45 protein-coding genes and 8 pseudogenes (1 of these 53 only partly in view) are annotated in these 57,671 nt (G+C 65.1%); 29 read left to right on the top strand and 24 right to left on the bottom strand.

Translation table 11 applies throughout. From position 1 onward, the window contains the following. Both QM693_RS19870 and QM693_RS19865 read left to right on the top strand, forming a co-directional pair. On the top strand, positions 1-550 hold the 3' portion of the coding sequence (locus QM693_RS19870) for an aldehyde dehydrogenase (RefSeq protein ID WP_283334096.1). Its footprint begins 893 nt before the window's first position; the window shows 550 of its 1,443 coding nt (coding positions 894-1,443); its start codon lies off the left edge, out of view; it ends in the stop codon at positions 548-550. Positions 551-693: 143 nt separating this feature from the next. Next, positions 694-1,575 (top strand): helix-turn-helix domain-containing protein, encoded by an 882-nt coding sequence (locus QM693_RS19865; RefSeq protein ID WP_283334098.1) that lies wholly within the window; start codon positions 694-696, stop codon positions 1,573-1,575. Between the two features lie 696 nt (positions 1,576-2,271). Here QM693_RS19865 and QM693_RS19860 read toward each other — a convergent pair. The 7 genes from QM693_RS19860 to QM693_RS19830 all read right to left on the bottom strand — a co-directional run bounded on the left by QM693_RS19860 (position 2,272) and on the right by QM693_RS19830 (position 9,166). After that, positions 2,272-3,075 (bottom strand): alpha/beta hydrolase, encoded by an 804-nt coding sequence (locus QM693_RS19860; RefSeq protein WP_283334100.1) that lies wholly within the window; start codon positions 3,073-3,075, stop codon positions 2,272-2,274. 478 nt (positions 3,076-3,553) lie between these two features. Then, positions 3,554-4,264, bottom strand: coding sequence for a flavin reductase family protein (locus QM693_RS19855; RefSeq protein ID WP_164066070.1), 711 nt, complete (start codon positions 4,262-4,264; stop codon positions 3,554-3,556). Positions 4,265-4,335: 71 nt separating this feature from the next. Continuing rightward, entirely contained in the window at positions 4,336-5,178 is an 843-nt protein-coding gene (locus QM693_RS19850; protein ID WP_280784191.1) for an MBL fold metallo-hydrolase, read from the bottom strand. Positions 5,179-5,190: 12 nt separating this feature from the next. Then, a complete protein-coding gene (locus tag QM693_RS19845) occupies positions 5,191-5,979 on the bottom strand; it encodes an enoyl-CoA hydratase/isomerase family protein (RefSeq protein WP_283334105.1) in 789 nt (262 codons plus the stop codon). Between the two features lie 38 nt (positions 5,980-6,017). Next, the gene (locus QM693_RS19840; RefSeq protein ID WP_283334107.1) at positions 6,018-6,677 is read right to left on the bottom strand and encodes a CoA transferase subunit B; all 660 of its coding nucleotides are present in this window, start codon (positions 6,675-6,677) and stop codon (positions 6,018-6,020) included. After that, the gene (locus QM693_RS19835) at positions 6,674-7,456 is read right to left on the bottom strand and encodes a CoA transferase subunit A (RefSeq protein ID WP_141475457.1); all 783 of its coding nucleotides are present in this window, start codon (positions 7,454-7,456) and stop codon (positions 6,674-6,676) included. The genes QM693_RS19840 and QM693_RS19835 overlap by 4 nt, the downstream gene beginning before the upstream one ends. Positions 7,457-7,462: 6 nt before the next feature. Next, a complete protein-coding gene (locus QM693_RS19830; RefSeq protein ID WP_283353217.1) occupies positions 7,463-9,166 on the bottom strand; it encodes a CocE/NonD family hydrolase in 1,704 nt (567 codons plus the stop codon). A 296-nt stretch (positions 9,167-9,462) separates the two neighbouring features. Here QM693_RS19830 and QM693_RS19825 point away from each other — a divergent pair, with 296 nt between their 5' ends. After that, positions 9,463-10,071, top strand: coding sequence for a CGNR zinc finger domain-containing protein (locus QM693_RS19825; protein WP_280784196.1), 609 nt, complete (start codon positions 9,463-9,465; stop codon positions 10,069-10,071). Between the two features lie 33 nt (positions 10,072-10,104). On the opposite strand, the gene QM693_RS19820 is transcribed toward QM693_RS19825, so the two are convergent. Beyond that, positions 10,105-11,238 (bottom strand): alpha/beta fold hydrolase, encoded by a 1,134-nt coding sequence (locus tag QM693_RS19820; protein WP_283353216.1) that lies wholly within the window; start codon positions 11,236-11,238, stop codon positions 10,105-10,107. Positions 11,239-11,579: 341 nt separating this feature from the next. On the opposite strand from QM693_RS19820, the gene QM693_RS19815 reads away from it, so the two are divergent. Next, positions 11,580-12,446, top strand: a complete 867-nt coding sequence (locus tag QM693_RS19815) for an MBL fold metallo-hydrolase (protein WP_283353215.1) — start codon at positions 11,580-11,582, stop codon at positions 12,444-12,446. An 8-nt stretch (positions 12,447-12,454) separates the two neighbouring features. Here QM693_RS19815 and QM693_RS19810 read toward each other — a convergent pair. Next, positions 12,455-12,895, bottom strand: a pseudogene (locus QM693_RS19810) (CoA-transferase); the annotation flags it as partial. A gap of 132 nt (positions 12,896-13,027) precedes the next feature. Here QM693_RS19810 and QM693_RS19805 point away from each other — a divergent pair. After that, on the top strand, positions 13,028-13,255 hold the full coding sequence (locus tag QM693_RS19805; protein ID WP_280784199.1) for a hypothetical protein: 228 nt from the start codon (positions 13,028-13,030) through the stop codon (positions 13,253-13,255). Between the two features lie 1,719 nt (positions 13,256-14,974). Next, positions 14,975-15,208 (top strand): IclR family transcriptional regulator domain-containing protein, encoded by a 234-nt coding sequence (locus QM693_RS19800; RefSeq protein WP_283334119.1) that lies wholly within the window; start codon positions 14,975-14,977, stop codon positions 15,206-15,208. A 1,044-nt stretch (positions 15,209-16,252) separates the two neighbouring features. Here QM693_RS19800 and QM693_RS19795 read toward each other — a convergent pair. After that, positions 16,253-16,576 carry a Cif family virulence factor gene (locus QM693_RS19795; protein ID WP_283334123.1) on the bottom strand — a complete coding sequence of 108 codons (324 nt, stop codon included), beginning with the start codon at positions 16,574-16,576 and terminating at the stop codon, positions 16,253-16,255. A 28-nt stretch (positions 16,577-16,604) separates the two neighbouring features. After that, complete coding sequence (locus tag QM693_RS19790) at positions 16,605-17,357, bottom strand: SDR family oxidoreductase (RefSeq protein WP_283353214.1); 753 nt, start codon at positions 17,355-17,357, stop codon at positions 16,605-16,607. A gap of 130 nt (positions 17,358-17,487) precedes the next feature. Here QM693_RS19790 and QM693_RS19785 point away from each other — a divergent pair. The 4 genes and pseudogenes from QM693_RS19785 (at position 17,488) to QM693_RS19770 (ending at position 20,777) form a co-directional block, all read left to right on the top strand. After that, positions 17,488-18,446: pseudogene (locus QM693_RS19785) on the top strand (LysR family transcriptional regulator). A gap of 270 nt (positions 18,447-18,716) precedes the next feature. Further along, positions 18,717-19,235 carry a hypothetical protein gene (locus QM693_RS19780; RefSeq protein ID WP_283353213.1) on the top strand — a complete coding sequence of 173 codons (519 nt, stop codon included), beginning with the start codon at positions 18,717-18,719 and terminating at the stop codon, positions 19,233-19,235. A 300-nt stretch (positions 19,236-19,535) separates the two neighbouring features. Next, positions 19,536-20,132: a hypothetical protein gene (locus QM693_RS19775; protein WP_283334129.1), complete on the top strand. Its 597-nt coding sequence runs from the start codon at positions 19,536-19,538 to the stop codon at positions 20,130-20,132. A 6-nt stretch (positions 20,133-20,138) separates the two neighbouring features. Beyond that, positions 20,139-20,777 (top strand): RES family NAD+ phosphorylase, encoded by a 639-nt coding sequence (locus QM693_RS19770; RefSeq protein ID WP_283334131.1) that lies wholly within the window; start codon positions 20,139-20,141, stop codon positions 20,775-20,777. Positions 20,778-20,943: 166 nt separating this feature from the next. Here QM693_RS19770 and QM693_RS19765 read toward each other — a convergent pair whose 3' ends face one another. Then, positions 20,944-21,969, bottom strand: coding sequence for an isocitrate/isopropylmalate dehydrogenase family protein (locus tag QM693_RS19765; protein ID WP_283334133.1), 1,026 nt, complete (start codon positions 21,967-21,969; stop codon positions 20,944-20,946). Beyond that, complete coding sequence (locus QM693_RS19760; RefSeq protein WP_283353212.1) at positions 21,966-25,163, bottom strand: NAD-glutamate dehydrogenase domain-containing protein; 3,198 nt, start codon at positions 25,161-25,163, stop codon at positions 21,966-21,968. Before QM693_RS19760 ends, QM693_RS19765 begins: the two co-directional genes overlap by 4 nt. Before the next feature lie 166 nt (positions 25,164-25,329). Between QM693_RS19760 and gabT the strand changes: the two genes are divergently transcribed. From gabT to QM693_RS19735, 5 genes are read left to right on the top strand one after another with little or no spacing between them, the layout of a single operon-like run. Continuing rightward, positions 25,330-26,688 carry a 4-aminobutyrate--2-oxoglutarate transaminase gene (gabT, locus tag QM693_RS19755; protein WP_280784202.1) on the top strand — a complete coding sequence of 453 codons (1,359 nt, stop codon included), beginning with the start codon at positions 25,330-25,332 and terminating at the stop codon, positions 26,686-26,688. Positions 26,689-26,719: 31 nt separating this feature from the next. Continuing rightward, positions 26,720-27,913, top strand: coding sequence for an acyl-CoA dehydrogenase family protein (locus QM693_RS19750; protein WP_283353211.1), 1,194 nt, complete (start codon positions 26,720-26,722; stop codon positions 27,911-27,913). Between the two features lie 53 nt (positions 27,914-27,966). Then, the gene (locus QM693_RS19745) at positions 27,967-29,433 is read left to right on the top strand and encodes an aldehyde dehydrogenase family protein (RefSeq protein ID WP_283353210.1); all 1,467 of its coding nucleotides are present in this window, start codon (positions 27,967-27,969) and stop codon (positions 29,431-29,433) included. Then, positions 29,430-30,554, top strand: a complete 1,125-nt coding sequence (locus QM693_RS19740) for a CaiB/BaiF CoA transferase family protein (RefSeq protein ID WP_283353209.1) — start codon at positions 29,430-29,432, stop codon at positions 30,552-30,554. Before QM693_RS19745 ends, QM693_RS19740 begins: the two co-directional genes overlap by 4 nt. After that, a complete protein-coding gene (locus tag QM693_RS19735) occupies positions 30,551-31,360 on the top strand; it encodes a gamma-glutamyl-gamma-aminobutyrate hydrolase family protein (protein ID WP_283353208.1) in 810 nt (269 codons plus the stop codon). The genes QM693_RS19740 and QM693_RS19735 overlap by 4 nt, the downstream gene beginning before the upstream one ends. Before the next feature lie 229 nt (positions 31,361-31,589). Here the strand turns inward: QM693_RS19735 and QM693_RS19730 are convergent, their stop codons facing one another. Together QM693_RS19730 and QM693_RS19725 are read right to left on the bottom strand one after the other, a co-directional pair. Next, positions 31,590-32,330: a cache domain-containing protein gene (locus tag QM693_RS19730; RefSeq protein ID WP_283353207.1), complete on the bottom strand. Its 741-nt coding sequence runs from the start codon at positions 32,328-32,330 to the stop codon at positions 31,590-31,592. Beyond that, positions 32,327-32,992, bottom strand: a complete 666-nt coding sequence (locus QM693_RS19725) for a FadR/GntR family transcriptional regulator (protein WP_283353206.1) — start codon at positions 32,990-32,992, stop codon at positions 32,327-32,329. Before QM693_RS19725 ends, QM693_RS19730 begins: the two co-directional genes overlap by 4 nt. A gap of 251 nt (positions 32,993-33,243) precedes the next feature. On the opposite strand from QM693_RS19725, the gene QM693_RS19720 reads away from it, so the two are divergent. The 9 genes from QM693_RS19720 (at position 33,244) to QM693_RS19680 (ending at position 42,685) form a co-directional block, all read left to right on the top strand. After that, positions 33,244-34,794 carry an APC family permease gene (locus tag QM693_RS19720; protein WP_283353205.1) on the top strand — a complete coding sequence of 517 codons (1,551 nt, stop codon included), beginning with the start codon at positions 33,244-33,246 and terminating at the stop codon, positions 34,792-34,794. Next, entirely contained in the window at positions 34,784-35,983 is a 1,200-nt protein-coding gene (locus QM693_RS19715) for a cytochrome P450 (RefSeq protein ID WP_283353204.1), read from the top strand. Before QM693_RS19720 ends, QM693_RS19715 begins: the two co-directional genes overlap by 11 nt. A gap of 44 nt (positions 35,984-36,027) precedes the next feature. After that, positions 36,028-36,219, top strand: coding sequence for a ferredoxin (locus tag QM693_RS19710; protein WP_164060960.1), 192 nt, complete (start codon positions 36,028-36,030; stop codon positions 36,217-36,219). A 4-nt stretch (positions 36,220-36,223) separates the two neighbouring features. Continuing rightward, a complete protein-coding gene (locus tag QM693_RS19705) occupies positions 36,224-37,492 on the top strand; it encodes an NAD(P)/FAD-dependent oxidoreductase (protein ID WP_283353203.1) in 1,269 nt (422 codons plus the stop codon). 35 nt (positions 37,493-37,527) lie between these two features. Next, positions 37,528-38,895, top strand: a complete 1,368-nt coding sequence (locus QM693_RS19700; RefSeq protein ID WP_283353202.1) for a glutamine synthetase family protein — start codon at positions 37,528-37,530, stop codon at positions 38,893-38,895. Further along, a complete protein-coding gene (locus tag QM693_RS19695) occupies positions 38,892-39,599 on the top strand; it encodes an ABC transporter substrate-binding protein (RefSeq protein ID WP_283334147.1) in 708 nt (235 codons plus the stop codon). Before QM693_RS19700 ends, QM693_RS19695 begins: the two co-directional genes overlap by 4 nt. Then, positions 39,592-40,347 carry a gamma-glutamyl-gamma-aminobutyrate hydrolase family protein gene (locus QM693_RS19690; RefSeq protein ID WP_283334148.1) on the top strand — a complete coding sequence of 252 codons (756 nt, stop codon included), beginning with the start codon at positions 39,592-39,594 and terminating at the stop codon, positions 40,345-40,347. The genes QM693_RS19695 and QM693_RS19690 overlap by 8 nt, the downstream gene beginning before the upstream one ends. Positions 40,348-40,349: 2 nt before the next feature. Beyond that, positions 40,350-41,855 carry an aldehyde dehydrogenase gene (locus tag QM693_RS19685; RefSeq protein WP_283334149.1) on the top strand — a complete coding sequence of 502 codons (1,506 nt, stop codon included), beginning with the start codon at positions 40,350-40,352 and terminating at the stop codon, positions 41,853-41,855. A gap of 152 nt (positions 41,856-42,007) precedes the next feature. Next, a complete protein-coding gene (locus tag QM693_RS19680; protein ID WP_283353201.1) occupies positions 42,008-42,685 on the top strand; it encodes a winged helix-turn-helix domain-containing protein in 678 nt (225 codons plus the stop codon). 17 nt (positions 42,686-42,702) lie between these two features. On the opposite strand, the gene QM693_RS19675 is transcribed toward QM693_RS19680, so the two are convergent. Then, entirely contained in the window at positions 42,703-44,265 is a 1,563-nt protein-coding gene (locus QM693_RS19675) for a PucR family transcriptional regulator (RefSeq protein ID WP_283353200.1), read from the bottom strand. 320 nt (positions 44,266-44,585) lie between these two features. On the opposite strand from QM693_RS19675, the pseudogene QM693_RS19670 reads away from it, so the two are divergent. Continuing rightward, positions 44,586-45,773, top strand: a pseudogene (locus tag QM693_RS19670) (acetyl-CoA C-acetyltransferase). Between the two features lie 351 nt (positions 45,774-46,124). Here the strand turns inward: QM693_RS19670 and QM693_RS19665 are convergent. From QM693_RS19665 to QM693_RS19650, 5 genes and pseudogenes are all read right to left on the bottom strand, one after another. Further along, positions 46,125-46,394 (bottom strand): hypothetical protein, encoded by a 270-nt coding sequence (locus QM693_RS19665; RefSeq protein WP_283353199.1) that lies wholly within the window; start codon positions 46,392-46,394, stop codon positions 46,125-46,127. Positions 46,395-46,462: 68 nt separating this feature from the next. Further along, positions 46,463-46,952 (bottom strand): annotated as a pseudogene (locus QM693_RS37870) (aldehyde dehydrogenase family protein); the annotation flags it as partial. Between the two features lie 28 nt (positions 46,953-46,980). Beyond that, positions 46,981-47,535 (bottom strand): annotated as a pseudogene (locus tag QM693_RS19660) (aldehyde dehydrogenase family protein). A 396-nt stretch (positions 47,536-47,931) separates the two neighbouring features. After that, positions 47,932-49,320: an amidohydrolase family protein gene (locus QM693_RS19655; protein ID WP_280784221.1), complete on the bottom strand. Its 1,389-nt coding sequence runs from the start codon at positions 49,318-49,320 to the stop codon at positions 47,932-47,934. A gap of 380 nt (positions 49,321-49,700) precedes the next feature. Continuing rightward, positions 49,701-50,822 carry an NAD(P)H-dependent amine dehydrogenase family protein gene (locus QM693_RS19650; protein WP_280784222.1) on the bottom strand — a complete coding sequence of 374 codons (1,122 nt, stop codon included), beginning with the start codon at positions 50,820-50,822 and terminating at the stop codon, positions 49,701-49,703. A gap of 600 nt (positions 50,823-51,422) precedes the next feature. Between QM693_RS19650 and QM693_RS19645 the strand changes: the two are divergent. Both QM693_RS19645 and QM693_RS19640 read left to right on the top strand, forming a co-directional pair. After that, positions 51,423-52,009: pseudogene (locus QM693_RS19645) on the top strand (DDE-type integrase/transposase/recombinase); the annotation flags it as partial. A gap of 242 nt (positions 52,010-52,251) precedes the next feature. Beyond that, positions 52,252-52,740: pseudogene (locus QM693_RS19640) on the top strand (protein kinase domain-containing protein); the annotation flags it as partial. Positions 52,741-52,759: 19 nt separating this feature from the next. Here the strand turns inward: QM693_RS19640 and QM693_RS19635 are convergent. Together QM693_RS19635 and QM693_RS19630 are read right to left on the bottom strand one after the other, a co-directional pair. Next, positions 52,760-53,542: a hypothetical protein gene (locus tag QM693_RS19635; RefSeq protein ID WP_283353198.1), complete on the bottom strand. Its 783-nt coding sequence runs from the start codon at positions 53,540-53,542 to the stop codon at positions 52,760-52,762. A 1,066-nt stretch (positions 53,543-54,608) separates the two neighbouring features. Then, positions 54,609-54,845: a WhiB family transcriptional regulator gene (locus tag QM693_RS19630; RefSeq protein ID WP_283353197.1), complete on the bottom strand. Its 237-nt coding sequence runs from the start codon at positions 54,843-54,845 to the stop codon at positions 54,609-54,611. 816 nt (positions 54,846-55,661) lie between these two features. Between QM693_RS19630 and QM693_RS19625 the strand changes: the two genes are divergently transcribed. Then, positions 55,662-55,955: a HigA family addiction module antitoxin gene (locus QM693_RS19625; protein ID WP_007297375.1), complete on the top strand. Its 294-nt coding sequence runs from the start codon at positions 55,662-55,664 to the stop codon at positions 55,953-55,955. A 251-nt stretch (positions 55,956-56,206) separates the two neighbouring features. Beyond that, positions 56,207-56,626: pseudogene (locus tag QM693_RS19620) on the top strand (recombinase family protein); the annotation flags it as partial. A gap of 64 nt (positions 56,627-56,690) precedes the next feature. Here the strand turns inward: QM693_RS19620 and QM693_RS19615 are convergent. Continuing rightward, positions 56,691-57,599, bottom strand: a complete 909-nt coding sequence (locus QM693_RS19615) for a hypothetical protein (RefSeq protein ID WP_283353196.1) — start codon at positions 57,597-57,599, stop codon at positions 56,691-56,693. Positions 57,600-57,671 lie beyond the last annotated feature (72 nt).

The raw sequence follows: 57,671 nt of genomic DNA, 5'->3' as shown, positions 1-57,671 counted from the left end.
CCGTTACCGCGAAACAGTCGACGCGGTCGCACACCTCGCGTCGGAGCTCGTGGTCGGGGATCCATCCGACCCCGCCACCCGGGTGGGACCCTTGGTGTCCGAGCGCCAACGGCGCAGCGTCGAGGCCTACATCGACACGGGTAAACGAGAAGGAGCCACCGTCGCCGCCGGAGGCGGCCGGCCGAAACACCTCGACCGGGGATGGTTCGTCGAACCGACCGTGTTCGCCGACCTCGACAACTCGGCAACCGTCGCGCGGGAAGAGATTTTCGGACCGGTCCTGACCGTCCTGCCCTATGACGACCTCGACGACGCCGTCGCAATCGCCAACGACTCCGAGTATGGGCTGGGCGGAACGGTCTGGACCTCCGACCCCGACAAAGGCCTCGACCTGGCCCGTCGGATCGAGACCGGCAGCGTGGGTGTGAACTTCTTCGATCTCGACATCGGCGCCCCGTTCGGCGGAGTCAAAGCCAGTGGGCTCGGCCGTGAACTCGGACCGGAAGGTTTGGACGCCTACGTCTCGCCGAAATCGATCTACACCCGCTGAACAGCACACCGGGTGCAGCGCATCAATTGCACTGTTCCGCAGTACGCGCTGCACCTGCAGCCCGTCCTTACAGGTTGAATGATGATGGACGACTAGGCTTCTCGTGTCACGTATCACGGGGCGCACGCCAGGAGGAGGTAGAGGTGGCAGTGTCAGACGCAGAAGGTTCAGCGCGGTTGCTCCGACCGCGCGATGACGATGCCCTTCGCGCCGAGCTACGCGTCATCGCAGCGGGCTTCGCGACACCCCCGGTGGTATTCGGCGGCCCCGTCTCCGCGGGAACCCTGAAGATCTCCGAGACACTCGGCACCAGAACTGTCGGGCTGCGCGGCCTGCTGATTTCACCGATGTTGGGACTTGGCGGGCGCGCGATCACCTTGCTTCGGCCCCAGTGGGTCGAGGACTACGCGACGGCACAGACCATTACCCACGACTACGACCGACCCGTCATCAACGAAGGACTGCGATCCATCATCGCGGTACCGGTGGTTGTCGGCGGCGCAGCGCGCGCCATCATGTACGCCGCACTTCGTCAGGCCACCCCGAGCGGGGGTCGAATTCTCGACATACTGACCCGAGCCGGTGACCGACTCGCCACCGAAATCAAAATTCGAGACGAAGTCGACCGACGGGTCGAGTTGATCGACACACTTGTCGATGGTGGGCAGGCACCCACAGCAACGGCGCTGACCGAAGGTATCCGCGAGATCCACTCCGACCTGCGGGCACTGATGCGCACCGCCCCGGACTCAGCACTCGCGACAACTCTGCACGGTCTCGCAGACAAACTCGCCGTTCTATCCCGTGGCGGCGACCTTCCCGCCACCGATATCACATTGTCCGGTCGTGAGGTCGACGTCCTCACCTATGTTGCTCTCGGCTGTACCAATGCCGCAGCCGCGCAACGACTGTCGATCAAACCCGAGACAGTGAAGCACTATCTGCGTGAAGCGATGGGCAAGCTGGATGCCCGCTCCCGGGTCGAGGCGGTGTCTCGCGCCCGCCGACTCGGGCTCCTTCCGTAACCCCCGCGCGGCGCAGCTCCCGAAACCCATCCGCGGGTAATCACACTCTCGCCGCCTATTCTTTCGATCAACGTGACAGTGCCCCACTAGTGCGAAACGGTTGAGCGTCATCTCTTCTGGGATGCGTCCCCTGAGGCGATTTGGGTGCGTGATGTGAAGTCGAGTTGGTGAGGATGCGTTCGACGCGGCCGTCGATGGTGCGTGGAGACAGCACCACGGATTCGACAATGGCACGGTTGCTCGATCCTTCTGCCACTAGGTTCGCGATCTCATTTTCTCGCTTCGTACAGGAGTGATCTTGCGGGTGCGCTGGGGCTTTTCGGACCGACCTTCCCCGCCGAGTGCTAGTGCGACGGCCGCATCGAGTGTCATCGTTGCGTTCCGCCGGGCTACGGCCGCGACTTCCTTTTCTCCGAGGGCCTCTGCCGCGGTCTGCGCTGAGTAGATCGAATCCTCCTGAAGGTGCGGGCCGAACGCCTCGACGCCGGTCCCCAGCCACGCCCAGACTGCGGCCGCGGCACTCGAGAGGGCGGGGCGGTATGAAAATCCGCCGCCGAGGTGGCGATCCAGGACAGTAGTTCGATCGTCAGCGCGGTGCAGATGCTGTCCTTGAAATCTCCTCCGGGCCGGAGCGCCTGCAGAGCGGCGTGTTTCGCCGCTGCTGGTTCACCGGTGCCAGTGACGCAGACCTCTTATCTAAGTAGGGGCCACTGCCTGCGAGTGCAGCCATTGATCGACGACGTCCCACGCTGTCTGCCAGCCGGCGTCGAGCATCATGTCGTGGCCGATCCCTTCCAGCTCGCGGATGGTGGCACCGTACCGGCGGGCGGTCGCCCGCGTGGCGCGGATCGGGACGACACGGTCATCGGTGGTCGCAACCGACAGCACCGGGATGGACGGCGACGGCAGCGGCGCCGGGGTGCGTGCCAGGAGCTGGTACTGCACCAGCGCCGATTCCGGGGTCATCCGCACCATTGCTGCTGCTGCTGACGCCGCGTCCAGTCCGGTGAAGAGCATGTCGGGGCCCAGATGGAGGGGAAGGCCTGCGACGAGGCGCAGTCCCTGGATCGGATCGTGTCGTACCACGGATATGGCCGTTCCAATGGCGGGGTGGGCTGAGATGCTCGCGAGCAGGACCGCGGCCGCGGGCTTGATCACGGGCAGGGCGTGCTGGACGATGAGACCGCCGAGCGAATGTCCGATGAGGACGCCCTTCCCGTCCGCGATCGACGTCGCGGCGCGGACCGTGTCAGCGACATAATCGCGCAGCCGCGCCCCGGCGACGCTGCCTTCGCTACCACCGTGGCCTCGGAAGGAGAGCGCGTAGGCCTGGTGACCGGCGGCGGCTGCTGCTTCCAGCCAGTTGTGCCAGCACCATGCGCCGTGTCCGAGGCCATGCACGAAGAGCAGCGGTGAACGGTCGGCGACACCGGTCGCGGGGGCGTGCACGATTTCGAGCGCGGGTTCCATGCCGGTCGCGGGAAGCATCATCGTCTTCATGGGCTGGTCTCTATTCGATCCGGCACTGCGGTGGTGTGTCACACCGCGGGCGTGTGGGAGGCCGGGCGACGTGCGTCGGCCTCGATGTTGTCTGGCTCAGCCGCCGTCGAGTGCGGTCCGGGTGAGCGGGGAGCCGAACTGGCTGAGCTCAGTGTCCGGACATGCCACCGTGCACGGAGCGTGGTGCCGGTGCTGTAGGAGGAGGAGGCGGGGCTGGCAAGGAACACCACGGCGGCGTCGAGTTCATGTTGCATGCGCGAGGCGTCCCGATGGGCTGTGCCGGCTGATGAACGGCAGCAGTACTTTTCGCGGCGTGCTGCAGCTGCGCTCGTACGGCCTCCGAGTTCGCTACACCGCGGTGCTCGTCCTCGACGGCGAGCACTATGGCGCGGATGAATTCTGCGGTCCGGTTGGCGAGTTGAGCCGCGACCGGATCGGGGCTGAGTTCAATGGGCATTGGTTTCTTCCGTTGTGCGGGTCAGTCTCGAATGGAACCCGACGCGGACCACGAGCTGGTGTCGATCGGCGAGAAGTCGGTGTCCTTGTCATCGAGTCGCCTCATGCGCGCTTCTCGGCGGGCTTCAAGGATGTGGTCCTCGAGTGGCGTAGTGAACACGTTCTCGACCAGGGTGTACTCCGCCGCCAACCGTCCGACGGGGTTGAGGGCCGCCGTATCGATGCGCCCGCGGTCGAGGTACAGATCGTCACGGATGTGGAATCGTTCGACGACACCGAAGACGATGTGATCGTCGAGGTCGCCGATGGGAATGATCCGTTCGAGGGTGCACTCGAAGGAGATCGGGGCGCCCGCGACCCGGGGAGGCTTCACCAGTTGGGATGGCGCCTTCTCCAGTCCGACCGCGTCGAATTCATCTACGTTGCTGGGGAATTCCGCCGCGGTGCGATGCATCTGGTGTGCATGCGGCAAGGACACCAGGTTCGTGCAGAACTCGCCGGTGTCGCGAATGTTCACGAAGGTGTCCTTGAGATGGCCATCGGAGCGGGCCTGCATGGACAGCGATACCATCGGTGGCTTGCGGCCGACGGCGGTGAAGAACGAGATGGGTGCCAGATTCGCGACGCCATCGGTGGAAACCGTGCTCACCCAGCCGATCGCGCGGGGCAGGATGCTGCCGATCAAGAGCTTGTAGGCGGCTGTGGGGTCCAAAGTGGACCCGTCGATGATCATCAATAATTCCTATCGTCGGATTCGCTGTACCTAGGGCTGTGACCTGTCCAGGGGTCCGGGCATTTCCCGGCTCACCCTTTTGCTGAGCGTGCCGATCCCCACGCGGCTCCGGGGTTCACCCGGTCCGGATACTTCTCGAGCAAGAGTTGGTAGAGCTCCGGCGTGGTCGAGGCGATTGCGGCCAGTTCCTCGAAATCCCGGATGTATCGTTTCGTCTGCTCGATGATCTCCGGGCCGTCGCCGCGAGCGGGATTCTTGTGGCCGGCCACGACGGAGACGGGTTCCAAGGCGGCTAGGGCGTCCAGCGCGGCAATCCACGCTTTTCGCCCTTCGGCCGGCGACTCGGCGAGGTAGAGATGCACGTCGTTGTATGCGGCGTCGCCGGCCACCACCAATCCGATCGACGGCACGTACAACGCGGTCGTGTCGTCGGTGTCGGTGTGGCCGAGTTCGATGATTTGGATCTCCTCGCCCTCGAGCTCGAAGGTGGTCCCGGCTACGGGCTCGGGCAAGACGAATCGATCCGGGATCTGCCCCGGGAACCGGGACCTCCAGAACGACTCGACGAACTCCGGCGCGCACTGTTGCCGAGCGTGCGCCACGACGGCGGGGGTGGCGATCGCGCGAGCTCGGGGGAAGCGCTCGAGGAGGGTGGACAGTCCGAACCAGTGGTCACCGTGGCCGTGGGTGACGTAGATCGTCGTGAGGTTCTTGCCGCTGGCCGCCACCCAGTCCGCCAGGTGGCGTGCCTGCTCGACGGTCATCAAGGGGTCGACGAGGACGGCGTCGGATTCGCCGCTGATGAGTGTCGAGGTGATCGGTGACCACCACCGGCGGTCGAGGCCGGGGGGAAGATCGGGGATCGCGGTCGGGATGGACGGGGCGACGTGGACGTCGTAGGACAGTGTCGGCATGGTGGAGTCCTCTCAGCGGCCCTGGAACGGCATCGCGGGGCGTGGCGCGCCGGATCGCAACGCGTTGATCGCGGCGGGAATCGCCACGCGGGTGTCGTCGGTTCGGAACAGGGGCAGTGCGATGTCGAACATGGTTTCGTCGGCCGCTGCGACGCCGCCGATCGCCCAGGTGCGCAGCAGCGCCTTGTGCGCCGCGTGTGCCTTCGTCGGTCCCTGCGCGAGCTTGCGTGCGAAAGATGTTGCGGCGTGGTCGAGTTCGTCGTCCGGCACGATTTTGTTGACCACCCCGAAGCGCTCCATCTCCGCGGCCGGAACCTGTTCAGAGGTCATCGCCCACTCCATGGCACGGGATCGCCCTGCGCGCTCCGCGACCCGGTAGACGCCGCCCAGTAGGGTGACGATGGCGATGGATTGTTCCGAATGGCCGAACCGGGCACTCTCGCCCGCGAAGATGACGTCGCTGCGGAGGGCCAACTCGAAGCCGCCGCCGAAGCACAGGCCCTGTACCGCGGTCACGGTCGGCACCGGCAATCGCTCGAACTGGTTGAACGTCCACATGAAGGTCTCGAACCGGGTGCGCATTTCGCGCTCTGTCCACTCGGGCCACGGCTCGATGTCACCTCCGTAGCTGAAGTCGGGACCGTTCGCTCGGAGTAGGACTGCACGGGCGTCGCTGATTTCGATCGTGTGCAGCGCCTGCCGCATTTCGTCGATCATCTCGACACCGATGCGGTTCTGGGATGGGTTGTGCAGGCACATGATCGCGAGGTCGCCGTCGATCGTGCAGCTGAGGTGGGCCACTTCTGTATCCCTTTCTCGAGGGGTGGATGGTGGTTCGGTCACCACTGTCGGTCACCGGCAAGGTCTGTCGCGATGGCGAGAGGTGGCTCGGTCGCGGCGCGGACGTCATCGGCTGTCACCCCGGGGGCCAGTTCGACCAGGCGCAGGCCCTCTTCTTCGACGTCGATCACGGCGAGATCGGTGATGATCCGGTGCACGACGCGGCGACCGGTCAGGGGGAGCGTGCAGCGCCGAACGATCTTGCGTGAGCCATCCTTGGCGACGTGATCCATCAGCACGATGACCTGCCGCGCGCCATGCACCAGATCCATGGCCCCGCCCATTCCCTCGACCATCTTCCCGGGAACGATCCAGTTGGCGAGGTCACCCGACTCGGAGACCTGCATGCCGCCGAGGATGGCGGCGTCGATCTTCCCGCTGCGGATCATCCCGAAGCTCGTGGCGGAATCGCAGAAGGAGGCGCCAGGTCGCAGGGTGACGGTCTCCTTACTGGCATTGACCAAGTCGGGGTCAGCCTCCCCAGGCTCGGGGTAGTCACCGGTGCCGAGTACTCCGTTTTCCGATTGGAGTGCCACCTCGATATCCGCCGGGATATGCGCGGGAACACGGGCCGGTGCCCCGATGCCCAGATTGACGTAGTCGCCGTCCGAGAGTTCCCGTGCTGCCCGGGCCGCCATCTGATCTCGCGTCCAGCTCATTCGGGGGCCTTCCGTGTGACAAGTTTCTCGATGCGCTTGTCCGCTGCTTCCTCGGCGGACAAAGGCACGACGCGCTGGACGAAGGCGCCGGGGAGATGGACGTCGTCCGGGTCGATTTCGCCCGGCTCGCACAATTGCTCCACTTCGGCGATCGTGACCTGGCCCGCCATGGCGCACAGCGGGTTGAAGTTGCGGGCCGATGCCCGAAAGACCAGATTGCCGTGCCGATCTCCGCGCCAGGCGCGGACGAGCCCGAAGTCGCTGCGTATGCCGGTTTCGAGGACGAATTCGCCCTCGAAACCGTGCTCATCCGAGCCGAAATTCCTCGTTTCCTTGGCGGGGGAGGCAATCGCTACGCCGCCCGCCGAGTCATATCGCCACGCGAGCCCACCCTCGGCGACCGAGGTGCCGACACCGGTTCGGGTGTAGAACGCGGCGATGCCGGAACCCCCGGCACGCAACCGCTCGGCGAGAGTGCCCTGCGGCGTCAGCTCGACTTCGAGCTCGCCGGCGAGGTACTGGCGCGCGAACTCCTTGTTCTCCCCGACGTAGGACGAGGTCATCCGGCGGATGCGGTGTTCGCGCAGGAGAAGGCCGAGACCCCAGTCGTCCACGCCGCAGTTGTTGGAGACCACCTCGAGGTCGGTCACCCCTCGCCGCAACAGCGCCGCGATCAACACGCTCGGAATGCCGCACAGTCCGAAGCCGCCTACCGCGAGGGACGCTCCATCGCCGACATCGCGAACGGCCTCCTCGGCCGATTCGACAACTTTGTCCACAGCAGTTCAATCCTTCTTGTTTGGGCGGGGCACGACGGGAAGCACGATTCGGGAGGGGTGCCGGCTGTCGTGCAGGACGGTTTGCTCGGCGATGCGCAAGGTGGTGTCGGTGCCGATCGGGGCGCCGGTACCGGCATTGCGGTCCCACCGGGGGAAGTCGCTGGAGGTGATGTGGAGCCGGATGCGATGGCCGGCATGGAATACGTGGCTGATGTTCCAGAGCTGGATCGTGAACTCGTAGGGTGTGCCGGGCTCCAATGGCGTTGGATTGATGAAGGATTCGCGGAATTGGCCGCGCGCGATGCCTTCGGCGAGATTCTGGGCATAGCCGTCGGGACGGACATCGGAGAGCACCGCGACGAAGTCTGCGTCCTGGGCGGTCGTCATCGCGTGCAGGCAGACGGTGATGGGACCCGTGATTTCGAGCTCCTCGGTCAGTTCCGCTCCGGTGTAGACCAGCACGTCGGCGCGGGACTGGTTCTTCCGCTGGTCGGCCACTCCGCCACCGACGAACCGGCCGCCCGCCGTCGGAACGGGGTCGTCTGGGTCGTACCGGTAGCGATCCGCGGGCTCGTCCGCGGGTAGGTCGGTGGACACGATCCCATCGCCGTTCAGCGTGTTCGCCGAGCCGTCGCTGTGGAGGTAGTACGGCGTGTACGCGGTGCGCGCGAGCGGCCACTCCTGTTCGTCGCGCCATCGGTTCTCGCCCATGACGAAGATCCGGACGGGCGGGCTCGGCAGTTCGGTGGTGTCGTCCTTGAGGTAGCGGTCGAACCAACGGCGCTCGATGTCGACGAGGGAGATGGCGGCTTCGGGCCCGAAGTCGATGTCACCGGTGCCCCCGGAGGTCGGCTGGTTGAACGGCAGCTGGTGCGCCCACGGGCCCATGATCAGTGCATGACCGTTCCGCGCGTCCAGCGCGGACTCACGTAGGCCGGTGAAGAATTTCGGCGTGTCCCGGTTGGCGATGTCGTACCAGGAACCGACGTGCAGCATCGGCACGTCGATGTTGAACAACTGCCGGCTGAGGTCCGTCGCCCACCAGTACGGGCCGTCGGCCGGGTGCGCGAGGATATCGTTCAGGAACGGCGCACCCCGGCCGAGGCGGTCCGCCCAATCGCTCAGCGGCAGGTGTCGCAGCGTGTCCTCGGTCAGCGCGGAGAACCGCACTGCCGGATCGACCTTCAGCTTCGTCAGCTCGTCGATCGCCTCGTCGTCACCCCCAGCGGCGAGCACGGCCTCCGCCATGTTCACGAAATAGCTGAGCATCCAGCCGAGTTCGAGCGCGCCGCCGTTGTACCAGTAGTTCTCGAACGCGAGTTGATACGCCGAGACCGGGATGCAGGTCCGTAGGTGTGGTGGTCGCTGGGTAGCCGCGAGGTATTGGCTGATCGCGCCGTAGGACTGGCCGAAGGTCCCGGCAGCCCCCGTCGTACCGGGCAGGGCTGCGGCCCATTCGATCGTGTCGTAGCCGTCCTGTGCCTCGTAGATGAACGGGTACCAGGCACCTTCGGAGGCGAAGCGCCCACGGGTGTCCTGGACAACCACCACATAACCGTGTGATGCGAAGTAGTGGGCCTCGCTGAAGTCTGCGGCGAGGTCGTTCACGCGTTTCCCGTAGGGCGTGCGGCGCACCAGCACTGGATATCGGCCCGGCTTCTCGGGACGGTACACGTCGGCCCGAAGCACGACTCCGTCCCTGGTGGTCATCGCCAGGTCGTCCTCGCGTTCGACCCCGAACGGGCCTCGCTGTTGTTCCAATGAGGAGCCGTACACCACGATGTACCGTCCAATCGTTCGGTTGACCTCCGCCGCGGCATCAACGCTCGCGGAGGGGGCTGTGACATAAGCATCAGGAAGATGCACCTGACACCCATGACATAACCATAATCCGTACACCCTTGTCTAGTAGGTGGGCATCGATTCGTTTCCGGGTATCCGTAGACAGAACCGTAGTGACAACGGTTACAGCGAAGGAGGGCGTGAATCCGGGTAGGGTAGCGACTATGACATGGCCAGCAACAGAGCGTTACGAGCTGATGGGCGCTCCCGGCGGTCTCGGTTTCGTCCAAGACCTGCTCAACACGAGGCCGATCGGCCGCCCACGGCAGGCCGACCTGCTGGGTGATCTCGACAGCGCTCAGAGGTGGCTGGACGCAGCCCTGGAGTCATGGTCCGCGATGAACGACGCCGCGCAAGATCGGATCGTCATCCGGGAACGCGATCTCGAACCCCTGCGTGACCTGCGAGCCGACCTTCATGCCCTCCTCGCCACGCGCGCCGATCCGAGCCTCGCCGCGGCGCGGATGCACTCGGCCACGATGGGCGCCCGGGTGGATCCGGACGGCACGGTGAAATTGGAGCCGCGTGCAGAAGGGTGGCGGCGGGTTGCCGCGATCGTCCTGATCGAGGCGTTCGTTGCCCAGCAACAGGACATCTGGCGCAGGTTCAAAATCTGCCGCAACGAGCGGTGCGGTGGGGCGTTCTACGACCGTTCGCGCAACACCAGTGCCGTGTGGCATGACGCGCGCTTGTGCGGCAACGCGGTCAATTTGCGTGCCTCCCGCGCGCGCAGGCGCAAGCCCGAGTCGGTGCCGGCGCGCGGCGAGGACTGAACCGAGCTCGTCGCGCGCCGGTGGTAGAGCCGGTCAGTCGCCGTGGAAGTAGCTCGAATCGACCGTGCCGTCGAGTCGCTGACGTAGCTCACCGGAGAACTTCTGCAGGGCGCCGAGCGGCCGATGGTGAATCGCCGCGCGCGCGATCTTGCCGTCCTCGTTCTTGCTCAGAACCGTGATTCCGAACAGCTTCAGCCCGCCGAACGCAGTCGCTTCCCATTCGAGGTAGGTGCGCGAGCCGTGGCTGGCTTCGTGGGTGAACGTCAATGACTCGTAGATCCCGCTGGCTGTTGCCAGAATGACCTTCACCAGGTCGCGGCCCTCCGCCGGCCGTTGCAATGCGCTAGCCTCGAGCACGACGTCTTCGGTGAACTTCTCGGCGAAGCTGGACTCGGTCTTGTCCGCGAAGGCTTGCGTCCATCCCTGCTCCCGGGCTTCGGCCAGGAACTCGGCGGCGGTTCGTTCGAGGAATTCACTGGTCTGAGCGGCGACCGCGGAGGCTTGTTCCATGTGCGGCCAGTGCCCGGCGCCCTCGACCACGGCCGTGGTGGCCTGCGGCAACCGCGACGTCACGCCCGCCGATACGACGTCGGCGGTGACGAACGGGTCCGCGGCACCCGTCAGAACGAGCCCCGCGCCCGCGTAGCGAGACGGGCTGACACCGTCCGGGTGCCCACCGTTCCAGCAATCTGCCAACGCCGCAACGACATCGGGCCGTAGTTGCGCGCCGGCGGTGACAATCCGTTCGAGTTCCGGGCCAGGCATCCCGGCGGAGAGCTGCTTGCGCAAGGCGCATTGCCCCTCCTTGTCCCCGCCGAGCCCGCGGAACGACTCGATGGCCTCGGCGGGCATGCCGACTCCCGCCAGCGGCACCGGAGCCAGCAGGAGGAGACCCATGGCGCGGTTCGGGCGGGCGGCGGCGACCAGCTCTGCGATGGCCGATCCCATGCTGTGCCCGATCATGACGAAGGGCTTGCCGATGTGGTCCACGACCGCTCCGACGTCGGCCGCGAAGTGGTCGTAGTCGAACGGCCCCTCGGCATCGGCCCGTGCGCCGCTGCCGGCGAGATCGATTTGGACGAACTCGAATTGCGGTGCGTCCAGTTGCGAGACGACGTTATCCCAGACGTGCCGGTCGTCGAGGAAGCCGTGGACGAAGACCGCCATGAACTGACCGTCACCGCGCCTGGTAACCGCAGTGTCGATGACTTGCACAACCGCCGCGTCGGCCATGAAAACTCCCTATGGATATGTCTTGATGCGGCGGGTGGGACCGTTTCCGAGCACACGCCATCGTGCATCTGGATCGATTGACAACATAACCGTAATAGGTTTGGCTATGTACCACAAGGGGTGCTGGCCGTGCCGCTCCCTGCCGAGGAGACGGTGAAGGCGCCGATCAAGCAACATATATGTAAGATTAATGCATATGTCGATGCGAAGTGGCGAGTCGAGCTCGCGTACCTCATGACAGTCAAACAGACCGCCGTCCGAAGAGGAGAACAACGATGAGCCACCAGCCGCCCAGCGATGCCGAGGGCCTGAACTACGCCGTCCTCGTCAACCGCCGCCCCTCCCTGACTCGTGACCTCCCATACGGGCCGGCCGACCTCCAGTGGGTGACGAACACGTCAACCCTCGTCTATGGGCCCCGCGACGCGATCTTGATCGACACCTTCACGACGGCGGCGCAGAACGAGGAACTGGTCGAGTGGGTCGCCTCCTTCGATCGCAATCTGACTCAGATCTATTCCACCCACGGACATGGGGACCACTTCTTCGGCATCGGACAACTGCTCAACCGGTTCGAGGGCGCCACTGCCGTCGCAACCGCCGGCACCGTCGCACAAGCCGAGAAGCATGCCTCGCCTGAGATGGTGGACGCGTTCTGGAACAGGCTGTTCCCCGGTGAGATCCCGTCACCACTGCACGTGCCCGACGTCATCGAGTCGGCGGCGCTGGAGCTCGACGGTCATGAGCTCCAGATCCTCCCAACGGGCTTCACGGACACCGAGGGCACGACGGTCGTGTGGGTGCCTGACCTGAGCTTGATCGTCGGCGGCGACGTCGTCTACAACCACACGCATCCCTACCTCGCCGAGACCACTCCGCAATCGCGGGACAACTGGCGATCCGCCCTCGAGCGACTGTCACAGCTCGATGCCCGAGTTGCGGTGGCAGGACATAAGCACAGCGACTATCCCGACGACCCGTCTGACATTGTCGAGACGTTGTCCTACCTTGAAGACTTCGACGCGCTGCGCGAGGCGACGACAACTCCCGAGGAGCTCTACGCCGCGCTCCTCGACAAGCACCCGAACCGCGCCAATCCCGGATCCGCCTGGGCCGCAGCGAAGGCGGCTCACTGCGCTTGATGCCGGAGTCATGCCTGCACCAGGTCTGGCTCCGTCTTCGCCCGCACCTCGTCGGAAGGACGCCGGGTGCGAGATCGACCAGCGTGAGGTCCGTCGCAGTGATGTCGATGACGGCGAGGTTCGTGATGATCCGCTCGACCACCCGCCGGCCGGTTAGCGGCAAAGAGCACTCGTTGACGATCTTCAACGCCCCGTCCTTCGCGACGTGCTCCATGAGCACGATGACGCGCTTGGCCCCGTGGACAAGGTCCATGGCACCACCCATTCCCTTGACCATCTTGCCGGGGATCATTCAGTTGGCGATGTCCCCGACCAGGGACACCTGCATCGCGCCAAGGATGGCAGCGTCGATCTTGCCGCCGCGGAACCATCCCGAAGGATGTGGCGGAGTCGAAGAAGGACGCACCACGACGCACGGTCACGGATAGGGTCCGACGCCCAGGATCCACCCGACGGAGTGCCCACCTCGATCCGGTGGCCGTCGCCGGCGATGCCGCCGCCACCGGGTATCCGAGTTCGCGACAGACGTGGGCCCGGGCCCGTTGTGCGGCGACCGGTGCACAGCACCGCCAGGGGCGGTGGTGATCGCGGACACGACCGAGTTGAGCCGGATGGTGGCCTTCGCATTGCGGTGGTGCGCCCACGGCGGCGGCCCGGCCGAGGCCATCAGGGCCGATTTCGGGATGGACACCGCGGCGTTCTTCCGGACACCGGGTACCTCCGACGTTGCTGCGCCGGCACCGCTGCGGCCGGTGCTGATCGAGCGGGTGACCACGGTCGCTCGTCGACGGCTCTGGCTGGGCACCTGATCACCCAACAGCTGCACGGTGGTTCATGTTGGTGGCCAATCGAGTTCAGTACGATGGGCATGTACGCCTTGCGGAATCCTCACCTGCGATGAGGGGTACCGACGCGCCGCGCCGGTAGTAGGTGTGGTTGAGGTTGTTGCCCCGCCCGTGGCCCCCTACGACTTTGTGGTGAGACCAAAGCCGGAGGACTGACGGAAGATCTCCGGCGTGCAGGATTCGAAGACTCGGTGTTCACCTCCTTTGTCCATGCGGCCGGGAATTTCCGAGACCGGTCACCCTCGTGCACGGTGAGATGAATATGCAGACACGGGACTCTCGGATTTCCGATGTTGGCAAAACTTGTGTAGACATGAGACCCACATTCTCGAACCACGCTTCGCGCAAGGCTATTCCGTGTTCGACCGGCCCGATTTCGGGGAGGTAATGTCGACTCGACTGCGCGGTCGCCCGCCGACCGAGCACCTCCGTAGACCGAGCCTCACCTCACGGCCGAGGATGGCGGTCGGGGCAGGGGGACCTGGCCGGTGATCGTGCTGATCAGGGCGGTGGCCCGGCTGCCCCCAGGTGAGCCGGGCCACCGCGGCCTGATAACTCGGTCCGATGCCACCGTCGAAGGCGGCGCTCAGCCACTACCTCGAACGCGACGGGTGAATCGATTCCTACAAACCCATCAGAATCCACGCCTTTCCTGGTGTTGAATCCACGGGATCGTCGATCCTTGCGTGCGATGCCTATCGCGCTCGGGGACGAGGAGCGTTTCGCGAAAGCGAATTTCTCGCACTATGAAATTGCCAACCGCCCATGATGTTGCTGGGCAATCGATTTAGGAAATGGGGGTGACGTCAAAGTCGGCGCATGTGCTTCTCGTGTGTATTTGCGTGATCCACGACGTGAGAGGGTCGGGGTCGCGCGCGGCCGAGGTCGGGGTGGGCGAGCACTCGACCTCGGTCCGCTCGCGGCGGGGCGCCCCGCCGGCCGAAGGGGTTCGGCGGCCGGAGCGGGGCTGGCTGCCCGGTCCGTCTTCGCGGCGCGGGCAGCGTGTTCACTGGGTACCCACAGACAACTGCGTTACGTGGGTATTCCGAGGGCTGGCAGACCCCGCGGTCATTCGGTGCGGTCCTGTCTGATCGTGACGCATGACGAAACGAACTGCTCGCCGACTATGACGGCGAGTTCGCCTGCGCGAAGCCCTCCCGGAACTCGAGGGCTTCGCGCAGATTGAGTGTCGCCGGCCCGGGGTAGTCGGCGGGAACGAAGGCACTTCGCTGCGGCCGTCCGGGGACGACGCCGCCGCGGCTAGGAGGAGTCGGAGGACGAGACCGCCGAGGACGAGGACGAACCCGAGCCGGAGGACGAGGACGAACCCGAGTGCGGGTGAGATCGGGAGTCACCTCGTGGAACGTCACGGTGTCGCGCTCGGCGCAGTTCCTCGGACATTCGTGCGCGGCGGCGCTGGCGGCGGTAGGCGCTCAGCTGGTCGGTGATGGAATCTGCGGACATAGACGTGTGGTTTCGGGTGGGTGTGTTGCGTTCGGGATTTTCCGAACGGCTGTTCAATTCCGGTTGTTTGGACATTATCGTTTCTTTTATCCTCACAGGACGGGCTGCTTCGTGATGATGATCGTGAGGCGCAGATTTGAGCTGAGCGTCCTAGTCGATCGTCTGCCAACGCTTGTTTCCGGCGGTGTGTCGCATTGGGGTTGTCGGCAGCGAGAATTGATGCTCGCTCTGCTTAATCGGGGATTGCTGGCCCTGAACGTCCCCGATACCGAACCGGGGGTCCGCGCGGTCGGGATCGCCCTCCACAACGAGCGGGGCGAGGCGGTCGGGGCGCTCTCGATCGCGGCACCGGTCACCCGGATGCCCGGCTCCGCGGTCGAAAGTCTGGGAGCGGACTTGATCGCCACCGCCCGGCGCGCAGCGCCCGACCTTGCCGGCTACCGGGAACGCTAGGCTCGGGCGGCGCACCCCGGTTTGATGCGATGTGCACCGGGCAGTGAGAACCAGAACAGTGCGCCACAGTTCTCACGGCACGGTGGGTACCGACGCGACGATCCGCCCCGTTCCCACCGTGCCTACCGTCGTCGCGATAGCTTCCGCGTCGCCACCGAGTCCGGGTGACCGACATGCGTGGGGCCGCGGCACCCGCACTCGCATGGCATGGGCGCCACCCCGACATGCTGATCAGATGTTCGAGCGATCCGGGATAGGACCTCGACATCGCTAATTCACCCCGCCGGTTCCGCGTCAGTCCGTGAGCCGACGACGACGACTGTCGCGCCGGATCGAACACCGACAGCGTCGTCGATGACGCGCAACCACGCAGTGGTCACCCGCCGGGATCTCGTCGACGAATCGACCGGTGCGCCCATCACAACACCGTGGCCCCCACGTCGATCAGGTGCTCGAACCACCACTCATGAGGATCTCCGCACCGATGAGTAAGAAGACCGTTCTCCGGCAAAGAATCCCGCCACCTCAGCGCCGTCGCAAGCCTGCCCATCGGTACGGTGTCGAGCAGACGCTTCTGGTAGGAATCGTCGTCAGCGCTGTCGGCGAGGACTACCGCGCCAACGATCGGTCCAGGGACCGGGGAATCGACGGTGACCTTACGATGGCCGATCTCCTGGGCGAGTACCCGAACGAGGTACTTCGTGCGGACTTGCCGGTCCCCCTCCAGCCCGGCCCGGGCCGGGGCTGGAGGCCGCACTCGACGAGGGTATCGAGGATCCGCTCCCATCGGATTTGCGGCAGCCTGCCGCACAAAGTAGGGCTCTCTTGGAGAGCCTCAGCGAAGAGGGAGTCGATCTCCTGCGCGACGGACACTGCGGCTCGAACCCGTCGCTCGAGCCGCCGTGCCGACGCCACCTGCGGCGGCGGTGTCTCTGGAGTAATTGACGACAACGTTCCCGCCGTGGGGCGCGAAGCGAAGCACAATGGCCCGTCCTACTCTTGTGGGCGCCAACTCGCTGCCTACCTTCTGTTCGGCGCACCCGCTCATTCCCGGATCGTCATCCGCTGAATCTTGTTTCCACTGAGGAGGAACGAGAATGTGCTGGGCCCGTTGAATCCGTTGCCACCGACCTGCGCCACGACAATGGCTCCGGTCGGTGTGTTCTGAACCGACGTAACCTCGAGTGTGACCTGCTTGCCGAGGTATTCGTTGTCGCTCCAGTGCCGTATTTCTGGGCGCCCGAGGAAGGTGCGTCCCCAGTCGTCGACTACTCCGTCGCTGGTGAACGTGTCCAGGAATGTCTCCAGGTCAGGGGAATTGGTGGCAGCGATCAGTTGCGCGACCGGTTCTGGGACTGTGTCGGTCATCGTGTTCTCCGATGTTCGATCGGTCGGGTCAACGAGTGGTGTAACCGCCGTTGGCGAAGATGGTCTGGCCGGTGATCCACCAACCGTCCCCGGCAAGGAAGGACACGATCGGCGCGATGTCTTCGATCTTGGTGAGCTGGTTCTTCATGGCCTGCGACTTGTGGAACGCCACCCGCTCGTCGGTTTCCTGCCCATAAAAGAACGGCGTGTCCATCGGCCCGGGAGCGATGTTGTTCACCGAAATGCCCCGCGGTGCAGGTTCCTTCGCCGCCGCACGGGCGAAGTGCTCGACCGGGCTCTTGCCACCGGCGTAGGTGGAGTAGCCGTCGGTGAACGCAGCCAACAGCGACGTGACGATGGAGATGAGCTTGCCGTCGTCGTTGAGTCGCTTGCCCGCTTCCTTGATGAAGAAATACGCAGCCTTAGAATTGATGTCGAACATCGAGTCGTACTCGTCTTCGGAGGTCTCGATGATCGGCTTCCGCAAGACCTTGCCCACCGTATTGACGGCGATGTCAACACCGCCGAACGCATCGATCGCGGTGTCGAACAGGCGCTCGATGTTCTGCGGCTTCGTCAGATCGCCCTGGAACTTCACCGCCTTGACACCGGCGGCCTCCACCGCTGCCACCGTCTTGTCGGCATCCGACTCGGTGCCGTCGCTGTTGTAATGGACGGCGATGTTCACACCCTGTTCGGCGAGCGTGGTGCTGATCAGTCCGCCGAGATTCTTCGCGCCGGCGGCGACGACTGCAGACTTGCCCTGTAGCGATACGGTCATTGGTTGCTCCCTGAGTTTGGGGAATTGCTCTGTGCGCATTCGACGCTAGACCCGCCTTCTACAATTGGAAAACGCACATTGGTGGTGAATCTACAAGCGAACGTTGTACATGGAGGTGATGGCGATGGCGATGGCGAAGTCGGAACCGGGTGGGGCATCGTCCGCGAGCGAACAGAGCGTGTCACCCCTCGACCTGCGGCGGCTGACACAGTTCATGGCGGTGGCCGAGCATCAGAACCTCACCCAAGCAGCGGCGCAGATGTTCTTGACCCAGCAAGCTCTCAGCAGCGCCATGCGCCAACTCGAACGAGATCTGGGAGTCGTGCTCTTCGACCGGCGTGGTCGCCATCTGGCGTTGGCCCCGGCCGGGAAGGCACTGAAGGACGGCGCCGGTCCCCTTCTCGCCGCAGCCCGGGCGTTGACTGCCGAAACACGTCGCGTCGCCGCGGGCGCGGCGGAGGAATTCGTAGTCGCGCATACCCCGGCGGTCACGTCCGAGGAGGTCTTCACCCTCGTCGGACCCGTGCGTGCGGCCCTGCCGCAGATGTCGATTACCGCCCGGCAGATGTATCCCGATGCCCTGCATCAAGCATTGATCGACGGAACAATCGATGTGGGACTTCGCCGCGGGGCCACCACCCCGGACGATCTGGCGGCGGCCACGATTTCCTACGATCCGTTACGGATCGCGGTTCGAACCGGCCATCCGCTCGCTGAACGCGTCCAGATCGACCTCGGCGACATCGCCGACCAAACGCTCGTGGTGTGGGCGCCCCCAGGAGTCTCGTTCTACACGGACTTTCTCGTGTCCGCTTGCCGCCGAGCAGGTTTCGAACCCACCCTGGCCGTCAACAAGACACAGGGGACACCCCCGGTGACCGCCGTGGTCGATAACGACTACGTCGCCTTCGTTACCGCCCCCCGGGGAACTGCGCTGGCGGGACAAGTGCAGGTGCTCGACCTCAAGGACCCCCGCTGGTACCGGTACAGGCTCTTTGGCTGCCCCACACCATTTCTGCGCCTCGCACCGTCATGCTCAGCGGGACAAGTGGAAACACCCCACCCGCGGTATCGGGGGCAGATCCCTAGCGGGGTCTGCACGCCTACCGCTGCGTCGAACTGGACGATATGTCGATTCAGGAGTTCGCCCGCCTGTAGCGCGCGGAAGGGCAGTTGTTGTGTTTTCTACGGCTCTCTGGTGAGCACGGTGCGGTGACGTCCCAGTGAGTGTCAGGGTGGGCGTGGCTCCGGCATGTCTGCCGACCCGGTGGCTTGGGTCGGGGAGGTGAGCGGTACCGAGCGCGTGGTGATTTCGACGTCGATGGTGGTTTGGCGGACCTGTCGGCATTCGCTCACCACTTGACCGTCGGTGACTCGGGTGGGAACCGCCGGCAGGCGTGGCAGCGGTTCTTCGAGCATCTCGGGCAGGTGGCGGTCATCGAGCCGGGACGGGATGTGGTTGAGGCGGTGGCCGGTCTGGGGTTCGTTGTGGTGTATTTGGCGACCCGGCCGGTCTCGTGCGCGGGGCAGACCCGGTTGGGGCTGGGGGAGAACGAGTTTCCGCCGGGGCGGGCGTTGCTGTGCCGTGCTCATGGCGATCATCGTGCGGCTGCCGAGGACAAGGCCGGGCATTGTCGGGCGGTCGGGCGGTGGTTGTCGGCGCTCGTCGACGACGAATCCGGGACATTGCAGGGTCTGCGGTCCGGCGGGGTGCGGGCGCACCTGTTCGACGAGATGTCCGGTCTCCGGGTGCGGGAGCTGCGAGCCATACTGACCGCGGAAACAGGCGCCACGCTGACCGATCGTGGGGTGCGCCGGCCACGGGGCCACGGTCGCCGTGGTGCGCCGCATTGCGGACGGGGCGTGGTGGCAGACTGAGGTGGTCCCAGCCGCAGGCAATTTCCTACAATTCTGCCGCTCCTGACATCCGCCGCGTAGCGCATCTCCCGCCGGACTCACTCGGCCTGTGGGTAATCGTCGAGGCCCAGTGCGTGCTGGTGCAACAGTCGGAGAGTGCGACGACATCTGGCGGCACCGCGCCATAGGGCGCTCGTTCCCCGTCGGCCGACAGGCCGTCGAAGAATGAGCGAGAGGCACCCGTGTCGAGTCGTTCCACACCCCTCTACCCTGACACGTATGGTACGCGGTACACTATCGGCACAAGCGGAGGTGATGGACATGCTCGTCGACCGAGATCGGGCACGCGACTCGATCCATGCCCTGTCGGACCCGGACCTCGTCGAGCTGCTGGTCGAGGAGTTCTCCCGCCGACCGGCCCTGCGTCCCGTCCGTGACGACGTGACGGCGCTGCTGTCGATGAGCCCCGCGCTGGCACGTCAACAGGAGCGTGCGGTCGCCAACCCGGCCGCCGCGGCGGTGGCCCGCACGCGGATCGTCGCGTCCGTGCTGAACTCGATCGTCGACCAGCACGAGATGCTCGACTCCACCGCCGTCAGCCGTGTCCTGGGGAGGGCGGCTACCAGCCGCAACACCGCCAGCCGGCTGTCGACGGCCGGCACGGTGATCGCACTGCCGGTATCGGGGCACAAGCTCTACCCCGCCTTCCAGTTCGACGCCGACCGCCGGCAGGTCCGCCCGATCGTCGCCGAGATCAACCGGGCCCTCGGCGCGAAGGACGACCCGTGGGGTGTGGCGTCCTGGTGGCTCAGCCCGACCGACTTCGCCGACGACCCACGATCCCCGGCGGCCCTGGCCGTCGACGGTGGGCACGAGCAGGATCTGCGGGACATGGCCGACGACCTGACGCAGGACTGAACCCGCGTGACCTACCCGGATCCACCCACACCGTTGCCCGCTGCCCTGATCACCACGATCCCCGCCGATACCTCGCTGTGGCGCATTCACAGCGCCACCCGCGGCGCCGCGGAGTTGAACCCCACCGCCCGGCCCCGCGTCAGGGTTGGGGGCCGGTTCGACAGTCTCGACGGCTCCTACGGATACCTGTACCTCGGTGACAGTCCGGCCGCGGCGGTCGCCGAGACGCTCTGCCGCAACCTTCCTGTCGACCAGTCCCCGCGGCTGATCCCGCGGGCGAATATCGCCGGCCGGGTCCTGAGTGAAGTGCGGACCACCCGCACGGTAAAGGTCGTGGATCTGACCGGGACCGGGGCGTCCCGGATCAACGCCGGCGCCTGGTTGTCCAAGTGCGACCCCTCCGGGTATCTGCACACCCGCCGATGGGTCGCCGCGATCCTCGCCGCGAACCCCGATGTCGATGGCGTGCAATACCGGCCGCGGCACGACGAGAACACTCTCGCCTGGATGCTGGCCGATGACCCGGCCGCGCACACTCACCCCGCCGTCACCGCCGTCGGAGGCGTGATCGCGCTCGACTCCGCCGACGGGCACTACCTGTTGGGTGCGATCCTCACCCCGCACAACGCGGCGCTCGGACCCTGAGCCAGCCGCGTTAGCCGCGGCGGGCGCATGTCCTCGGGGTGCTGTTCGGCGGGCGTGCTGCGAGTCTGAGCGCAAGGGTTTCGGTTCGTCGCCGTCGCGGACTCACTTCTGCTGGTTTGCAGTGTCATTCACGTAGAGGACACCGGTCGGCTCGGGAGAATCGACCCTACGACGCCGTGCGGTTCACGGTGACACGATGTTTGCCGGGTGATGCAGCATCCTCGATCGTCGACGCAATCTCGGCGCAGACGGAACGGTCATGCTTGATGCTCAGCCAGCGCAGCAGCATCATTGAGGAGAGGATCGTCGCGATCGGGTTCGCAATACCGAGCCCGGCGGTATCGGGTGCGGCGCCATGCGCGGCTTGGGCCATGGCCCGCGTTTCCGAGGAGTTCAGTGAGGGAGCGATCCCGATCGAGCCGGCCAGTTCCCCGGTCAGGTCGGACAGGAGGTCGCCAAACATGTTCTCGGCAACGATCACATCGAAACTGTCTCCGCGCCGGACGAGGTGGGCGGCGAGCGCGTCGATGTGCTGATGGTCGACGGAAACCTCGGGGTACTGTTCTGCGACCTCGAGGCAGACGTCGCGGAACAGTCCCGTGGTCATGGTCAGCACGTTGGCCTTGTGCGCGATCGTCACCGAACGCCGGCGGCTGCGGGCGATGCGGAACGCCTCGTGGGCGATCCGCTCGCACGCACGGCGAGTGACGACACCGACCGCCATCGCGACATCTGGGGTGGGCATGAACTCACCGGACCCGACGTGCATGTTCCGGTCGGCGTAAAGACCCTCGGTGTTCTCGCGCACCACGACCAGGTCCATCGTCGGTGACACCGCGGTGGTTCCGGTCAGGGCCCGAGCCGGGCGGATGTTGGCGAACATGTCGAACCGTTTGCGGATGGTGCCACCGGGGGTGAGCTGGCTGCGCCACGGCTGCGGGTAGGAGGCGCTGTCGTGTGGACCGAGGATCCATGCATCGAGGTCGTCGAGGGCGGCCAGTGTCGTCGGGGGTATCGGTTCCCCATATGTGGCGATGGCCTCGTGGCCGATCGGCAACCGCTGCCAGGTAATCGCCACCTCGGGGTGCACCGCCACCGCCGCATCGATGACGCTCGCAGCCGCGGGCACGACCTCGGGCCCGATCCCATCGCCGAGCAGAACACCGATGCTCAGCAAAACGGGCTCGCTCATGCAGCGGTGTCCTCGGCCCCGCCGACACCGGTGCTCCGGACCAGCAGCTTCAGCTCGGCGCTGGCGGTGCAGGCGCGGGAGACGTCCACCACGCCGTCGCGTCGGAGTTCGGCGGTCATTCGGGAGAAGCGGCTGATGGCGTCGGCCGCCCGGGCCTGCCACACGCGGATCTGGTCCTCGCCGCCCGTGTCGAGGTCGAGGATTGCCCCGACCAGCTCGTGGTGCCGCTCGGCCAGGTCGTCGCGCACGGTGGCGGCGGCCATCGCATCCCACCAGTTTGTGGTGACGTGATCGTCGAGCCGGCCGGTCAACCAGGTCAGTCCGAGTTCGGAATCCGACCGGGTGTGAATGGCCGCAGCCGTCTCGACGGGGCAGCCGCGATGCTGGGCAGTCTCGATCAGGTCGAAGACCTCGCCGAGGAACCGCAGCCGCTCGGTGGTCTCGGCGATCGTGGTCGGGCGGGGACGACTGGCTAACAACTCGCGAACGCTGGGACGGTACCGGGCGATCTCCGACTCGACATCCAACGGTGCGGGCCGGCGGCGCAGAATCCACGAGGCGGTGTGCTCGATGAAGTGCTGCAGGGTGTGCAGAAGATTCCAACGCTCGACGGCGGTGACGTCGGTGCGCTGTTCGGCATCCGTCCACAGCTCGTCGACGTCGAACACGGCCCGGACCACAGCGTAGGCCCGTGCGACGGCCGGGGTTTTGACGCCCAGGCGTTCGTCGAGCTGGTAGATCAGGCCGGGGCCGACGTGGTTGATCAGGTCGTCGGCAATCTTCGTCGCCACGACCTCCCGGGCCAACCGATGGTCACGGATTTCCTGGGAGAGCTGCTCCCGGATCTGGGGTGGGAAATACGCCGACAAGGCGGATGCGAAGACCGGTTCGTCGGGAACCGAGGAATTGAGCAGGTCCTGTTGCACGACGTTCTTCGACTGGGCGAGCAGGACCGCGATCTCGGGGCGGGTGAGCCCGAGCCCGGCCTGCGTCCGCGATACCAACTCTTTCTTCGTCGGTAGTACCTCGGTGGCACGGTTGATGCCGTTGTTGTGTTCGAGATTGTCGATGAGCCGCTCGTGACGGTTCAACAGTTGCGGTGCCTGCGAGGCGGCGAGACTGATGGCCAACGTCTGGCTTTCGCTGTTGCAGAGCACCGCATCGGCGACATCCGGGCGGGAGGCGGACAGGAGGGCGTTGCGTTCGGAGTGGTTGATTCGCCCGCTGTGTACGGCGACATCGAGTGCGATCTTGAGGTTGACCTCGAGGTCTGAAGTGGCGACACCGGCAGCGTTATCGATGAAGTCGGCATTGATGCGGCCGCCTCCGAGCGCGTACTCGATGCGTGCCCGCTGGGTGAGACCGAGGTTGCCGCCCTCCCCGATTACCGAGGCGTGCAGCTGCGCGGCATCCACTCGCACCGAGTCGTTGACCGGATCGGCGGCGTCGGAGTGGGTTTCGGTGGACCCTTTGACGTATGTGCCGATTCCGCCGTTCCACAACAGGTCGACACGGACGGTCAGGATTGCCTTGATCAGGTCGTTCGGTGAGATCATATTCTGCTGCACACCGAGTAATTCCTGGGCTTGGGGCGAGAGCGAGATCCGTTTGGCGGTGCGCGGCCAGATGCCGGCGCCGGGAGACAGGGCGCCGCGGTCGTAGTGATCCCACGTGGTTCCGGGGAGGGCGAACAGGCGTTGGCGCTCGGCGAACGAGCGTGCCGGATCCGGGTCAGGGTCGATGAAAATGTGCCGATGGTCGAACGCGGCGACCAGCTTGAGAGAGCCCGACAACAACATCCCGTTGCCGAACACATCACCGGACATGTCGCCGATCCCGACGACAGAGAGGGGATCGGCGTCCACATCCACGCCGATATCGTCGAAGTGCCGGCGCACCGAGACCCAGGCTCCGCGCGCGGTGATGCCCATCGCCTTGTGGTCGTACCCACTCGAGCCGCCGGAGGCGAACGCGTCACCGAGCCAGTACCCGGCGTCGAGGGCAATGTTGTTGGCTAGGTCCGAAAACGACGCGGTTCCCTTATCGGCGGCCACCACGAGGTAGGTGTCGGGGCCGTCGTAGGTGACAGTGCGCTGCGGTGCGACGGTGCGACCATCGACGATGTTGTCGGTGACATCCAACAGGCCGCGGATGAACGTCGTATACGCCTCTGCGGGGCTGATATCCGGGTTCTTGCGAACGAAGGCCCCCTTGGCCCCGACCGGGACGATCGGGGAGTTCTTCACCGTCTGGGTCTTCATCAATCCCAGCACTTCGGTGCGGTAGTCCTCGGGGCGGTCGGAGAACCGCAGCCCACCGCGCGCGACGGCCCCGCTGCGCAGATGGATGCCCTCGACATCGTTGGCGTAGACGTAGATCTCCCGGTAGGGAACGACCGGTCCGGTCAGCGCGAGTTTGCTCGAGTCCAGCTTGAACGAGGAATACGGCTTCGGGGTGCCGGCACCGTCGAGTTGGTACCAGTTGGTGCGCAGGCATGCGGTGACAAACGACTCCAGCGACCGCATGATCCGGTCTTCGTCCAAGGTCGTTGCCGCATCGAGGTGTTCGTGCACGTCGGCAGCGGCATCGGCGATCACCGCATCCCGGTCGTCCAGCTCGGGATCGAACCGTGCCCCGAAATAGCGCACGAGGGACTCGACGAACTCGGTGTGCCGCAGCAGGGTGTCGGTGACATAGTGCTCGGACAACCCCAGCCCGGCCTGGCGGACGAACCGGCTGGCCGCCCGGACGAGCACGATGTCGCGCCAGGACAACCCGGCCGTGAGGATCAGCTTCGCGTAGTCGTCGATCTCGAACCCGTGCAGCGCATGCGCTTCGAATGCCTCCGACACCAGGCTCAGTGACCGGCTCTGCCACACCTGCGGCGCCCGAAAAGTGAACTTGTGCAACGCCGCACTGCCGGACAGATCCGCAGGAAGCGGCAATGTCTCCCGGTCGGCGACACGGAGCCCGAAGTGCTCGAACATCGTGGCGACGTCGGCCAGCAGCGGCGTCGTCCCGGGCCAGAGGATCACCGCTTCGACGGTGCCATCGCGAGCAAGGTCGCACAGGAAGACCATTCGCGGTGTGTCGGAGCGGTCGCTGCTGGTGAGCAACAGCCGTCCGATCGCTTCGTTGACGTCCACAGCCAGTGGTGAGGTCAGTTGATCTGCCGTTGAGGCGCCATTGCCCATTGCAGCTTCCTTCCAACTCGGTCGATGCTGCAAGTGTGCGGCGAGCGGCGCCAAAACCGAGTTAGCCCACTGGGACAATCGCTCGCTCCGATTTGTACAACTCGGCCATGTTCGTCGGTGTGGTGTCGCTCATACAGTCCTCGGTAACCCGACTGAAGGACACGACATGACTGCTGTGCACACACCCGTCGGCGGACCGCAGCTCGAGCAGGTACGCCGCATCGTCACCGAGGTACCCGGACCCCGCTCCGAGGAACTCGCTGCCCGCCGATCCGCCGCCCTTCCGGCGGGGTTGACCAGCGGCGCGGGCATCTACACCGAGGCCGCCGGCGGGGGAGTGCTCGTCGACGTCGACGGCAACTCGTTCATCGACTTCGGCAGCGGTATCGCCGTGACCACCGTCGGCAACGCCGCCCCGCGGGTGGTCGAGCGGGCTTCCCGGCAGCTGGCGAAGTACACGCACACCTGTTTCCTCGCCATCCCGTACGAGCCGTACATCGCGGTGGCCGAGGCGCTCAACCGGCTCACCCCCGGTGATCACGAGAAGCGCACCGCGTTGTTCAACACCGGCAGCGAGGCGGTGGAGAACGCCGTCAAGTACGCGCGGGCGGCCACCGGCCGGCCCGCGGTGGTCACCTTCGATCACGCGTTCCACGGCCGCACCCTGATGACGATGACGATGACGGCGAAGAACCAGCCGTACAAGAGCACCTTCGGCCCGTTCGCGCCCGAGGTGTACCGCGCACCGATGGCCTACCCGTACCGGTGGCCGAGCGGCGCCGAGAACGCGGCCGACGAGGCGTTCACCCAGTTCGAGATGCTCGTCGATTCGCAGATCGGCGCCGACGCGGTGGCCTGCGTCGTGGTCGAACCGATCCAGGGCGAGGGCGGATTCATCGTCCCCGCCGAGGGCTTCCTGCGGCGGATCGCGGACTTCTGCCGGGACCGCGGGATCCTGTTCGTCGCGGACGAGGTGCAGGCCGGCATCGCCCGCACCGGTACCTGGTTCGCCTCCGAGCACGAGGGCGTCGTGCCCGACCTGGTCGTGACCGCGAAGGGCCTGGCCGGCGGGATGCCGCTCGCCGCGGTCACCGGTCGCGCCGACATCATGGACACCGCGCACGCCGGCGGGATCGGCGGCACCTACAGCGGCAACCCCGCCGCCTGCGAAGCCGCGCTCGGCGTCTTCGAGACCATCGAGGAAGACCACCTGCTCGAGCGGGCGCAGACCATCGGCGACCTCATGTTCCGCGAACTGCGCGACATCGCCGCCACCACCGACATCATCGGAGACATCCGCGGCCGCGGCGCCATGGTGGCGATCGAGCTCGTCCAGCCCGGCACCAAGACCCCCAACCGTGAGGCCGTCGCCGCGATCAACCGGTACTGCCTCGCCCACGGCCTGCTCACCCTGACCGCGGGCACCTTCGGCAACGTCCTGCGCTTCCTTCCCCCGCTGTCGATCTCGGACGAACTCCTCCTCGAAGGCTTCTCGGTTCTCCGCGACGCGTTCGCCGCTTTGTAGTACCCCGCACCCGAAGAAGGAACACCATCCCATGACCACCTTGACCGCGCCCCGGAAGACCGGCCCGCTGCGCCCCCTCGAGCTGTTCGGCACCGACCACCTCCTCGACAAGGACGAACGCGACATCGCCGCCACAGTGCGCAAGTTCGTCGACACCCGTCTGAAGCCGAATGTCGAAGACTGGTTCGAATCCGCCACGCTTCCGAAGGAACTGGCCAAGGAGTTCGGGCAGCTCGGTGTGCTGGGTATGCACCTGGACGGATACGGCTGCGCCGGAACCAATGCCGTCAGCTACGGCCTCGCCTGCCTCGAGCTCGAAGCCGGGGACAGCGGCTTCCGCAGCTTCGTCTCGGTACAGGGCTCGCTATCGATGTTCTCGATCTACCGCTACGGCTCGGAAGAGCAGAAGCAGGAGTGGCTGCCGCGACTGGCCGCCGGCGAGGCGATCGGCTGCTTCGGTCTGACCGAGCCCGACTTCGGCTCCAACCCCGCCGGCATGCGCACCCGGGCCCGCCGCGACGGCAGCGACTGGGTGCTCAACGGCACCAAGATGTGGATCACCAACGGCGGCCTCGCGGACGTCGCCACGATCTGGGCGCAGACCGATGAGGGTGTCCGCGGATTCCTGGTGCCGACCGACACGAAGGGATTCACCGCCAACAACATCCACAAGAAGCTGTCGCTGCGCGCCTCGGTGACCTCCGAGCTCGTGCTCGACAACGTGCGGCTCCCCGAGTCCGCACAGCTGCCCGAGGCCCGCGGCCTGAGCGCACCGCTGTCGTGCCTGAACGAGGCCCGCTTCGGCATCGTGTTCGGGGCCCTGGGCGCAGCCCGGGACAGCCTCGAAGCCGCGATCGACTACGCCGGCTCCCGCGAGGTGTTCGACAAGCCGCTCTCGAGCTTCCAGCTCACCCAGGAGAAGTTCGCCAACATGACCCTCGAGCTCGGTAAGGGCCTGTTGCTGGCACTGCACCTGGGCCGGATGAAGGACAACGGCGGAGTACTGCCGGAGCAGATCAGCCTCGGCAAGCTCAACAACGTCCGCGAGTCCATCGCCATCGCCCGCGAGTGCCGCACGGTGCTCGGCGGCAGCGGCATCACCCTCGAATACCCGCCGCTGCGGCACGCCAACAACCTCGAGTCTGTCCTCACCTACGAGGGCACCAGCGAGATGCACATGCTCTCGATCGGCAAGGCACTGACCGGGCAAGCAGCCTTCCGCTGACCAGCCGCGCGCCCACTCTCGCAAACCAATCCCGCACCAGAGGTGAAATCGACATGACCACACCCACGCAACTGCGCCATCTCGTCGACGGACAGTGGCTCGACGGCGGCGGCGACACCGTCGCCAGCACCAACCCGGCCGAGCCGAACGTCGTCGTCGCCCAGGGACGACTGGCCGAGACCACGGAACTCGACGGCGCCGTGGCGGCAGCCCAACGGGTCAAGCGAGAGTGGGCGCGCACCCCCGCGCACGAGCGGGGCGCGATCCTCGTGCGTGCCGCGACCATCGTGGAGAACGCGGCCCAGGACTGGGGCACCGAACTCGCCCGCGAAGAAGGCAAGACCAAACCCGAAGGCATCGGCGAGGTACTGCGCGCGGCCCAGATCCTGCGCTACTACGGTAACGACGCCGACCGCGACGCTGGCGAGGTCTTCTCCTCGCCGCGACGGGGCGAGCGCATCCTGGTCACCCGCAAACCCATCGGCGTGGTCGGTGTCATCACCCCCTTCAACTTCCCGATCGCCATCCCGACCTGGAAGATCGCCCCGGCCCTGACCTACGGCAACACCGTGGTCTGGAAACCGGCCAGCACCGTGCCGCTGCTGGCGATGCGCCTGGCCCAGGCCCTCACCGACGCCGGCCTGCCCGGCGGTGTGCTGAACCTGGTGATCGGGAACGGCGCCGTCGGCAACGGCATCGTCGAACACCCCGGCATCGACGCGATCACCTTCACCGGCTCCACCGGGGTCGGCCGCAAGATCGCCGCCGCCGGCGCCGCCCGCGGGGCCCCGGTGCAGGCGGAGATGGGCGGCAAGAACGCCGCCGTCGTCCTCGGCGACGCCGATCTCGAACTGGCCGCCGAACAGGTAATGTTCGGGGCCTTCCGCTCGACCGGGCAGAAGTGCACCGCCACCTCCCGGCTGATCGTCACCGACGACATCGCCGAGGATTTCCTCGCCGAACTCGGCAAACGCGCCGACGCGATGAACGTCGGCAACCCCGTTCAGGACGGCACCGAGATGGGACCGGTGGTGAACGCCGCCGCCCGCACCTCGATCCAAGCGGGCATCGATCGCGCCTTCGAACAGGGCGCGCGGCGCATCGCCGGCGGCCACGCATACGCCGAGGGCACCTTGGCAACAGGGTTTTTCGTTCCCCCGACCATCCTCGAGCTGCCTTCGCAGTCGCCCGACGTCTGGCGGGAGGAACTGTTCGGCCCCGTACTGGCGGTCCGGCGAGTACGCACCGTCGACGAGGCCTTCGCCCTGGCGAACGACAGCGAATTCGGTCTCTCCGCCGCCATCTTCACCCAGGACCTCACCCGCACACTGGACGCCATCGACGACATCGATGTCGGCATCTTGCACATCAACTCCGAATCCGCCGGCGCCGACCCCCACGTCCCGTTCGGCGGGGCGAAGAAGAGCGGATACGGTCCGAAGGAACAGGGCCGCTCGGCCCGGGAATTCTTCACCCACACCACCACGGTGTACCTGCGCGGCGGGCAGGCCCGGATATGAGCCCCGGCGCACTCGACGGCATCGTCGTCGCCGACTTCAGCCGGGTCCTCGCCGGCCCCTACGCCACGATGCTCCTCGGTGACCTCGGTGCCGAGATCATCAAGATCGAACGCCCGGGCACCGGCGACGACACCCGCGCGTGGGGCCCGCCCTTCGACCACGAAGGCAACGCCACCTACTTCAACTCGGTCAACCGCAACAAGACCTCGGTGGTGCTGGACCTGGGCAACGATGACGACCGCGCCCGCGCCCGCGATCTGGTCCGCCGCGCCGATGTCGTGGTCGAAAACTTCCGGGCCGGGACCATGGAGCGGCTCGGCCTCGGCTATGACGACCTGCGAGAGGTCAAGCCGGACCTGATCTATTGCTCGATCACCGGGTTCGGCAATCAGGGCGGCGCCGCGCTGTCCGGCTACGACCTGCTCGTCCAGGCGGTCGGCGGCCTGATGAGCATGACCGGCCCCGAACCGGGCGCCCCGACCAAGGTCGGTGTCGCTCTGGTCGACGTGCTCACCGGGCTGCATGCCTCAACCGGCATTCTCGCTGCCCTGCATCACCGCACCGCGACCGGTGAAGGCCAGCGCGTCGACACCAACCTGCTCTCAGTACTGCTGTCGTCGCTGGTCAACCAGGCGTCCGGCTACCTCGGTGCCGACAAGATCCCCACGATTCTGGGCAATCGGCATCCCAGCATCGCCCCGTACGAGGTCTTCCCGACCGCCGACCGCCCGATCGCGCTCGCCGTCGGCAACGACAAACAATTCACCCAGCTCTGCGCCGCCCTCGGTGTCCCGGAACTGGCGACCGACGAGAGATTCGAGACCAACACCGCACGGGTGGCCCACCGAGCGCAACTGTTCGACGTCGTCAGCGCCCGCTTCGCGGCCCATGGCGCCGACCATTGGTTCCACACCCTGAGCGCCCGGGGAGTGCCCGCCGGGCCGATCAACGACATCGCCGAAGCATTCGACTTCGCCAAGCACCTCGGCCTCGACACCGTCGTCGACGTCCCCGGCAGCAGCACCCCCCAGGTTGCCAACCCGATCTCCCTGTCCCGCACACCGGTGCAATACCGCAGTGCGCCACCACGTCTCGGAAGCGGTCAGGAGATTCGCGCATGAACATCGATCCGGTCACGCTCACCGATGTGCTCCCCGACGGGGCCCAGCAGGGGATGGGCCCACTGATCACCGTTGTGGTGCCTCTGAACTTTCCCGGCCTGACGACCGAGGCCCGCGACCTGATCGTGCGTTTCACCAGCTCTGCGCTGACCACGCTGGTGGAGCTGGGAGCTCGGGTCACCGTCATCGACATCTCCCGCGACGCACCCTTCTCCATCGACGAGGAGACCGACGGGGTGATGCTGCTCGGTGGGGGAGATGTCGATCCCACCCTCTACGGGCACACCGAGTACGTCGGCAACCTCTACGGCGTCGACCGCGGAACCGATGAACGCACCCTCTCTGCGATCGACCTCGGGTTCAAGCTCGAGGCACCGATGCTCGGCATCTGCCGCGGCTCCCAGATGATCAACCTCGCCTGCGGTGGAACACTGATCCCGGATCTGGGGGAGGACAATCCGCACCGGGGCGGGGACGGGGAGCCGATGTTCCTCGACGACACGGTGATCGTCGCCGAAGGCTCTCGGCTCGAACAGATCCTGTCCCGATCCCAGGTGATCGTCCGCAACGGACACCACCAAGCGGTCGGCGAGGTCGGGGAGGGACTGCGAGTGACCGCCCGGGGCCTCGACGGTGTCGTCGAGGCAGTCGAACACGAGAGCAAATGGATCGTGGGTGTGCAATGGCACCCCGAGGACACCGACGGATCGGCCGAGGACCGCACAGCCCTGTTCCGCGCATTCGTCCAGCGTTCAACGGCGCACGCTGAGACCCAAAGGCGAAACCGAGCCGGTTCCGCGGTGTAAGGAACTCCAGCACAACTGGATCCCTGGTTGAGGCCGGGCGACGCTCGATCAGCGCGCCCGGCCTCACTCGTGCGCACCTGGACCGAAGAATCTGCGGGGTTGACGGTTTCGCCGCGCCTGGCTGTCCGCCATCGCAGTGGGGGACTGCTGTCGCTACCTGGCGGGATCACCACGGTCGGTGTCCGATGCCCCGGGGCGCCCACCCCGCATTGCGATTGGCGTGTCGGGTCTAGTCCGCCCGGTGAAGCGGTACCAGCGCCCAGGGAGTGGCCCGCACCGGCACTGCCACGCCCGACCGGGCACGGGAGGGGACTTTGGATCCGGTGATGTATTCCGGGTCGTTTCCCACGATGACCCGGCCGTCGGCATTGACCAGGACCAGGCCGGATCCCGCGAGGCGAAGCTGCGGCCACAACCTCGATTCGATACTCGACACGGGGACATCGGCGCCGGCAATACCGAGGAAGGTCCCGTCGGCGAGCCGGATGGGCACGGCGAAGGTGCACACGTACAGGTCGACGCCGGTGTAGTCGAGATACGGTCCGTAGACCCATTTCTCGTTCCGATCGCGGGGAATAGTGAACCATTCCATGTCGGAGTAGTCGTAGTAGTACTCACTGCGCGGATTGAGGTCGAGAACGAGCCGCTGTGAAACGGGGCGGTCGCCCCCGTCTGCGCGCCACCATTCGAGGTAGTGCTGTCGATCGGCGAGGCTGCCGTCGGCCATGACCACTCCCGCGCCGTTGAACAGCGGGCCCCGGGCGTCGAGTTCGCCGACCACGGCGCTCTTGAGTGACTCGAGATCCGACGACCGCGGTGACGTTCCGTCGGCCTGCAACCTGGTCCACAGCTCGATCAACGCGTCGCCGATCGAGACGAGCGAACCGTAGATCAGCTCGACGAGGTCCGTCGTCGCTTCCCCGACCGAGTCGACCGCCGCCGGCAGCCGAGAGTCATCGACAGGGCTCATTCGTTCCTCAGCTCCATACGTAATTTGATCAGCCGGCGAATATGGGCAGCGCTGTGTGATTCTGCCAGTTCCCGTGCCAGATCCGGATTCTCGACTTCGATCGCATCCACCAGAGCGTGGTGGGTGTTGGCTTCCGCGGCCGGATCGACCGCTACCTGCGGAAGCCAGATCATTGCCGACAACTCAGCTTGCAATCCGACCTCGGTTCGGGTCAACCGCGAGGACTGCGAGCTCACGGCGACCTCGATGTGGAAGCGGCTGTCGGCGCGTCGGCACTCGAAGGGGTCTGCCGTCTCCCGCATCCTGGTCACCAGCGCCCGCAACCGGGTCACATCGGCGGTCAGGCTGCGGCGGGCCGCCAGGGCGGCGGCTGCGCCGGAGACCGCGAAGTGTTCGTCGCCGATGTCTCGCAGTTCTTCCACGCTCAGCTGCTGCAGCCTGGTCAGCGAGTTGCTCTGGACTACGTCGGCCGATGCCTTGACGAAACTGCCACCGCCGCGCCCACGCTTGGTGTACACGAGCCCCTCGTTGCGGAGCACCGCCAGCGCCTCACGCAGGGTCACCGTGGACACCCCGAGCTGACCGGCGAGGTCCAATTCGGGGGGCAACTGCTCACCGTCGACCATCACACCGAGCCCGATAGCTGCGGAAATGCGCTGCACAACGGCATCCGTGCGAGGGCCACCGCCGTCGAGTGGGGCAAGAACAGCACCGAGGGCAGTCAAGCCTCCAAGCTGGTCGATCGCCACCGCTTACCCCCTGAGGTCGTAGAGCTAAACACGATCGTAACCCTGACGCCTTGAACTATGAACTATCACTCTATATGTTTAAGGGGTGGATGTGACCGGCCCCACAAAACCGGACATTCAACCCTCACGGCCCGCGGTACCCCCCGACCGAAAGAACGAGTCCCGTGTCCCAGAAACTTCCCCAGCGTCCTGACGACGCTATTTCCGACGACGACGCCCAACTCGCCGCCCTCGGCTTCGAGTCCGAGTTCAAACGAGACATGAGCCTGTGGGCCAACTTCTCCCTCGGCTTCACCTATCTGTCCCCGGTCGTCGGCATCTACACCGTCTTCGCGATCGCGCTGGTCGCTGCCGGACCGCCGATGATCTGGAGCCTGCTGATCGCCGGTGTCGGCCAGTTCCTGGTGGCCCTGGTCTTCAGCGAGGTCGTCGCACAGTTCCCCGTCGCCGGCGGTGTGTACCCCTGGGCCCGCCGTTTGTGGGGCCGGAAGTGGGCATGGATGACCGGCTGGGTGTACCTATTCGCCCTGCTCGCCACGATCGCCGGCGTCGCCTACGGTGCAGGTCCGTTCGTCGCCACCGTGGTCGGGTTCACCCCCTCGGTGACCACCACCATCGTCTGCGCCCTCGCGGTGCTGATCCTTGCCACGGTCATCAACTTCGGTGGCACCAAGATCCTGGGTTACGCCGCGATCTTCGGCTTTGCCGCCGAACTGGTGGGCGCCCTCATCGTCGGCATCTGGCTGCTGGTCGCCGAACGCCACCACGGCCTGGGGGTTCTCTTCGACAGCTTCGGGGCGCAAGGCTCACACAGCTTCCTGTACGCGTTCCTCGCCGCCAGCCTGATCGGCGTCTTCCAGTACTACGGTTTCGAGGCCTGCGGCGACGTCGCCGAGGAAGTCAAGAATCCTGGCATTCAGATCCCGAAGTCCATGCGCCGCACCATCTACATCGGTGGCGCCGCGGCAACCTTCGTGTGCCTGAGCCTGATCCTGTCCGTGGTCGACTTCGGCGCCGTCATCAGCGGCGACGACCCGGATCCGGTCGCGACCATCCTCAGCGACGCGTTCGGACCGATCGGCTCGAAGATCGTCGTCGTCGTCGTGCTGATCTCGTTCGTCTCCTGCGCACTGAGCCTGCAGGCGGCGGCAAGCCGGTTGATCTACTCCTACGCCCGCGACGGAATGATCGTCGGCAGCCGGCTCTGGTCGAAGTTCGACCACCACCGCGCCGTCCCGCCCTACGCGCTGCTGTTCGCCGCCGTCGTCCCCGGCATCTTGATCGTCGGGTCGGCAGTGTCCACCGACGCCCTGACCAAGCTGATCAGCTTCGGCGCCATCGGCATCTACATCGCCTTCCAAATGGTGGTCTTCGCCGCACTGCGGGCCCGCATCAAGGGCTGGATCCCGAACGGGAAATACCAGCTCGGCAAGTGGGCCATGCCGGTCAACATCGGCGCCCTCGTCTACGGCGTCGCCGCCATCATCAACATCAGCTGGCCGCGCACTCCCGACGCCGCCTGGTACGACAACTACATCGTCGCCCTGTTGTGTGCCGCGGTCATCGGATCCGGCCTGCTCTACATGGTCCTCGCCCGTTCCCACAACAACGGAACCGCGCCCTTCGGCGACGCGATCCGCAAGCGCCCCAGTCCCACTCACGCGACTTCTCCCGAACCGCAGCCCGAACCCGCAGGAGCCACCGATGTCCACTGATCAACTGACCGACGCGCCGTTTCTGAACCTGGCCGACCCCACCTTCTCGGTGCAGTCCGATGCCGTCCGTCAGGCGCGCGAGGCCAGCTGGTTCGCCCACACCAGCTACGGACTCGCCGTCCTGCGGTACGACGAGGTCAGCAAGCTGATGAAGGACCGGCGCCTGCGGCAGGGAAGCTGGGCGTGGCCGGCGCACAACGGAGTCAACGAAGGCCCGTTCGCGCACTGGTGGTCGAGTGCCCTGCTCAACCTCGAAGGCGACGACCACCATCGCCTGCGTCGGCTGATGAACCCCGCCTTCTCCCCGAAACTCATCGGCGGCCTGGTTCCTAGGTTCCAGGCGCTTGCGAACGAGCTGATCGACGGATTCCACGAGCGCGGCCGCTGCGACTTCGCCTCCGAGTTCGCCGAGCCCTACGCGGCCCGCGTCATCGCGATCATGCTCGGTATCCCCGAGGGTGAATGGAAGAAGATCGCCGCCTGGTCCAACGACATCGGGCTGGCCCTGGGCGTCACACTCAAGCAGGACCTCGCCAAGGTCGAGGCCGCACTCGAAGGGCTCTACGAGTACGCCGACGAACTGATCGCCGACCGGCGCAAGAACCCGGGCGACGACTTCGTCAGCCGACTCGTCCTCGCCGAACGCGACGGTGAACACCTCAGCCACGACGAGCTGCGCGTGTCGCTGGTCCTGCTGATCTTCGGCGGGATGGACACCACCCGCAACCAGCTGGGCTTGGCGTTGCAGACGTTCATGAAGTACCCGGACCAGTGGAAGCTGCTCGCCGAACGCCCCGAACTCGGCAAGGCGGCGGTGGAAGAGGTCATGCGCGTCAACCCGACCGTCACCTGGGTGACCCGTGAGGCGCTCGAAGACTTCGAGTACCAGGGCCTCGAGATCAAGGCCGGCACCACCATCCACCTGCTGTCCGAATCCGCCGGTACCGACCCGCGAGTGATCGAGGGCGAGCCCTTCGACCTGACCGCGGAGCGGGTGCCGCACTTCGGTTTCGGTGGCGGCGCGCATCACTGCCTCGGCCACTTCGTCGCCCGCTCCGACATGAGCGAGGCACTGCCCCTGCTGGCCCAGCGGCTGAAGAACCCGACCATCGACGGTATCGCCACCTGGCTGCCGCTCAGCGGCAACACCGGCCCGATCTTCCTGCCGATCGCGTTCGAGCGCGGTTGACACGCACCACCATCACTTCGTTTTCGGTAAGAGAGGTAAAAGAAATGGACGTTCGCGTCGACTACGGAATGTGCCAGGACCACGGGCAGTGCGCCATCGCCGCGCCCAAGGTCTTCCAGATGGATGACGACGGGAAGCTTGTGTACGACAAGCACCCCGACGACTCCCAGCGCGACGAGGTGGAAGAGGCCGCCGACGTCTGCCCCGTGCAAGCGATCTTCCTCGACGAGAGCTGAACCGATGCCTTCGCACGTTGTCATCGTCGGTGGATCGATGGGCGGTCTCCGCGCAGCCGAACAACTGATCGCGAACAAGTTCGACGGAATCGTCACCATCGTCGGCGACGAAAAGCACATGCCGTACAACCGCCCGCCCCTGTCGAAGGACGTGCTCGCCGCCGAACGAGACGAACAGAACTCCACCCTCGACCACTGGCATTCCTCGGTTGCCTTCCGACAGCGCAAGAGCATCGCCGACGTTCGCTGGCGACTCGGATCCCCCGCCGTCTCCAGCGACCTGACGGCCAAGACCGTCACCCTCGCCGACGGTGAGGTACTGCACTACGACGGATTGGTCGTCGCCACGGGCCTGCGCCCCCGGCGTCTGGACCTGCCCGGCCCACAGTCTGGGCGACACGTCATCCGCACCCTCGACGACGCCATCGGACTGCGCGCCGAGCTGCAACCGGGAACCCGGGTGATCGTCGTCGGCGGCGGATTCATCGGCTGCGAGACCGCAGCAACCGCCCGCAAGCTCGGGTGCGAGGTGCACATCGTCGAGCCGATGGCCGTCCCGATGATCCGCCCCCTCGGGGAGGAATTCGGCAATGCACTGCGCAGAGTCCACGAAGCTTCAGGCGTGCACGTCCACACCGGGGTGTCGGTCGAAGAAACGGTGGGCGGCGCCGATGATCCCAGCCGATTGTCCGCGGTGATCCTGACCGACGGCACCCGGCTCGGCGCCGACGTGCTGATCGAATCGGTCGGCTCGCACCCGAACGTCGAATGGCTCGACGGCAACGACCTCGATCTGAGCAACGGTGTCCTGTGCGACAACCACATGCGCGTCGAATCCCGCCCCGACGTCGTCGCCGTCGGCGACATCGCCCGGTTCCCCGACCCCGCCACCGGGAACATCCCGCGGCGCATCGAACACTGGTGCATCCCCACCGACACCGCCAAACGCGCCGCCGCCACCCTCATCGCACATCTGAGCGACGAACCGGGCCCGGACGCCCCCTTCTCCCCGCTGCCTTCATTCTGGAGCGACCAGTTCGGGCTCCGGCTGCAGGGCTACGGCTCACCCGGCGACGCCGACCACATCTCGGTGCTCGAGGGGGACCTGGCGGCGCCGGTCGATCAGGATCCGTCCGCCTTGGACGGCACTGTGGTCGGCTACTACCAGGGCAGCCGGCTGGTCGGAGTGGTCATGCTCTCGCCCTCGCCGGTCACCGCCCGCAAGTATCGCGAGGCCGTCGAAACCTCCCGCACCACCGTCCTCACAGCTTGACCCCGCGACCTACTTACACCACGAGGAGACATCCGATGACGTCATTGGATCAGCACCGAGAACTCAATTCGTCGGATGCCCGCATCGCAGACATCGAAAAGCAGATGACCTCTGCCGGTGTCGAATACATCTACTACCAGGTCGTGACCCTCACCGGCCGCACCGTCGCCAAGGTGGTCCCCGCCCGGCACCTGCGCCGCAACCTGGTCAAGGGCGTGCAGTTCCACCGCACCGCCATGGTCGACCTGCACACTGACCGCACCGGACAGCTGCTCGGTGGCGGTGTCGACGCGGCCGAGTTCACCGCGATCCCAGATCTGGACACTTTCGCGGTACTGCCCTGGGACACCACCGTCGCCCGGTTCTTCTGCACCACCTACGAACCCGACCACATCCCCGAGGTCGGTGGCGACTACCTCGCCACCGACACCCGCAGCACCCTCATCCGGGCACACAACCAGTTCACCGCCGACACCGGTCTGGTCCTCAAGAGCGGCTGCGAACCGGAAATGACCTGGCTCGGGGAAAGTGTCGAGGTCAAGGTCCGGCCGGGCGGCAGCGCCGCCTACCAGACCGCGAACCTCGAACTGATGCGCCCGATCTACCAGAGCATCATGACCTACGCCCACGCCCTCGGGTTCGACATGATCGAGGGAGACTACGAAGATCCCGGGCAGCTCGAGCTGAACTGGCAATTCGACCGGTGCACCGACACCGCCGATCGCCTGATCACCTACCGGCAGATCTGCCACCAGGTCGCCAAAGAACACGGGGTGATCGCCAGCTTCATGCCCAAGCCCGCGACCGGCTCCATGGGCAACGGCTGCCACCACAACGTCAGCCTGTGGAACGGCGACGAGAACGTCCTCGAAGAGCCGGGTCGCCGCGAACTGCACCTGAGCAAGATCGGCCAGCACGCCCTCGGAGGCATGCTCGCCCACGCCTCCGGATCGATCGCGATCATGGCCTCGACGGTCAACTCCTACAAGCGATTCTGGGACGGCGGCCAGTTCGCCCCGACCGCCGTGAACTGGGGCATGGACAACAAGACCTGCACCGTCCGGCTCTCCGCCGTCGGCCGGCTCGAGTACAAGATCCCCGACGCCAGCGTCAACCCCTACCTCTCCCACACCGTGCTGCTCGCCGCCATCAAGGACGGCATCGACAACGCCACTGACCCGGGCGACCCCCAGGTCGGTAGCAGCTACGGCGACAACACCTACGAAACGTTGCCACTCACACTCGGAGACGCGGTGAAGGCCTTCAACGACAACGACGTCATCCGAGGCAGCCTCGCCCCCGAACTGGCCGACCAGTACTCGGCCGTGAAATTCGACGAATGGGCCCGCGCCTGCGGCGCCGTGACCGACTTCGACCGCGACATGTACCTGGAGTTCCTGTGACCAACGAACTGAGACTGATCTGCGTCGACCTGCCCGCACCCCCGCTGTTCGACAAGGCGGCCTCCGACGGCACCCGCACCGGTTACGAACCCTCAGCCGCCGAACTGGTCGCCGGCGTGCTCGGTAAGACGGTGCGCTGGGTCGTCACCTCCTGGAGCGACATGGTTCCCGCCCTGCAGGAAGGCCGGGGCGACGGCATCTGGTGCGGCCAGGGCATCACCCCCAGTCGGGCGGAGTTGGTCGACTTCACCCGCCCCTACGCCATCTTTGACGAATCGGTACTCGTTCTCGCGGACAGCGGCATCGGCTCCGAACGCGACCTGGCCGGAAAGCGAGTCGGGGCGATTGCCGGCAGCACGAACCTCGCCCTCGCCGAAACCTTCCCCGACGTCACCACCGTGCCCTTCGGCGGCGCCACCGACGATGTGCTCGGGGACATGGTCCAGGCCCTGCGCAACGGCGAGGTCGACGCCGTCGTCGACGACGATGTCGCCCTCGTACCGCTCGGGGAGCAGGCCGATCTGTCGGTCGCGTTTACCGTCGCCACCCGCAACCGGTGGGGTGTCTCGGTCGCCAAGGGCAACGACGCGCTCCGGACCGACCTCGACGCCGCCCTGAACAAGGTCATCGCCGACGGCTCGCTCGCGGCGCAGTGGGCACGGTGGATGCCCACGCTGCCCTTCCCGCTCGCCGCCGATGAGTGAGACCGACGGCCACGCCCGGCCGCTGATCGCCGTCCCCGGCATTCGCTCCGCCTCCATTGCCGGTCTGCGACGCTCCGGAACGGTCGCCGCCGACAAGATCCTCGAGGCGATCTTCCGGGCCGGGGGCGACCCGGTCATCGTGCCCCCGGGGCCCGGAATCACCCACCGTCTGGCACCCTTCGACGGTGTGGTCCTGCCCGGCGGCGCCGACCTCGACCCTGCCACCTACGGCGCCGAACGTGACCCCCGCACGGAGGCATCGGATCCGGTGCAGGATGAATTCGATCTGACCACGGCGCGGGCAGTGATCGAGCTTGAACTGCCCTTCCTCGCGATCTGCCGCGGCATGCAAGTGGTCAACGTGGCGCTCGGCGGCACCCTGGACCAGCACCTACCCGACAGCCACATCTGGCATCGCGAATGCATGCACCAGGTCTGGATGGAATCGGGCTCGGCGGTCGCACAAGCGATGGGCGGGAACGTCGTCGAGGTCTCTTCCTATCACCACCAGGCTGTCGACAGGCTCGGAGCCGGGCTGCAGGTCGTGGGACGCGCCGAGGACGGCTGCATCGAGGTACTCGAGCACGAAAGTGCCCCGATGCTCGGCGTGCAGTGGCACCCCGAAGACAACGCCGACACCGCACCGCACCAGCAAGCACTGTTCGACGCCACGGTCGAGCGCGCGCGACTCGCCCAGGCACGACGCGACGAACTCGGCCACGCCCTCGTCCGAACGAAGGAGAACTGACCATGACCGCCACCGTGCCCACCGAGGTGGACCGCCTGCTCGAGACGGCCCGGAGCCTGACTCTGCGAACCGATGCCTTCATCGACGGCACATTCGTGCCCGCCCTCGCCGGCAGACGCTTCGACTGCATCTCACCCCGCGACGGCCGGGTCCTGACCACCATCGCCGAAGGCGACCGCGAGGACATCGACCGTGCCGTCCGGTCCGCGCGTCGCGCCTTCGAAGACGGCCGCTGGGCCAAGCAACATCCCCGCGACCGCCGCCGAGTGCTGCAGGCCCTCGCGCGGCTGATCGAGCAGCACGCCGACGAACTCGCCCTGCTCGAGTCGCTGGACATGGGCAAGCCGGTCGCCGACGCCCGCGCCGTCGACATCCGGGTCACGGTGCAGTGCTTCGACTTCTACGCCGAAGCGATCGACAAGCGCTACGACGAGGTCGCCCCGACCGACAGCACCACCTTCGCGACCATCACCCGCGAGCCCTACGGTGTGGTCGCCGCGATCGTGCCGTGGAACTTCCCGCTCATGCTCGCGGCCTGGAAACTCGCCCCCGCCCTCGCGGTCGGCAACAGCGTTGTCCTCAAACCGGCCGAAGCGTCGTCGCTGACCGCGATCAGGCTCGCCGAGCTCGCCGCCGAGGCCGGCCTGCCCGACGGCGTCCTCAACGTAGTCCCCGGTTTCGGTGCCACCGCCGGGGCCGCGCTCGGTCTTCATCCCGACATCGATGCGATCACCTTCACCGGCTCCGGTCCGGTCGGGCGGACCCTGCTGCGCGCGTCCGCCGATTCGAACCTGAAAGAGGTCTCCCTCGAACTCGGCGGGAAGAGCGCCCAATTGGTTCTCGAGGACGCCACCGAACTCGACAACATCGCAGCATCCGTTGCGAGTGGGATCTTCTTCAACCAAGGGGAAGTCTGCTCGGCCGGGTCCCGGCTCGTCGTTCATCGCTCCCGCAAGGACGAACTCATCGAGCACCTGCTCCGGGCCTCCGCCAAGATGACAGTCGGTGATCCCCTGGACCCGCGGACGTCCGTCGGCGCACTGGTGGAGGAAAAGCACCTGCACCGCGTCCTCGGATACATTGCAACAGCCACCGACGAGGGCGCGACCACCCTCACCGGCGGCGCGCAGGCACGCATCGATTCCGGTGGGTACTACGTCGAACCGACGATCTTCGACAACGTCACCCCGGAGATGACGATTGCAAACGAGGAAGTGTTCGGCCCGGTGCTCTCCGTCCTGACCTTCGACGACATCGACGAGGGTGTGCGGATCGCGAACAGTACGCAATACGGCCTCGCCGCGGCGGTCTGGACCACCAGCCTGTCGAACGCGCACCTCGTCTCTCGCGCGCTGTGCGCGGGAACGGTGTGGGTCAACAACTACGACGGCAGCGACATCACCGTCCCGTTCGGGGGATACAAGCAGTCGGGGTTCGGTGCCCACGACAAATCGCTCCACGCGCTCGACAAGTACACCACGCTCAAGAGCACCTGGATGAAGTTGTAGAACCGAGTTCCGGCCGGGGATGCACGCCGCCACCGTCGTCGGCGTGCATCCCCTACCCCACCGACACCGCCCCCAGCACCATGCCGCCCACACCAAGCCAGTTTATGAAATGGTGAAATGCACGGACACCGCTCCAACCGAACGGAATTCGCGTGACCAACATCATGGCGATCGGCGCGAGATCCGAATTCCTTCGATACCTGCACCAGGCACTGGGTCACCATGGCCACAATCTGGCGACCTCCGTACCGGGAGACCACGCTGTCCGGGCCGTGACCTCCCTGCATCCCGATGTCATCCTGCTGGACTGGAGTTCCACCGACCGAATCGCATTGGGCCAGCTCGAACAACTGCGAGCCTGGACCCGGGCGCCGGTCGTTGTTCTCTCCGACAACGACGAGGTCGGCGCCATGGTCGACGCGTTCGATCACGGCGCCTACGACTACATGACCAAGCCGTGCGCAATCAGCGAACTTGTTGCCCGCCTGCACGCTGCGTACCGCCGTCGCCCACCCCGCCCACCGGTAGACCCCGTCATCGACGCCGCCTCGTTCTCGGTCGACATCGGCGCACAGACCGTGACCAGAGACGGACAGCGCGTTGAACTGACCGCCACGGAATGGAAACTCCTCGAAGTTCTGCTCAGGCACCGGGGGACGACCGTGAGCTCCCGCACCCTGCTCTGCGCCGTATGGGGGCCTGCGTATACCCACGAAGCGCACTACGTGCGCATATATCTGCACCGCCTCCGGCAGAAGCTCGAGCGCGACCCGAACCACCCGCGGCACCTCGTGACCCAGGCCCGCAAGGGTTACCGGTTCGTCCCCTGACACACGCCCGAGCGACGTCAGCGTCCTTCCTCCCCCATGGTTCGGAGGAGTTCGCGCGCCTGGACGGCAACCCACAGTTCGGCTCGGACGTACGCTGAGTCGAGCTCCCGCCCAGTCAGTTCGGCGATCTTGACGAGCCGATTACGCAAGGTGTGGCGATGAACGCCGAGCGCCGCCGCGGCCGTCTCGGTGTGGCCGTTGTGCTCGAGGAACGCGGTGAGGGTGGACACCAAACTGCTCGACGCCGGGTGTGCGGCATCGTAGGTGTCCACAGCGGCGAGCATGGACTGTTCCAACGCGCGCAGTTCGGCGGGGCTCTGGCTGCCGAGGAGCAAGGAGAAGGTGCCGAGTTCGGCGAAGTCGGTGATCCGATCGGTCTGCAGACGCCCGGCACGGGCCGCGGCGGTCGCCTGCCGCACGCTCAACGCGGCGGTGAAGATCGGCGTGGGCAGACCCCGCCCACCGCCCAGTGGGCGTTCCAGCTGTGCACCTACCTGCTGCTGTAGGTGCAGCCCCACCTCGTGGGAGCGTTCTTCCGGGACGATCACGATCAGATCGTTCTCGGTCGGCACCATCAGGTACGGCGTGGACTGCCCGGTCAGTGCCGCGGCTATTTGCCGTTCGGCAGCGAGCAGCGGGCCGACGTTGGTCAGTATGAGCGCGACCACCTGTGAGTCTGTGTCGAACCCGAAGTATCGGAGCAAGCTGACATCGAGGTCGCCGCCGAGATCGAGCAGAGCTCGGGTCACAGCCGCCCGGAGTCGCTGTTCGGCATCGACGACCTTGGCGGGCTTGCCCAATTCGATCGATACCAAGGACACCGCATGGGCGACGAGCAGTCGGTCGGACGCAGACAGGAGGTCATCGGAGCTGACAGCGAGGTAGCCGTGGAGATCCTGTGCGGCCGAGACGGTCTGCACCGTGCAGTATCCGTGATCGTCGGCGACGACCTTGCTCGTCGGACGCCTCCGGCCCGGCGTCGACCGCGCCGTACTGGCCACCTCCCGGGCGTGACGGATTACCCGCACCGAATCCGCACCGTGCACGGCCAGGACCTGACTGTCGGAGTCGATGACGGCAACGGTCGAGGACAGGACCCGACCGAGCATCGAGATGACCGCGGGTATGCCACCGCGCAGCGTCGCGCGGGCGAGCTTCTCCTGGTGGTCGACCACCCGTTGAACGCCGCGAAGTTGATCGGCGGTCAACTCGTCGATCACCGCCCGGGTGATGGCGATGAACGGTGTCGAGGCCGGTACCGCGAGGATCGGCAGGCCGAAGGCGTCGCCGGCGGTCAGGACGCCATCGGGTACCCGCTCGAAGGTCGTGCCGGTGTCGAATGCCAGGGCGACGGTACCGGCTTGCACCAGTCGGGCCACGTAGTTAAATTGCTCCTCTGCTGTGGGGCCGATCTTCAGGCCGGTCGTCATGACCAGCTCCCCACCGGAGATCCACGGCGTCGGATCGGCGAGTTCGATGGGATGTGCCCAATCGATCACACGATCGGCACCCTCTCGGCCTGCCACGAGTGACAACCCCAGGTCGCTGTGTTGGGTCAGTCGACGCACTGTGAGCGTCACGGTGTCACTCGCTCCTCCGGTACCCGTCGAGCACGGTCAGGCAACTACTCGCCCCGGCGATTCTAGGGCTGATCTGCTACCGAACGCCCTCCGGGCGATGGCGACCCGGCACCGTCAATCGGACGGGTAGATACCGCTCCATACATTAAAACATTGATAGCATAGTTTAACTATATGACACTGTCCTCAGACGACGGAGCGTGATCCACGCGGACAGCCGGTTCGTCCCCGCTGGTCCCGACAGGCAACCTATGCGATGAAGCCACCCTGATAATGTCGAACAGAGGGAGAACCATGCCAGCCAACCGAATCAGTCGGTCATCGTCGGCGGAGCACGGACGCCGGTCGGCCGGTTCATGGGCTCGCTCCAAAATTTCAGCGGCGCCGACCTCCGAGCTCTGGCCATCAAGGCGGTGCTCGAGCGCACCGGAGTAGCCGCTGCGGACATTGATTACGTCGTCATGCGGCAAGTTCTCACCGCCGGGACCGGTCAGATACCGGCTCGCCGGGCCGCGACCGCAGCCGGCCTTCCGATGTCGGTGTCCGCCGTCAACGTCAATAAGGTGTGTCTGTCCAGAATCGACTCGATCGTGATGGCAGACATGCTCATTCGCGCGGGCATTTTCCACGTCGTCGTGGCCGGGGGACAGGAATCGATGACCAACGCGCCGCATCTGCTCCCGAAGAGCCGGACCGGTCACAAGTACGGCGCCGCAAAGCTGCTCGACCATCTCGAGTGGGATGACCTCTGGGACAGCCTCACCGACCAGCCCATGGGAGCCCTGACCGAAGCGCACAATCAAGCACTCGACAAGATCTCCAGGCAAGAGCAGGACAGCTTCGCCGTCGATTCGCACACCAAAGCCGCCCGCGCGACCAAGGACGGTGTTTTCTCGATGACGAAATTGTGCCGGTCACCCTCACCCGGAAAGGCCAGACGTACGAAGTGACGCAGGACGAAGGTGTGCGGGCCGAGGCCAGTGTCGACTCGCTTGGCGCGCTCCGGCCGGCCTTCCATCACTCCGGCACGGTCACCGCCGGAAGCGCCTCGCAACTGTCCGACGGTGCCTGTGCAGTAGTGGTGATGAACAACGCCGTCGCCGAACGCCGGGGGCTGCGCTGGCTCGCCGAAATCACCGGCCACGGTCTCGTCGCGAGACCCGACTCGACCTTGCAGTCCCACCCGGCGGAAGCCATCAAGGCCACCCGCTCGGCCGCGGGTCTCACGCCGGCCGAACTGGACCTGGTCGAAATCAACGAGGCGTTCGCCGCCGTCGGTATCGCCGCCACCCGGGAATTGGGGCTCGCTCCCGCGGTGGTCAACGTCAACAGTGGCGCGATTGCCATCGGCCACCCGCTGGGGATGTCCGACGCCCGCGTCGTCTTGCATCTCGCGCTCGAGCTCTCGCGCCGTGGCGTGGCGTGGCGTGGCGGCACTGTGTCGTGGCGGCGGCCAAGGGCAGGCAATCGTGCTGCGCTCTCCCCAAGGGTTGCGAAGGAGCAATTGAGACGGAGGTCGACACCAGAGTCGACGACGCCGCGATGATCGATTTCGTCCGGTCGTGGCATCTGTACGGAGGCGGTAGTGATGAGGAGATCTTCACGCGTTCGACCTCAAGGCCCATGCTTTCTTCCAGCGTGTCCTCATGCTCCTGACGGTCGGGGAAACGGGGGAGCTGTCTCCTGCCACGGTCGACGCCATGCGGAAAGTGTGCCGTGCCCGGCTGTGACTCGACCGCGAAGGTGCACGCCAAGTCTGATCTAGTTCATCGACACGGTTCGGAAGAAACACAATCCGAGTGTGGCAGCTCCGTTGACAGTGCGCGCCGCAGGATGTCGAGCATCCAGTCCGGCTCGCTCTAGTCGTGTTCCGCCCCGGCCGCGGCAGTCCTGGGGGAGCCGCCGCCTACAGGGGAGCCGGTGGGCGCGCGTGCAGTATTCGCTTCATGCCAGCGGCGGCCACAGGACATCGCTCTGTTTGAGGATTGCAGGATCAGGGCGGTTTCGACGGACGTCGCCTTCGCGAGGATCGCCGACGTGGAGAACCATTCGTACAGGGCGGCCTTGTTTGCCACCCGTAGCTCGATGAAGATCTGGTTCTCACCGACGACGGCGGCCGCCGGCCGCAATTCGGTTCGGTTTCAGCGCCCGATCGACGTGACATCTGAGGCCTCATAGCAGTTGACCCCACCGTGCCCGTCCGAATGCCCTTTGCAGTCAAGTGCGCAGTGGACGGGTCCTCGGTCCACATCGACGCCGCCGACCCGAACGGAATTCCATTGGTAATGGTGACGGCCTCTTCCACGGTGTCGAACGGAAGGAACACCAGGACAGGACCGAAGATCTCCGGCTGCGCCGCACCGCGTCCGGGGACACCCCCGTCGAGAACGGGGGGGTCCCATGTAGTCGCCGCCAATCTCGACCAATGCGCGCGAGCAGCAGCGACCGCAACCGCGCCCTGGGCGACCGCGGCGTCAACGTATCCGAGTACCCGCTGCAGGGCATTCTCCTCAACCATCGCCCCCAATGTCGTTGCAGAATCGAGCGGATCGGCGTGCGTGAGGGCTTTCGCTCGGCGCACAACCGCTTCCAAGTTCGTCTCGGCGGGAGCGGTGCACTATCAGGCGTGAGCGGCCGGAGCAGATCTGTCCCTGGTTGAAGAAAAGCCCGGATGCGATCGCATCCACATCTGCTCAACATCGTGCGCCTCGCTCATCACGATCTGGGGACTCTCACCCCGAGCCCAAGTGAGACCCGATTGATGTTGCTGTCGGCGGCATAACGCAGGAAGTGCCGTCCCGCCGGTCCCGAGCCCGTGTGAAGGACACGGCGTCGATATCCCCATGAAGACCGAGTGCGGCACCGGCTGCCGCCGAATCCGGCCACGATGTTCAGCACTCCATTGGGAAGACCGGCCTCACTGGCGAGCTCGGTGAACTGGAGTGCAGTCAGAGAGGACTGCTCGACGGGTTTGACGACGAACTGTCTTCAACCGCCAGTGCCGAATTGAGCTTCCATGCGATTCAGTGGGAAGTTTCACGGCACGACGGCACCGACCACACCGAGTGGGTCCCGGGTAGTCGTTGCCAGCGTGCGGTGGTCGCTCGGAGCGACTTCGTCATAGCGCTTATCGATTGCCTCAACATAGAAACCGAAAGCCTGGACGACCACGCGCATATCCACGTCGATCGCGTCAGTCACGGGTTTGCCCAAGTCCCTCGAGCCCCAGCGACCTCCTCTCGGTGTTACTTCACGAGCCGAGCCAGACACTGCAGATTGCGTACCGAATGCCACGAGGAGGTAGTCGAGTCGACGATAAGCTGCACGCGACCGCCTACGGTCTCGACGGCGTCGTTGAGGCGATCAAACACGGAAAGGTCGACCGACGTGCTGATTACCCGGGCGGATGTCACGTCCCGTGCCGAGGCCACTGGAGTGAGCCGGGCACACGAAGCTGTGTGACCGGCTCCGCTGTATCACCCGCAAGCGCAAGTCGTCGCCTCCACCGCACCACGACATGACCACGCCCAGCGTCCGAGAAGACCTTGGATACTATCCGAAACCGAACCAGGGCTCTTCAGACGCCGCACTCGGCGACAGGGTGATCGCCTACTCCGCCGACAGTGGCGGTCCATCGCCTACCACCGAGCAGCCCAATCGCATTGGTCAGTTCGGAACAGGTGCTCCCGTCGGTGCGGTCACGACACGCGGATTCGGCAGCGCGGACCGGTCGACAGCGAGACCTTCTTTGTAGATCGCCGCGATATCGCTTAGATTCTCGCTGTCGACAAGTGGATCCGCATTCAGAAGCACGAGGTCGGCGACCTTGCCCACCTCGACTGTACCGATCGTGTCGAGCTTGTTGTAGGCGTCGGCGACGTTGTGGGTGAGAGCCTGAATGGCTCCCATGGCGCTCAGCCCCCTTGTACGCAAGGCTTTGACCCAGGTGAAGTGGTCGGCCCCCAGCGTCCAAGGCCTGTCCTCGTGCAGCTCTTCACCCAGATCCTGCATCACGTCGTGAGATGTACAGCCAGCGTCGGTAGCAACCATTACGTTGGCTCCTGCGTCGATGAAGTTTCGCTCGTTCTTCTGATGTTCGGGACTGTTCATCGCTCCAAAGAAGTTGCCGTGAGCAAGAAGCCGGCCGGAGTAGTCATCGGTAAGGGGCTGGATTCCCACACCGATCCTCTTTTCCGCGATTCGCCGCACCAATTCGTCCGGTATCACCTGGTTGTACGTCCAGGTTGGATGGATCATGACGTCGACATCGACATCGGTCGCCAACTCAAGGGCGGGGACAGCTAGGGTGTGCGAAAGGAAGGGCAGACCGGCAGCACGGGTGTCCTCCGCCATCATCCGGACCCACTTCTCGGGGAAGGTGTGGTAGGTTCTCAACGCCACGGGGTTGAGGTGCGCGGTGAGGTGGTCGCTGATGGCGACCTTGACCATGTCGACACCGGATTGAACATAGTCCCGGAACCGTGCGCGGAACTCGCGTTCTTGCAGCAGTGTCAGGTCGGCACCGACACCGGCGGCGAAGAGCTCGTCAATTCGATTTGCGAATGTCGGCGAGATTGACTGCCGTGCAGCGAAATTGAAATCAGGACTGAAGGGCCCACCCATGCCTACGATGTTCCCGGCCGCGAAGATCCGGGAACCGATCGTTGCACCTGCGTTGATCCGATCCCGGGCTTCGAGCACCGGATTACGAGCGTCCCAGGTGTCGAACACAGTCGTCACACCGTTGCGGAGGGTCAGTTGAGCCCCCTCCTCGATGACCTTCACGAACGACCCCTCATATCGGGAAAGGTACTCCACACCGCCTATGCCCATCATCATGATGCCGTCGAGGAGGTGGATGTTTCCGTTAATGTAGCCAGGGAGCAACCATTTGCCGGCGGCATCAATGACTTGCGGTCCCGCGCTGGTGTCGTACTGCGACGATGGGACGATGCGGGTAATCGAGCCGTCCTCGACGACAACGGTCGTGTTCTCGGCCGGAGTACCTCCACGTCCATCGATCAGCGTGACTCCGGACAGTGCAAAGTTGGACATACTGTGACTTCCTCTCTCATCTGTGCGACAGAGATCCTGGCGCACAACTCAATGTGGCGACGCCGGTGTGAACACCTCAATCTGCCCCGGTGCCGATGCGTTCCCTACCGACTGCTTGGATATGCGGTTCTGTAAATCCTCCCCGGTGACTGAAGTCAGGCACCCAACTCGACCGGTTCAACAACGTTGGTACATAACAGGCATCCAGCAATCGTCCGCCTCGACTCCGTTCGCTGTGCTCGGGCGATCGCGAATCGATGGATCAGCTCCAAACACGCTTGCACGGCAGGCACCCGGCGAAGACTGTCCCCCAACGTCACGATGTCCTCGTCGGCCGCACTGCGTCCCGCACCCACGTTGTACCTCAGATCTGAGAGTCGCTACCGCAATCCATTTGTTCGACCGCGGAAAGCTTCGGCGGATGGAACCGATGTTGTATCGGTCGAAACTCGCCGGGGATGTCGATACCGCAGTTGTGGAAGTGCCTCCAGAGTCACGTAACCCGGAGGCGCGGAAAGTACATCGGGAATACGATTGACGAGCGTGGCGCATGTAGTCCAACTCGTCGGCACTTTCTCGTTGCGCAGGTTCAGCTCGGGTTCACCGAAAATCGTCCAGTCGTTATAATCCGCATTATCAGGGCCATAAACCATCCCAGTCATCTCGATCGTGAGCACGACACCCTCGTCGGTGCTCAGGGTGTCAATATCGGTGAAGCCAAGAACCGAGCCCTTGCGAATTACAGTATTCAAAGCCCTGCACTCGGTGTCGGCATCTGCGATCACAGGTTTCGTTTCGCCGCTGGCGTCGCGCGGATTTAGTCCAGCCACAACCGCAAGTTGCTCAAGGGCATTGCGCCCGAATGTTGGTGGACGGGAGGCACCGGCCAACCACTGCTCGAACTCTGCCATGCTGGACCCAACCTGTTGGTCTCGGGCGAGCTCAGCTCCGAAATCGTCTACGTTCCAACTTGCTTTACCGACGACGCGCTGGATCCGGTGCGCGGTTCCCATGAGTACCGACACCAGATTGACCCAGTACCCGTCCTGGTGGCCAGTGCCGGTGATCGTCACGCCGGCTTCACGTGCTGCCTTGTCCAATAGTTCGGTTTCATCAGGCGACGTCCGTCGCGAGAACATCAGCTCCTCAGAGAGCGTGATCACATTCGCTCCAGCAACAAGACATGCCATCGCCGGCTCGAACATGTCTTCCATGTACGAGGCAATTGTCATGACCACGAGATCCGGTCGCGTATCCGCGAGTACTAATTCGATGTCCTTTGCGACTGTGACGCCGAGCTGCTTTCCAAGGCATGCGACATCGCCGATGTCTCGGCCGATCTTTTGCGGACTACGAGCAACTGCTCCAACCAGTTCTGCCCCGTGTTCGTCGAGCATCCGCGCAACGAGCGATCCCATCGAACCCAAGCCGTACATGACGACCCGAGTCTGGGTTTGGGCCAGAATGGGTGCGGTGGATTCCGAAGAAGCCTGACCAATCATCGATTTCTACTTTCCGTTTACGGGCTTATGTCAAGTGAACCGGCTGTGTGACCGGGAAATGCGCAACGGCCTCACTGGCGACCAGCGCGATCAGAAACTGCCCCACGTCGGCGATCAGCGGACTCCAGATCATCCGCGAACCAGTAGTTGCCAGCGCGTAGGTGAACAGCGCACATCTTCCGACCGGCGGGAACTAGGTGAGTCCGGGGACAAGTTTGCCGACAAGCTCATCTCACGTTTGAATTCGGTCTCCAACCTGAGCGCAGCAACCTGAGCATTGTCGTTCAAGGAGTTGCTTTCGCTCGACTGGCTGTCACCGGACGGCGAGGTAGGTAGTGAGGTCACTGACGTCTTCCTTTGGAAGTGGAGATACGGGTCAACGGACCCCTGGCCTAGTAACGTGGGGCTCGTCACACCCGTCAAACGTATAGGTTAATAGTTCATAGTTCAATGGCTGCGGGTTACGTTTGTGTTATTGGCGCCGGTGGCCAAGAGGAGACAGTGCAGTCGCGCGACCGGGAGTGAACTCTGAGTCGCGCCGGGGACATTGGGATGACCTCACAGATTGACCTGTGTTCTCGCTGCCGAACGCCGAAATCTCCACGGCGGATCGCCTACCCCCTGCACATGTCCCGATCCGCCATCGAAAGGTCCTGCGCCGCGATCGGATGCCGAGTTTGGCCCACCTCGACCAGTCCACAGGCCTTCCCCTTCGCCGACCACCAACCCGCCGCTGCATGACACACCGGGTGAGCTGGTCCAAGTGGATATCAGAAATTCGGCCGCATCCCCGACGGTGGCGGACAACGCAGGTTTGGGCGGATCATCGGCAACCGTCACAACAAGAGGAAGGGCCGCGGTTACGCCTTCCTGCACCATGCGGTCGACGACCGTTCCGGCTCGCCTATTCCGAGTCGCACTCCGACGAACGCAAGGAGGTAGCCGCCCCGATCTGGGGAGGGGCTCGCAGCTTCTTCGCCGAACACGGTATCGAGGTGCGGACCGACAACGGTTCCTGCTATCGCTCACACTGCTTCGGGGCGGCGCTCGGTCCGAACGTCAAGCACCGCTACACCCGCCCATATCGTCCGCAGACCAATGGAAAGGTAGAGCGATTGAACCGGACGTTGGCCGCCGAAGAGGGCATACGCCCAGATGTATCTGTCGAGGCCCGCTCGACGAAATACCGTGAGGCTACCCCTCGGAGTGGACACCCCTGACGCTGGTTCCAGTGGAGAGCCAGTAGGCATGTCGACGTGGGACGTCAGCCGCTGTATCCGGAGGATTTCCGGAAAGACGCTGTCGCGCTGTACCGCGCGGCCGATGGCAAACGCACGTACGCAGTTTCCCGTACGTCGTTGAGGTGTATCAATACGACGAGACTCGCAACGAGTACCGAGTGGAGTTCTGAGACGAGACCCTCCGACAGTACATCCGGAAGCGGAACAACCAGTTACCGTTCCCCACACGGAAGCGGATCGCGCTGCAGTTCCTCTACGGCATCAACTACCTTCACAGCGAAAGGTTGCTCCACCGGGACATCAGTCTCCAGAACGTACTGGTGGAAGTCTTCGACCGCGGGGCGGTACTGGTGAAGCTCTCCGATTTCGGTCTGGTCAAGGACACGTCCTCCGAATTCACCCGGACGAAGACGGAGATGCGAGGAACCATCCGTGACCCAATACTCCACAACTTCAAGGACTACAACGTTCTGAACGAGGTGTACTCGATTGGCTGGGTACTCTCCTACATTTTCACCGGCAAAGAGTCACTGAAAACGGGTACCGACGAGGTGAGCCGGATCATTCAAAAGTGTGCCACGCTCGAGACCGCGCAGCGTTACCAGACAGCGCTCGACCTCATCGCGGATGTCGAGCGCCTCGAAGCGAGTCCCACGTCCGCTGACGCTCCTGCTTGATGGTCACCGGTCGAAGTGCCTAGCAGTTCCGGGCCCGGCGCGGCACGTTCCACATGCCCATCCCCGGCCAGAATGTGGTGCTGTAGGGGATGCCCAGGGTGATGGTGGCGACGAGGACACCGGACCCGGTCGCGGCGGCGACGGGTGGCGGTGATGGCGGGGAGTTGGATGCTCGCACCTCGGCATCCCCGGTCGCGCCGGTGGTGAGGTTGCGCCAATGCGCGGTCCCGGTGCATCCGGTCTCCATGCGGAAGTACGTGAGACCCGGTGTCGCGGTATGGGTTCGCGCGATGGCGCGGTCCTGTAAGATGCCCATCCACGTCGCATACTGAAACGACAGCGTGTTGCCTGCCACCGGCACTGGCAGAACCGTATCGACCGGTGCCGCGGACGCGGAAGGTGCACCGACGATCGCAGCCGTCAGCGTCGCCAGGGTTGTGATTCCGGCCGCGCGAAGGCGCGGCAGACGGGGCGCGATGAATCCTTCATGACCGGTCCTCTCGGGCGATGTAAGGCCATCACGGGACACCCTGGTCGTCACCTCGTTGGATCGACTGGCCCGCTCGGTCGCCGATCTCAGCGCGATACCACCGATCTCCAGGCCCGCGATGTGCTGTTGATGTTCGACGGCACCTTCCACGACCCGCGGGATCCGATCGGGCGAACGGTGTTCGCGATGTTGTCGACCACCTTCGCCGAGTTCGAGTCCGGCCTTATTCGTCTGCGCACGATGGAGGGCAATGCCCGCCGCAAGGCTGCAGGCGGTTTCGCCGGCCGCAAACCACTCCTCAACCCTGCACAACAGTCGAACTCTACGACCTGCAGACCGCGGGGCACTCCGTCGCAGAGCTGACAAAGCGCTTCAATCTCAGCCAGCCAGGCCTGTACAAGTACCTCACCCGCGAGAAGGCCCGACGGAACGACGCACCCACCTCCACCGCGGACCACTGAGCGCGACGCCACCAGCTGGCATAGGGGGCAAGTCAGCGCGGAGCGGTGTCGCGGCAGCACACGTACTTTTTCCATGAACGCGTGCATGCATTAATGCACTCACGCATTCAGTGGGCGCCGAGGCCGATACGGAGCACTCAACAGTGATGACGAGGGAAGCAACGTGTGCAACACGGGCCCGTGCGACTGCAACAGGCGAAATCTCTGCCCTTCGGTGTGCAACGGTCAGTGCAACGATTGCGTGCGCCTAAGTTCTGCACCCCTTTCCGGGGGCCGTTGACTCTGCACGCCACAACACAGGCTGAGCAACGACCTCGTTCGAGCACGCACTGCCGTCGCAGCGGAACGTCTCCACCGTTAACGCATGCATGAATGCATGAATTAACTCACTCATGCTTTCTGACTCGCCTCCCGGCGAGTCGTATCCCGGACTGCCAAATCTCGACCCGACGGGATACGGCCCGCATCTCCACGCTAAACCACCCCCGGACTGACCTCAATGGCCAGTTCAGGGCCGATTTTTCGTCGTGCCGGACCATCGCCGCGCCCGGCTACGGCCATGTCTTGGGACCTCGTTGCAGTGGGCCTCGTGTTCGTTGCGCTGGGTTGCACGGAAGGATCAGCGCGCCTAAGCGGTGCGCCCGCCGGGGAAACAACGGCGTGCAACACCGCCCACTGCGACTGCAACATGCAGCGTCCGCATGTGCATCCTCGTCGTATATCCCGCTGACCAGGTTCCCGCCATCTAGGATCGTCCGTCCTTGCATATGACCACATCGCGCCTCCTTGCTCTGGTGGTAGGCGGGCACCTGGTTTCGGATCGGCTCGAAATCGACCCGCGAGCGCCCCTAGTTGTTGATCACAACCCTGTGCATTCCAGACAGGATGTGGAAGTTCTCAGGGCGGCGCATCGTCTGTCAGCGCACCGGTTCCTCGACAGGAAGGTCGGCGGCCCGCCCCTCTCGTTGCCGGCGCCGGATGTGCCGTCTGCGGTCGTTCTCGGACATCCCGCCCCACGTTCCGTACGGTTCGGCAACGGCCAGGGCGTACTCGCGGCATTCGGTGAGCACCGGGCAGTCCTGGCAGACGCGCTTGGCGTGCGCTTCGCGCCGCGCCCGGTCCCGACCACGCTCCCCCTCTGGAGAGAAGAACAACGACGACTCGACGTTCCGGCACGACCCCAGGAGGCGCCAATCTCCACGATCACGATCACGATCACGATCACCGTCGACGGGCAGTCGGGTCCGTGGCGTACCTTCACGGCGGGAAGCCGGCACAGTGCTCGGCGCACGAGCGGATATACAAGTCATCGGATCGGTCTCACTCATCTCACTCACGGGTATTTGCGGACCTGTCACCGCGGTAACCCTTTCGCAAACAACATCTTTCACAATCAGTCCGGACGGTCTCTTCAAGTTCAGGTGCCCAGCCAGAACCTTCGACGAGCGACGGTGATCATTCGCTCGACCAAGCGGCCGCAGCGGTGCCGGCGCGGCGACGTCGAGATACGCGACCAGTGCCCGACAGAACGCTGCGGTGTCCATCCCGAAATCGGTTCTGATCACCTCGGGAGGGCCGCCGCCGTGGGCGCACCAACGTGGGGCCTCACACCACCGGGAGGGGCGACCCCTCGACGCCCCACCGGTAAATTCCAGCCGTCTGTTGATCACTCCGAATCAAACTAGAACCGCAGGGCGTCGGCATGTCCGATTGTGAAACACACGCCTGTGACACCGGGGGCGCGTGTGCGTTCGATCGACGGCTTGATGCCAGCATCAGTTAACGCATGCATGCATGAACTAACTCATGCATGCCGGTGTGGTCCGATGAGACTGTCGAGGTAGGCGACCTGGGCTTCGAGAGCTGAACGGATGTCGTCGATGTCGTCGCGTAGCGCGGAGACTATCACTAACCGCCAGAGGGGAGCCGACGCTCCATCCGACCACAGAATCGACAAAGGAACACCGATAATGACTACAGACCTGAGCCCAATTCACCCCGGCGAGATCCTCCGCGAGGACTTCCTCGAGCCGTTCGGCATCACGCAGAACCGCCTAGCCACGATCATCGGTGTTCCGCCCCGACGGATCAACGAGATCGTGCTCGGCAAGCGGTCGATCACCGCAGACACCGCGTTGCGGCTGGCCAAGGCGTTCGGCAACAGTGCGCAGTTCTGGCTCAATATCCAGGACCGCTACGAGCTCGATCTTGCGGCCGACAAGATAGGCGACGCCCTCGCCAAGATCACGCGTCTCTCGGCGTAGAGAGGCAGAAGGGGACCGTCGGTGTGATTGCCCGCCGCACCGGACGGAACGATCACCGGGATGAATCGTTCGAAGGCTGAGCCACGCCGGGCCTGGAAGGCCGGCCAATGCACCAACGGCATCAGCTCCGGGCAGCGGTCCTGGCCTGGCCTTGCCGATGATGTTTGACCGTGGAGTCGCAAGCACTGCGCCGCCGGCGTTGTGCGTTCGAGAGATGGGAATCAGCGATGTACATCGGGTATGCACGAGTGAACACCGACACCCTCGTGGTGACCAAGTTGGATCGCCTGGCCCGTTCGTTGCCCGATGCCCGGGACATCGTCGACGAGCTGACGGCTCGGCATGCGTGCGTGCAGATCGGTGCCTCGTTGCATGATCCGACTGACCCGGTCGGTCGCCTGCTATTCAACGTCCTGGCGATGGTCGCCGAGTTCGAGGGCGACCTGATTCGGGCACGAACGCGGGAGGGGATGCGGATCGCGAAGGCGAAGGGACACCTGAAGGGCAAGAAGCCGAAGCTCAATCCACGCCAGGAACGGCACCTGGTCGAGCTTCACGCGTCAGGCGAATACTCGACTGCCGAACTGGCTGAGGTTGGCCGGTCGACGGTGTACCGGGCGATCGAACGCAGCGCCCACCGTGACGGCGCTCTCTCAGATTCCAGCACCTAGCGACCAGCAAAAACGCCAGCCGCACCGGCGGACGTTCAGCTAACGGGACTGCTAAGTCCAAGGCCTAAATGGATTTCTGGACGCGTCGTACGTCGTCTTCGTCCAACGCTGAAATTGTCATCAATCGCCACGCCCACCGATCGTCCGACCATTCGGTTGAGTGTGGGTATCGCTGCGTGAGTTGACGATCGAGCAGTGTGGGTTGCGCGCCGAGGGGCCACCGAGCCAGTGAGGCGTGTCCGTTCACGTGGAGGCTCATCACAAGTTCACCGGTGTCAGGGTCTCCGCTGATCGGAGTGAAGGACACTCCGGTCGGCCAGTACCGTGGGGTTGCACCTTCAGCCATTTCGTGGACTTGTCGGAGGTGCTCGGGGTCCCGGCTTCTTTCCTTCACTGTCGGCGGTGCGATAGCACCTTCCCAATCGAATACCTCATCGGGCAGGTTTTCGTAGGTGTTGACGTCGGTCAACTCGGCGTAGAGCTTGTCGCTGGAAGATCCCGTGCGGAGGATGAGTCCTGTCTCGTCGTCGATGACGAACTCGATGTTCTCCTCGTGCGACGTCGAGTTCATGATCATTGACCACGCGCGCCGGCCATTCACATAGGTTTCGATGGGGGACCTGGCGGGTGTTGTGTTCTTACTGAGGGTGGAGGGCGAGAGGAATGACTCGGGTCCTACAAACAAGAGAGGACTGATTGGTTTCAGGAGGTGAAGTTGGATGTGACCTGTGTTTCGATGCATCTCACCGTCACGCCAACTGAACGCGAGTTCGCCGTTTCGGATCAAGATCGGCTGACCCGATCTTTCGATACGCCATTGGTTACCGGGTCCGTGCCAGAATTCCCATGTGCCCTCGTCGACGTCGCCCGTGCGAGCGACGTATCGGTAGCTCAAGGCCGCCGAGGTATAGAGCATGTCGCTGGCCGCATGACGGCCCATCAACTCGACCCACGATGGAGTGCTTACGGTCATACTCTGCAACGATACGGTCGAGAACCTATGTCTGGTCGCAGGAGCGATCGTAGACCGGTCATCGATCCGCTT

The sequence above is a fragment of the Rhodococcus sp. IEGM 1305 genome, from assembly GCF_030058635.1.
Classification (GTDB): Bacteria; Actinomycetota; Actinomycetes; order Mycobacteriales; family Mycobacteriaceae; genus Rhodococcus_F; species Rhodococcus_F opacus_D.
This window is presented reverse-complemented; position numbering and strand designations above follow the sequence as displayed.

Bases quoted from the DNA above. Each gene is read 5' to 3' on its own strand.
- QM693_RS19840 (WP_283334107.1), bottom strand. From the start codon at position 6,677: ATGAGCTGGACGCGAGATCAGATGGCGGCCCGGGCAGCACGGGAACTC.
- QM693_RS19705 (WP_283353203.1), top strand. From the start codon at position 36,224: ATGCCTTCGCACGTTGTCATCGTCGGTGGATCGATGGGCGGTCTCCGC.
- QM693_RS19775 (WP_283334129.1), top strand. From the start codon at position 19,536: ATGCTCGTCGACCGAGATCGGGCACGCGACTCGATCCATGCCCTGTCG.
- QM693_RS19655 (WP_280784221.1), bottom strand. From the start codon at position 49,320: ATGTCCAACTTTGCACTGTCCGGAGTCACGCTGATCGATGGACGTGGA.
- QM693_RS19690 (WP_283334148.1), top strand. From the start codon at position 39,592: ATGAGTGAGACCGACGGCCACGCCCGGCCGCTGATCGCCGTCCCCGGC.
- QM693_RS19715 (WP_283353204.1), top strand. From the start codon at position 34,784: ATGTCCACTGATCAACTGACCGACGCGCCGTTTCTGAACCTGGCCGAC.
- QM693_RS19765 (WP_283334133.1), bottom strand. From the start codon at position 21,969: ATGAGCGAGCCCGTTTTGCTGAGCATCGGTGTTCTGCTCGGCGATGGG.
- QM693_RS19750 (WP_283353211.1), top strand. From the start codon at position 26,720: ATGACCACCTTGACCGCGCCCCGGAAGACCGGCCCGCTGCGCCCCCTC.
- QM693_RS19615 (WP_283353196.1), bottom strand. From the start codon at position 57,599: ATGACCGTAAGCACTCCATCGTGGGTCGAGTTGATGGGCCGTCATGCG.
- QM693_RS19825 (WP_280784196.1), top strand. From the start codon at position 9,463: ATGACATGGCCAGCAACAGAGCGTTACGAGCTGATGGGCGCTCCCGGC.
- QM693_RS19830 (WP_283353217.1), bottom strand. From the start codon at position 9,166: ATGACCACCAGGGACGGAGTCGTGCTTCGGGCCGACGTGTACCGTCCC.
- QM693_RS19745 (WP_283353210.1), top strand. From the start codon at position 27,967: ATGACCACACCCACGCAACTGCGCCATCTCGTCGACGGACAGTGGCTC.
- QM693_RS19685 (WP_283334149.1), top strand. From the start codon at position 40,350: ATGACCGCCACCGTGCCCACCGAGGTGGACCGCCTGCTCGAGACGGCC.
- QM693_RS19625 (WP_007297375.1), top strand. From the start codon at position 55,662: ATGACTACAGACCTGAGCCCAATTCACCCCGGCGAGATCCTCCGCGAG.
- QM693_RS19855 (WP_164066070.1), bottom strand. From the start codon at position 4,264: ATGATCATCGACGGGTCCACTTTGGACCCCACAGCCGCCTACAAGCTC.
- QM693_RS19820 (WP_283353216.1), bottom strand. From the start codon at position 11,238: ATGGCGGTCTTCGTCCACGGCTTCCTCGACGACCGGCACGTCTGGGAT.
- QM693_RS19815 (WP_283353215.1), top strand. From the start codon at position 11,580: ATGAGCCACCAGCCGCCCAGCGATGCCGAGGGCCTGAACTACGCCGTC.
- QM693_RS19790 (WP_283353214.1), bottom strand. From the start codon at position 17,357: ATGACCGTATCGCTACAGGGCAAGTCTGCAGTCGTCGCCGCCGGCGCG.
- QM693_RS19800 (WP_283334119.1), top strand. From the start codon at position 14,975: ATGCTCGCTCTGCTTAATCGGGGATTGCTGGCCCTGAACGTCCCCGAT.
- QM693_RS19735 (WP_283353208.1), top strand. From the start codon at position 30,551: ATGAACATCGATCCGGTCACGCTCACCGATGTGCTCCCCGACGGGGCC.
- QM693_RS19860 (WP_283334100.1), bottom strand. From the start codon at position 3,075: ATGAAGACGATGATGCTTCCCGCGACCGGCATGGAACCCGCGCTCGAA.
- QM693_RS19650 (WP_280784222.1), bottom strand. From the start codon at position 50,822: ATGATTGGTCAGGCTTCTTCGGAATCCACCGCACCCATTCTGGCCCAA.
- QM693_RS19795 (WP_283334123.1), bottom strand. From the start codon at position 16,576: ATGACCGACACAGTCCCAGAACCGGTCGCGCAACTGATCGCTGCCACC.
- QM693_RS19700 (WP_283353202.1), top strand. From the start codon at position 37,528: ATGACGTCATTGGATCAGCACCGAGAACTCAATTCGTCGGATGCCCGC.
- QM693_RS19710 (WP_164060960.1), top strand. From the start codon at position 36,028: ATGGACGTTCGCGTCGACTACGGAATGTGCCAGGACCACGGGCAGTGC.
- QM693_RS19760 (WP_283353212.1), bottom strand. From the start codon at position 25,163: ATGGGCAATGGCGCCTCAACGGCAGATCAACTGACCTCACCACTGGCT.
- QM693_RS19740 (WP_283353209.1), top strand. From the start codon at position 29,430: ATGAGCCCCGGCGCACTCGACGGCATCGTCGTCGCCGACTTCAGCCGG.
- gabT (WP_280784202.1), top strand. From the start codon at position 25,330: ATGACTGCTGTGCACACACCCGTCGGCGGACCGCAGCTCGAGCAGGTA.
- QM693_RS19730 (WP_283353207.1), bottom strand. From the start codon at position 32,330: ATGAGCCCTGTCGATGACTCTCGGCTGCCGGCGGCGGTCGACTCGGTC.
- QM693_RS19850 (WP_280784191.1), bottom strand. From the start codon at position 5,178: ATGCCGACACTGTCCTACGACGTCCACGTCGCCCCGTCCATCCCGACC.